The sequence below is a fragment of the Proteus alimentorum genome, assembly GCF_002607735.1.
GTDB lineage: Bacteria > Pseudomonadota > Gammaproteobacteria > Enterobacterales > Enterobacteriaceae > Proteus > Proteus alimentorum.
Map to the genome: position 1 here is coordinate 1 of NZ_NBVR01000019.1, position 44,094 is coordinate 44,094.

Annotated in this window: 41 protein-coding genes; 32 read left to right on the forward strand and 9 right to left on the reverse strand. The window is 36.0% G+C overall.

All coding sequences use genetic code 11. The features are described 5' to 3' along the window. The 6 genes from B6258_RS05020 to B6258_RS05045 all read left to right on the forward strand — a co-directional run. On the forward strand, nt 1-280 hold a 280-nt coding region (locus tag B6258_RS05020), incomplete at its 5' end, for a site-specific integrase (RefSeq protein ID WP_129586845.1). Nucleotides 281-573: 293 nt separating this feature from the next. Beyond that, the gene (locus tag B6258_RS05025; RefSeq protein WP_099074348.1) at nt 574-1,452 is read left to right on the forward strand and encodes a ParA family protein; all 879 of its coding nucleotides are present in this window, start codon (nt 574-576) and stop codon (nt 1,450-1,452) included. A gap of 96 nt (nt 1,453-1,548) precedes the next feature. Beyond that, entirely contained in the window at nt 1,549-2,901 is a 1,353-nt protein-coding gene (gene dnaB-PI / locus B6258_RS05030; protein WP_099074349.1) for an SPI-7-type island replicative DNA helicase, read from the forward strand. Continuing rightward, nucleotides 2,891-4,303, forward strand: a complete 1,413-nt coding sequence (locus B6258_RS05035) for a ParB family protein (RefSeq protein WP_099074350.1) — start codon at nt 2,891-2,893, stop codon at nt 4,301-4,303. The genes dnaB-PI and B6258_RS05035 overlap by 11 nt, the downstream gene beginning before the upstream one ends. Before the next feature lie 88 nt (nt 4,304-4,391). Continuing rightward, the gene (locus B6258_RS05040) at nt 4,392-4,916 is read left to right on the forward strand and encodes a DUF2857 domain-containing protein (RefSeq protein WP_099074351.1); all 525 of its coding nucleotides are present in this window, start codon (nt 4,392-4,394) and stop codon (nt 4,914-4,916) included. Beyond that, nucleotides 4,916-6,118 (forward strand): STY4528 family pathogenicity island replication protein, encoded by a 1,203-nt coding sequence (locus tag B6258_RS05045; protein WP_099074352.1) that lies wholly within the window; start codon nt 4,916-4,918, stop codon nt 6,116-6,118. Before B6258_RS05040 ends, B6258_RS05045 begins: the two co-directional genes overlap by 1 nt. Nucleotides 6,119-6,715: 597 nt before the next feature. Here B6258_RS05045 and B6258_RS05050 read toward each other — a convergent pair. Together B6258_RS05050 and B6258_RS05055 are read right to left on the reverse strand one after the other, a co-directional pair. Beyond that, a complete protein-coding gene (locus tag B6258_RS05050; RefSeq protein ID WP_099074353.1) occupies nt 6,716-7,015 on the reverse strand; it encodes a helix-turn-helix domain-containing protein in 300 nt (99 codons plus the stop codon). Between the two features lies 1 nt (nt 7,016). Further along, nucleotides 7,017-7,367 (reverse strand): type II toxin-antitoxin system RelE/ParE family toxin, encoded by a 351-nt coding sequence (locus B6258_RS05055; protein WP_099074354.1) that lies wholly within the window; start codon nt 7,365-7,367, stop codon nt 7,017-7,019. A 194-nt stretch (nt 7,368-7,561) separates the two neighbouring features. Between B6258_RS05055 and B6258_RS05060 the strand changes: the two genes are divergently transcribed. Continuing rightward, nucleotides 7,562-8,113, forward strand: a complete 552-nt coding sequence (locus tag B6258_RS05060) for a recombinase family protein (protein WP_099074355.1) — start codon at nt 7,562-7,564, stop codon at nt 8,111-8,113. Nucleotides 8,114-8,261: 148 nt separating this feature from the next. On the opposite strand, the gene B6258_RS05065 is transcribed toward B6258_RS05060, so the two are convergent. The 3 genes from B6258_RS05065 to B6258_RS05075 form a co-directional block, all read right to left on the reverse strand. Further along, nucleotides 8,262-9,572 carry a hypothetical protein gene (locus B6258_RS05065; protein WP_099074356.1) on the reverse strand — a complete coding sequence of 437 codons (1,311 nt, stop codon included), beginning with the start codon at nt 9,570-9,572 and terminating at the stop codon, nt 8,262-8,264. An 848-nt stretch (nt 9,573-10,420) separates the two neighbouring features. Next, nucleotides 10,421-12,178 carry an ATP-dependent nuclease gene (locus tag B6258_RS05070; protein WP_099074357.1) on the reverse strand — a complete coding sequence of 586 codons (1,758 nt, stop codon included), beginning with the start codon at nt 12,176-12,178 and terminating at the stop codon, nt 10,421-10,423. Nucleotides 12,179-12,456: 278 nt separating this feature from the next. Then, the gene (locus B6258_RS05075) at nt 12,457-13,482 is read right to left on the reverse strand and encodes a restriction endonuclease (protein WP_099074358.1); all 1,026 of its coding nucleotides are present in this window, start codon (nt 13,480-13,482) and stop codon (nt 12,457-12,459) included. Between the two features lie 438 nt (nt 13,483-13,920). On the opposite strand from B6258_RS05075, the gene pilL2 reads away from it, so the two are divergent. Genes pilL2 through B6258_RS05105 form a run of 6 tightly spaced genes read left to right on the forward strand, consistent with a single transcriptional unit; the run spans nt 13,921 to nt 18,784 of the window. Next, nucleotides 13,921-14,475 (forward strand): PFGI-1 class ICE element type IV pilus protein PilL2, encoded by a 555-nt coding sequence (gene pilL2, locus B6258_RS05080; RefSeq protein WP_099074359.1) that lies wholly within the window; start codon nt 13,921-13,923, stop codon nt 14,473-14,475. After that, complete coding sequence (locus B6258_RS05085; RefSeq protein WP_099074360.1) at nt 14,472-15,176, forward strand: TIGR03759 family integrating conjugative element protein; 705 nt, start codon at nt 14,472-14,474, stop codon at nt 15,174-15,176. The genes pilL2 and B6258_RS05085 overlap by 4 nt, the downstream gene beginning before the upstream one ends. After that, entirely contained in the window at nt 15,158-15,706 is a 549-nt protein-coding gene (locus B6258_RS05090; protein WP_099074361.1) for an integrating conjugative element protein, read from the forward strand. Before B6258_RS05085 ends, B6258_RS05090 begins: the two co-directional genes overlap by 19 nt. Next, nucleotides 15,703-17,769, forward strand: coding sequence for a type IV conjugative transfer system coupling protein TraD (gene traD / locus B6258_RS05095; protein ID WP_099074362.1), 2,067 nt, complete (start codon nt 15,703-15,705; stop codon nt 17,767-17,769). The genes B6258_RS05090 and traD overlap by 4 nt, the downstream gene beginning before the upstream one ends. Before the next feature lie 14 nt (nt 17,770-17,783). After that, nucleotides 17,784-18,524 carry a TIGR03747 family integrating conjugative element membrane protein gene (locus B6258_RS05100; protein WP_099074363.1) on the forward strand — a complete coding sequence of 247 codons (741 nt, stop codon included), beginning with the start codon at nt 17,784-17,786 and terminating at the stop codon, nt 18,522-18,524. 35 nt (nt 18,525-18,559) lie between these two features. Continuing rightward, a complete protein-coding gene (locus B6258_RS05105) occupies nt 18,560-18,784 on the forward strand; it encodes a hypothetical protein (protein WP_099074364.1) in 225 nt (74 codons plus the stop codon). Here the strand turns inward: B6258_RS05105 and B6258_RS05110 are convergent. Continuing rightward, a complete protein-coding gene (locus B6258_RS05110) occupies nt 18,776-19,708 on the reverse strand; it encodes a DUF1848 domain-containing protein (RefSeq protein ID WP_099074365.1) in 933 nt (310 codons plus the stop codon). The two genes, B6258_RS05105 and B6258_RS05110, sit on opposite strands and share 9 nt — an antisense overlap. Further along, entirely contained in the window at nt 19,705-20,502 is a 798-nt protein-coding gene (locus B6258_RS05115; protein ID WP_099074366.1) for a hypothetical protein, read from the reverse strand. Before B6258_RS05115 ends, B6258_RS05110 begins: the two co-directional genes overlap by 4 nt. A 268-nt stretch (nt 20,503-20,770) precedes the next feature. Between B6258_RS05115 and B6258_RS05120 the strand changes: the two genes are divergently transcribed. The 10 genes from B6258_RS05120 (at nt 20,771) to B6258_RS05165 (ending at nt 28,971) form a co-directional block, all read left to right on the forward strand. Then, entirely contained in the window at nt 20,771-21,082 is a 312-nt protein-coding gene (locus tag B6258_RS05120; RefSeq protein ID WP_099074367.1) for an integrative conjugative element protein, RAQPRD family, read from the forward strand. Next, on the forward strand, nt 21,079-21,315 hold the full coding sequence (locus B6258_RS05125) for a TIGR03758 family integrating conjugative element protein (protein ID WP_099074368.1): 237 nt from the start codon (nt 21,079-21,081) through the stop codon (nt 21,313-21,315). Before B6258_RS05120 ends, B6258_RS05125 begins: the two co-directional genes overlap by 4 nt. 35 nt (nt 21,316-21,350) lie before the next feature. Beyond that, nucleotides 21,351-21,719, forward strand: a complete 369-nt coding sequence (locus tag B6258_RS05130; protein ID WP_203233119.1) for a TIGR03745 family integrating conjugative element membrane protein — start codon at nt 21,351-21,353, stop codon at nt 21,717-21,719. An 8-nt stretch (nt 21,720-21,727) separates the two neighbouring features. Beyond that, nucleotides 21,728-22,114, forward strand: a complete 387-nt coding sequence (locus B6258_RS05135; protein ID WP_099074369.1) for a TIGR03750 family conjugal transfer protein — start codon at nt 21,728-21,730, stop codon at nt 22,112-22,114. Next, complete coding sequence (locus B6258_RS05140) at nt 22,101-22,757, forward strand: PFL_4703 family integrating conjugative element protein (RefSeq protein WP_099074370.1); 657 nt, start codon at nt 22,101-22,103, stop codon at nt 22,755-22,757. The genes B6258_RS05135 and B6258_RS05140 overlap by 14 nt, the downstream gene beginning before the upstream one ends. Continuing rightward, the gene (locus B6258_RS05145) at nt 22,757-23,551 is read left to right on the forward strand and encodes a TIGR03749 family integrating conjugative element protein (RefSeq protein ID WP_099074371.1); all 795 of its coding nucleotides are present in this window, start codon (nt 22,757-22,759) and stop codon (nt 23,549-23,551) included. The genes B6258_RS05140 and B6258_RS05145 overlap by 1 nt, the downstream gene beginning before the upstream one ends. A 2-nt stretch (nt 23,552-23,553) precedes the next feature. Further along, on the forward strand, nt 23,554-24,969 hold the full coding sequence (locus tag B6258_RS05150; protein WP_099074372.1) for a TIGR03752 family integrating conjugative element protein: 1,416 nt from the start codon (nt 23,554-23,556) through the stop codon (nt 24,967-24,969). A 9-nt stretch (nt 24,970-24,978) separates the two neighbouring features. Next, nucleotides 24,979-25,380, forward strand: a complete 402-nt coding sequence (locus B6258_RS05155; protein ID WP_099074373.1) for a TIGR03751 family conjugal transfer lipoprotein — start codon at nt 24,979-24,981, stop codon at nt 25,378-25,380. Then, nucleotides 25,380-28,070: a conjugative transfer ATPase gene (locus B6258_RS05160; RefSeq protein WP_099074374.1), complete on the forward strand. Its 2,691-nt coding sequence runs from the start codon at nt 25,380-25,382 to the stop codon at nt 28,068-28,070. The genes B6258_RS05155 and B6258_RS05160 overlap by 1 nt, the downstream gene beginning before the upstream one ends. Before the next feature lie 253 nt (nt 28,071-28,323). Next, complete coding sequence (locus tag B6258_RS05165; RefSeq protein WP_240531524.1) at nt 28,324-28,971, forward strand: DNA-binding protein; 648 nt, start codon at nt 28,324-28,326, stop codon at nt 28,969-28,971. Between the two features lie 38 nt (nt 28,972-29,009). On the opposite strand, the gene B6258_RS05170 is transcribed toward B6258_RS05165, so the two are convergent. Beyond that, a complete protein-coding gene (locus B6258_RS05170; protein WP_099074376.1) occupies nt 29,010-29,720 on the reverse strand; it encodes an RES family NAD+ phosphorylase in 711 nt (236 codons plus the stop codon). A gap of 1,412 nt (nt 29,721-31,132) precedes the next feature. Between B6258_RS05170 and B6258_RS05180 the strand changes: the two genes are divergently transcribed. The 5 genes from B6258_RS05180 (at nt 31,133) to B6258_RS05200 (ending at nt 37,284) form a co-directional block, all read left to right on the forward strand. Beyond that, entirely contained in the window at nt 31,133-32,899 is a 1,767-nt protein-coding gene (locus tag B6258_RS05180) for an anti-phage dCTP deaminase (protein ID WP_164996137.1), read from the forward strand. 104 nt (nt 32,900-33,003) lie between these two features. Next, the gene (locus B6258_RS05185) at nt 33,004-33,402 is read left to right on the forward strand and encodes a TIGR03757 family integrating conjugative element protein (protein ID WP_099074379.1); all 399 of its coding nucleotides are present in this window, start codon (nt 33,004-33,006) and stop codon (nt 33,400-33,402) included. Continuing rightward, nucleotides 33,402-34,343 carry a TIGR03756 family integrating conjugative element protein gene (locus B6258_RS05190; protein WP_099074380.1) on the forward strand — a complete coding sequence of 314 codons (942 nt, stop codon included), beginning with the start codon at nt 33,402-33,404 and terminating at the stop codon, nt 34,341-34,343. The genes B6258_RS05185 and B6258_RS05190 overlap by 1 nt, the downstream gene beginning before the upstream one ends. A 12-nt stretch (nt 34,344-34,355) precedes the next feature. Next, nucleotides 34,356-35,771 carry an integrating conjugative element protein gene (locus B6258_RS05195; RefSeq protein WP_099074381.1) on the forward strand — a complete coding sequence of 472 codons (1,416 nt, stop codon included), beginning with the start codon at nt 34,356-34,358 and terminating at the stop codon, nt 35,769-35,771. 1 nt (nt 35,772) lies between these two features. Then, entirely contained in the window at nt 35,773-37,284 is a 1,512-nt protein-coding gene (locus tag B6258_RS05200) for a conjugal transfer protein TraG N-terminal domain-containing protein (RefSeq protein WP_099074382.1), read from the forward strand. 108 nt (nt 37,285-37,392) lie between these two features. On the opposite strand, the gene B6258_RS05205 is transcribed toward B6258_RS05200, so the two are convergent. Further along, nucleotides 37,393-37,773 carry a hypothetical protein gene (locus B6258_RS05205; protein WP_099074383.1) on the reverse strand — a complete coding sequence of 127 codons (381 nt, stop codon included), beginning with the start codon at nt 37,771-37,773 and terminating at the stop codon, nt 37,393-37,395. A 1,112-nt stretch (nt 37,774-38,885) separates the two neighbouring features. Here B6258_RS05205 and B6258_RS05210 point away from each other — a divergent pair. The 4 genes from B6258_RS05210 to B6258_RS05225 all read left to right on the forward strand — a co-directional run bounded on the left by B6258_RS05210 (nt 38,886) and on the right by B6258_RS05225 (nt 43,567). After that, nucleotides 38,886-40,028, forward strand: a complete 1,143-nt coding sequence (locus B6258_RS05210) for a Fic family protein (RefSeq protein WP_099074384.1) — start codon at nt 38,886-38,888, stop codon at nt 40,026-40,028. Nucleotides 40,029-40,099: 71 nt separating this feature from the next. Next, the gene (locus tag B6258_RS05215) at nt 40,100-40,990 is read left to right on the forward strand and encodes an integrase domain-containing protein (protein WP_099074385.1); all 891 of its coding nucleotides are present in this window, start codon (nt 40,100-40,102) and stop codon (nt 40,988-40,990) included. A 204-nt stretch (nt 40,991-41,194) separates the two neighbouring features. After that, nucleotides 41,195-42,118 (forward strand): ArdC family protein, encoded by a 924-nt coding sequence (locus B6258_RS05220; RefSeq protein WP_099074386.1) that lies wholly within the window; start codon nt 41,195-41,197, stop codon nt 42,116-42,118. A gap of 240 nt (nt 42,119-42,358) precedes the next feature. Further along, a complete protein-coding gene (locus B6258_RS05225; RefSeq protein ID WP_240531525.1) occupies nt 42,359-43,567 on the forward strand; it encodes a TraI domain-containing protein in 1,209 nt (402 codons plus the stop codon). Nucleotides 43,568-44,094 lie beyond the last annotated feature (527 nt).

Genomic DNA, 44,094 nt, shown 5'->3' on the forward strand with positions numbered 1-44,094 from the left:
TGTTGGATGGTTTGATTTAATGAAAAGAAAGAAACATCCCAAGATAATGGGAGAATATCCATTACGCTCATTTTTCAAACGTTTATCAGCAGAATGTAACTTTATTATATCACCACATCGCTTTCGACATACTGTCGCAACGCATATGATGCAATCACCAGAACGTAATCTTTATGTTGTGAAAAGGCTATTGGGTCATGCCAGCATTACATCGACATTAGAATACATTGATGAAAGTGTTGATAACTTGCGAGATATATTAGAAGCAGAATTGATGTGATGAAAATAACAGGGGGAGTATCAAGATTTGACAGTGATTAGGAAAGAAAGTAAAAGTTACAAATAAAAAAAACAGCCTTGGTATGAACAAGACTGTTTAGTTTAAGAGTTTCAACATAAAGTGACAGTGCCAAATTATATTTTTCAACTCTTGTTTGCCCTCTCAGTAATTTAACTCACTGACGAACAAATGAAAGATGGTGCCCGAACTCGGAATCGAACCAAGGACACGGGGATTTTCAAGATAAAGCATAAACAAGAGTAGGTTATCTGAATTAAATTCAGGTGACTTATATGCATGTAATTTCAGTTATTTCTACAAAAGGTGGGGAAGGCAAATCCACTCATTCCGCAAATCTTGCAGGAATATGTGCTGATGCAGGGTTAAAAACTCTGCTTATTGATGCGGATTACGCACAGCCAACAGCTTCTAGTTATTACTCTTTACTTTATGAGGCACCTTGTGGTCTCTATGAACTACTGATGCAAACAGTGGATCTTAATCACCCAGAACGATTAATCTGTCATACGTGTATTCGTAATCTCGATCTTATTATCTCTAATGATCCTCATGAACAATTAAAAATGGCCATGATGCATGCCCCTGATGGCCGAATTCGTCTGCGTAATCTATTACAACACCCACTTTTTACTGCTTATGATGTGATTATTATCGATTCACAAGGTGCTCGTTCTATTATGCTTGAGCTAGTGTTACTCGCAACTAACCATATTGCTGTCGCGATGGTTAAGCCTGTGCTACCCGATGTTCGCGAGTTTTTGCGGGGAACGGTAACACTAATGGAAGAACTGTTACCGTATCAAGGTTTTGGCATTGAATTGCCACCGATGAAAATTCTGATTAATTGTATGGATTATACAGTATTAGCAAGAAAAGCCCTTCAAGCACTAACTGCGATTATTCATAACAGCTCATACAGTAAAGAAAAAATCCCACCTATCTCATTACTGCAAACCCAAGTTTATGATCTCGATATTTATAAATTAGGTCATAGCAAAGGGCAACCAGCACATCGTCTCGAATATCAAACAGATCGCAAAAGTTTACCAGCTGCACAAGCAATGCATAACTTTGCTTGTGAATTATTCCCTCAATGGAAAGCGCGTTTCGATTTGGTTTTGAAACACCAACCAAAGGGGTATGTATCGTGAAATTTTATTGCGTAATACTGAAGATGCCGAACTCCCTGTGTCGAGGTAATGATTTATTTAATGCATCACATATATTCAATGTAATGGGAGATAATAATGAGTAATCAAAAACAGACATTACCTCCCCATTCTATAAATGCTGAGCAAGCTATATTAGGTGGACTCATTCTTGATAATGAACGTTGGGATGATATTTCATCGATTATTTCTGCGGACTATTTTTACTCTCGCCCTCATAAAATTATTTTCTCTGCAATACAGTCATTATTTCAGCAAAATCAACCTGTTGATTTGATTACATTAACTGAATCAATGGAACAGCAATCTATTTTAAATCAATGTGGTGGTTTTGGTTATCTTGCGGAACTTTCTAAAAATACACCTAGCTCAGCCAACATTGTGGCGTATGCAGAACATGTCGCCAATTACAGCCAAAAGCGTCAATTGCTGGCATTAGGATATGAACTTGTCACTCAAGCGAGTGATGTGAGTAGTGATTTATCTGGACTGTTAGAACAAGCAGAACAACGTATTTTTAATATTACTGAGCAACAACGTTTAGATGGCAATGTGGATCTTCCTTCATCAATTGAAACCTTTCTCAATGAACTAGAGCAACGTTGTAGCAATGAAAATCTGATCACGGGAACACCGACGGGATTTGAGGAATTAAATGATATGACCTGTGGTTTCCAATCTGGTGATTTAATTTTATTGGCAGGTCGTCCATCAATGGGAAAAACCGCGCTAGGACTCACTTTCTGTGAAAGTGCATTGAATGAATGTGTTGATAAAACGGTACAAATTTATAGTTTAGAAATGCCAACCACGCAGTTATTAATGCGCTTTACATCCATGTTAGGGCGAATACCTTTACAACATTTGCGTAATGGCAATATGCAAGATGAAGACTGGGCACAAACCAGCAACGCAATGAATGTATTACTTGATGAATGGAAAGAGCGATTAATTATTGATGATTCAAGTTATATGACACCAACAATATTGCGCTCTAGAGTCAGAAAAAATATTCGTAAATATGGTTATCCCTCTCTTATTTTAATTGATTATTTACAGCTTATGCGGTGCCCAAATCAAGAAAACCGCACTCAAGAAATCGCCGAAATTTCTCGTTCCCTTAAAGCATTAGCTAAAGAAATGGGATGCCCCGTTGTTGCCCTTTCTCAACTTAATCGCTCATTAGAGAATAGAGCTGATAAACGTCCTAACAATGGTGATTTACGTGATTCAGGTGCATTAGAACAAGATGCTGATTTGATCATGTTTATTTATCGAGATGAAATTTATTACCCTGATAGTGCAGAAAAAGGGAGCGCTGAAATTATTTTAGGGAAGCAACGTAATGGCCCTATCGGTACGATAAAAGTGCAATATCAGGCAAATATTACACGTTTTGAAGATAGATTGAGTGGGCATTATGCAAGCTGAAAAAGTAATTTCTTTAGATGAAAAAATGCTTCAACGGGGTAGAGCACCTAAACAGTTAGCATCAAAAAATGTATTAACGGTAAGTGAAATACCGATGGTGTTGACCTTAGAGCAACTTCGTCCTAATCCCGATAATCCACGCACTTCACGTAATCCTAAATATGATGATATTAAAGCTTCAATTCGTGCTCGTGGTTTAGATTCTGTTCCTAAAGTCACCAAGGATCCTGATTGTACTGACGATATTTATATTTTTAGTGATGGGGGCAATACACGTTATGCCATTTTGACAGAGCTTTATGCTGAAACAGGGGATGAACGTTTTCATTCGCTTCAATGTATTGTGAAACCGTGGCCTGGTCGATTGCAATGCATGATTGGGCACCTTGCTGAAAATGATATTCGTGGAGAGTTATCATTTATTGATAAAGCATTTGGCATAAAGAAAACACATACAATTTACGAGGAACAGTTAGGTCGTCAAGTTAGTCAGAGGGAGCTATCAGAACTTCTCAAAAATACGGGATATCCGGTTCATCACTCCAATATCAGTCGAATGTTTGTCACAATTGAGTATCTTTATCCTTGGATCCCCAATTTACTGAACTTAGGGATGGGAAGACCTCAAATTACGCAGTTAATAGCTTTACGCAACTTAACTGAAAAAGCATGGAACACCTTTACTCAAAAAACAAAAATATCACCAGAGCAAAACTTTAATGATGTTTTTGGGCGAGTTTGTCACTCTTTTGATAATGCTGAATATTACTCAATAGAACTTCTAAAAGATGATTTGATTACCTCATTATTAGAGGTTATTCCTGATCCTTCGATTACTTATGATAATTGGTTGATTGAGCTATCGCCTAAAATGCAGAGTCCTTCTTTAGAGATTATATCTCCGTCAATTAAGGATGATTATCACCAAGAAAACCTGCCTATTCAGCAAACTGAAAAATTGAAAGCTAAAAAACGAAAGATAAAACAAGAGTCTCAATCTCAAGTTATGTCAGTTGTAAACGAATTAGAGTCTGTCACAGATGTCTGGCATATCTCTGCATTACACGATGATATTGAACATCTTCAAGATATTGCTTTTCGTTTAGCCTTTGAGCTCTCTGAAGTGATGGGTGTTGAATCTACCATTCAAGAAAATAAGTCAGCCGTAAGTGCAGGGTTTTCGCTTTCACACAATGCTCAAAATGGACTCTTTGTCGCTTTAAGTGGTGATGAATCTAATACAACTTTAGTGCCATTTATGGACGCATTAATAGGAAATGAGAACTTACTTGGTGAGCCGTTGTTTGATGATGCTTACTCGATGAAATTTCTGCGATTAATCAGGATTATTCGACGATTACGTGAATTACAACGACAAAATTCTGCTGAGATAAATGAATGAATCAACCAATAGTATCAAGGCTGATTGTGTTGTTATGTTTAGTTGTTTGGACGATCAATATTACGATGATTTATGGAGGAATAACGCAATGAATGCACTATTAACGGAAATCGTGATGAAACTAAAAGCAGGAAAAATTCGTCACATTGAATCAATGGGGCTAACACTGGATGAGATCCAAGCGCTTGATAAATTGACGGTAGAAGATCTCTATTATTTGGTGAATACCCCGGTTCCATTTTTGACGTTAAATATCAATCATTGCAATCTTAACACAATGTTGAAGCAAGCTCGCCAAGAGCAAAAACGGATCAAATATATTAATCGAGCATTGGCATTGCAGGGTTCTATAGAGTTAATGCAGCACTTTTTTGGGCTTACTGCGATTGAGGTGAGTTCTCGACGTCGATTGGTAGGCATTGTTGCTAAACAGGGACGCAATATCAATCCAACGGAAGAACAAGAATTATTGATATGGCAACAATGGAAAATAGCACAAATCCAAAATATTGATTCATTAGAGGCATTAGAAGTGATGATGGATATTGCTGAGCAACAAAAAATTCCGCTTGCTGTCGTCTGGTCATTAACTAAAGAGTGGAGTGCTATTTAATGGCAACTATGCCGGTCGATAATATTATTCAACAAACACTAGCAAAGATGCAGGATCGGATTGAGCAAAAGGCGCAATCAGGTGATATGAGTAATGAGCAAAGTGGATTGCTATTTTTAGGCAATGTGCATGATGCTATTCCTCGTCGGCTATTTTTAGATAGCCGATTATCGCCATTAGATAAAATGGCTTGGGTCATGATCAGAGTTTATGCTCAACAAAATGAGGGCGCTATTTTCCCAACCTATGATGAGTTACAAAGCCAACTTGCATTGCCTCATTCTGATAAAGCATCCCGAGAAACAATCAGTAGAGCCTTGTTGATGTTGCGATTAACCGGCTGGCTAAGTTTATGCAAAAGAGTCAGAGATAAATCAGGGCGTATTCGAGGTAATATTTATGCTCAGCATGATGAGCCATTAGGTGTGTTTGAGTGTGAATATTTTGATCCCAGTTGGCTTGATACGGTGGCTCAAGCATGTAGCCACAGCAATAAAACAGTACGCTTAACAGCAATTGCTGTTTTACAAAGTATCAAAACCGAGAAACGAATGCGTCACCGACATGCTCGTGTCGCTCTTATTGAAGCGCGTTTATCATCACCACAAACACCACAACAAATGGTGACGGAAAAGCAGAAGAAAATAACCTCTTCTAAAATCGAACTTAGTTCAAAAACTCCTAGTTCGGAAACCGAACTGGGTAATAAAAACACCACTCAAATACCGAGTTCGATTTCCGAACTAAGCCGTAAATCAAGGGATTGCGACCCAGTTCGAAAATCGAACCGTTACGTACGTAGTTTTACACAGAGTGTAAAAGATACGTATACAGCAACAAACTCAACGCTACTTTGGTCAACTCAAGTCACTGAACGACTCAATCCAGAGGATAAAATGATGCTAGAGAGACAACTCAAGGCATTACCTGATGGACTAGGGCAACGGCTCCTTGATGATTTAGCCGATAGAATGAAAAAAATAACAGTCAGAAATCCCACTGCGTACCTGTTAGCCAATCTAAAACGCGCTCGAGAGGGGCGATTTAATTTGGGTAACAGCGTTACCGATAAGCCATTGGAAAAACTACAGCCAAAGTCTCCTGAAACCGTATTAGCGGTAGAAAAAAGAGTGATTAAACGCGCAAGAAGAGAGTATGTGTCAGGTATTATGGCTGAACTTAGGGATGCGTATTTTAGGTAGGTGGAGGAGTGTTGACAGTGTCAACATGTGAGAAAAAAGAGTCATGATGATAAACAGTATTTTAAAGAAAACGGTTTAATTCATTATTTAAAAATAAATTTATTATTGTTATATATTTTCAATTTTTCTTATTTTTAGGTTTTTTTATTATTGCTTTCGATGTGGAATTTATATGTAATGAATGGGTTTGTTGTCGGTATCTTTATGTTTTAATTGGTTTATATATATTATTTATAATAATAATTAAAGGTGTGTTATTTATAGACTTATCTTTTGGCAAGATAGAAACCATCATCTTTCTATTTCCCCATTAATTAATAGAAACGCTGAATTAAAAAATTTAAATGTTCATGAGGAGGCTTGTTTTGTTATACAAACAAATATCTAAAAAGAAAAACGAAAATGTTGACTATGGTGCTATCAAAGCTCAAAAGAACGAATTGCTTCAGCGATTTCAGAAAGCTAAGAAGCAAGCCCGCTATCACACCAAGACCATCATGTAGTCTAGAGGTTGAATAACCTTTATTTCCCAGCTCATCTAGGCAAAAAATATTGTGATATCTTCTACGTAATTCTTTATATCAATTAAATATGTCGTTAAAGATGTAGCCCAATGCGCTTACCGTTCGGTAACGTCACATCGATAGAAAGTTCACCACCTAAAGCTTTAATGTAGCGTTTCAGTGTTGAAAGCTTAGGATCGTTATCAACATTTTCAAGCTTAGCAATAGAGGGTTGTGAAACGCCTAGTGATTGAGCCAGCTCCGTTTGAGAAAGGTTCAGTTCCTCACGAATTTTAGCCAACGTTATTTCACGGCGAATTTCTTCTGCTCGGGCTTCAATTTTTGCCAGTGCTTCGGGTGATTGTTTTGCAAGTAGTTTATCTAAAGTGGACATGTTATTTCTCCTGCTCTAATAGATGCGCAGTATATTCAGCGTCGGCTATTTTGATTAATTTCTTATAGAAACGAGTTTCATCTTTCCCTTTTTTATCACCAGCACATAGCACAATACCACGGCGAATGGGGTCAAATGCAAAACATGCTCTAATCGGATGACCACCAACCTGAATTCTCAGTTCCTTCATATTCGGATATTTTGAGCCTTTTAGTGTATCAACTTGAGGGCGACCAAGATTAGGGCCATCCTCACGCAAAATCATTAACACCGCCAATACTTCAATTTGTGTCTCTTCATCTTGTTTTTCAAACCAAGAATCAAACAAATCTCTCGTTAGTATTTCCCACATAAGACATTATAATCTCCAAGTTATAATTTATCTTATAACCTATAGGTTATATTGTCAAATGTTAGTAATTCATAGTATGTCTTTTATATTATAATATTTCGGACACTTAAAAATAATATAAAAAGAGTGTCTATTAATTCGATATTTTAAATTAATAGACACTTGTTGTCTGATAATGACTTAGGAGACATATTTTGCGCCTATTTGGTTATGCAAGGGTATCTACTAGCCAACAATCTCTCGATATTCAAAAGAAAGCGTTAATTGATGCTGGGGTGGCAAAGCACCGTTTATTTAGCGATAAAGGATCAGGGAGTCACATTAATCGTGATGGATTGCAGTTACTCAAAATTAAAGTTGAATGTGGTGATATTATTCTTGTGAAAAAACTCGACCGCCTCGGACGAGATACCGCGGATATGATTCAGTTGATAAAAGAATTTGACTCAATGGGTGTAGCTGTTCGATTTTTGGATGATGGTATAAGCACAGAAGGAACAATGGGGAAAATGGTGGTCACCATTTTATCCGCAGTGGCAGAAGCAGAAAGACAAAGAATTTTGGAACGAACAAATGAGGGCAGGCAAGAAGCTTTGCTTAAAGGGGTAAAATTTGGACGTAAGCGTTCAGTGGATCGCGAAAGAATTATTGAGCTAAAGCGAAGTGGGTGGGGAGGAACCGCAATAGCCAAAGAAATGAAAGTAGCTCGTTCTACGGTCTATAAGATCTTGAATGAAGAAATATAAATGTAACCCTATACCTACCATAGTTTTTATATACTTAGATACTAGTGTAATTATGAGTGGGAAAATTATTGGAAAGTGGATAGTAGATGAGGGCCAATAATTTAGTTTGATACCCTCAATCAAAGTAAGCTAAGAACTAAACTTGACGTTATACATCTATCCCATCCATTGGACAAGGTATCTCTGATTTAACTTCCTCTAAATCAGAATTTTTTAAAAAGAAGTAAAAAGTGGAATCTACAATCTTTAGTTGTCGAGAATTTGAATCATACGCAATTACAGGGGGAGTTATTCCTTTACTAGCCTGCAATCCAGTAAGACTCTTCAAAGCAGTAACTAATTGGTGTCCTTTTAGTTCATCTTTTCTATGATGTACTTGTTTTAATGCATGAAGGATGTTTTCTTTGCTAATTCCACCATTTACCCCATGATATCCTAGGGAAAGGATATGCATTACAATATAATAATTTAGGAAATATGGTAAAGGATTGCCTTTAGTTATAGATGCACTATTTGCAACAGCCATAGTTTCTAGGTTTCGTAAATGACGTCCAGAATATTCATTCGTTTTCATCGCTATTGCAGTATTAACTGCAGCTATATTAATGAAGTGTTTTGTTGTTTCTTGTTTTGTGAGAATACCATCCGCAATACATGATCCCTTTAATAATTCTTGAAAAACACCTACACTTCCGAATGAGTTTGAGATACATTTTTCAATAATCACAGGTGTAATGTCTATATTTAAAAGATCCCCACCTTTTTTTGCTATACTCCTAAAATCGGCATCTAGCCAAGGTTCAACAGGTATTTCACTAATTCTATCTTGTAATTCTCCGTTGAATTGGGTAAGCCGATTAGATTCTTTCCATACTCCCAATATAATAAATCGTACTTTCAGATCATGAAATGTACGGAGATCAAAAGCAAATGCTCTTTGTATTTCCTCAGGAAGATAGTGAAAATTTTCAAGTATTATTATTTTCTTGCTACCAATATGATGAATCAAATACGCAACATCATCAGGCAGATCTAAATTGAATTCAATTTCATCATAGTGTTCTGTATTGCTTGTATTTTTTTCATCTTGTATTGTGAAAGATGCGTTTACTTTAGCAATTAGTGCTACAGCTCCTTGAATTGATGCTTTACCAGTTGCTTTATTTTTTTCTCCAGTACCTTCTGTATAAGAAGTTTTGAGTACAACGTTACATTTTCGAAGTATTGATTGATATATATCTTTTAAAGTGTGTGTAGGGGATAAGCTAATCAAAATATGATCGTCATAAGTAATATATTTTTTAACTAAGGCTGTCTTACCTTGTTTAGATGCTCCATAAACTATAATTTGCTTCTCTGTTCTTAATGCATCTATTAGCTTTGCATCAACATGGTCACGCTCGATGTAGCTTCCAACTTGCTTTCCACTAACTCCAAAAATATCTTCTATTTTAAGCATTCTATTTCACCTAATATTTTAATTGCTTATACACAAAAGTGTTTAATTAAATACTTAATTGTAATTAAACCATATTACATCATAAATAATATGAAAATTTACTATGGAACATGTAAAAATACAAACTATTAAAGCTTAAAAATAAATGGTTTTATTTTTTATCAATGTGACTTGAATAATTAAAATAGAGTAAATAGTATTTCTCTCATGATTTGTATTCATTGATTAATATACTTGCTCATTCTTCAAGAAGAATAAGCTGTTTAGCTTAGTAGTGTTTTATCTCTAGGTATAATAAATTTAGCCTGATTAGAAACTTGGTATTCTGGCATGATTTTCATTCATATCATTATTTATATAGCGAAAATCGAAAAAATAGATATTTTAACTTTCAAAGCATACAGTGAAGAGTTTAGCATAGCTTATGCTTGATTAATTAATAAGTGCGCCGAATCAAAAAATTAAAATATTTATATTAAGGATATTTGTTTTGTTATATAAAAAATTTCTCAAAACAAAAACAAAAACAAAAATATTTACTATGATTCCATTAAAATTTAATGAAATTAACTTATTCAGTGTATTAAAAATACTAAGGGAAAGCAGATCAAGACTGTCAGTTTGTAGAGAAATAGCTTTAATTTATTTCAGTGAAAAGAATCTTTTGTTGGAGAACTTTTATCTGAATCTAAATTATTTTATCATGATGATTCGTGTTTTAGTTATATAGTATTAATCTTATCTTTATCTAACAATCTTTCATATGATAGATTAAAGTGATAAGCAGACATTATGCCTGCTCTTGATTAGTAAATATTTTTTATTGAGTTTGTTTTTATAAAAAATAATTAGCTATAAATAGTTTGAATTTTATTTTTTATTTCGTCTGTCATTAAAAAATTATCTGAATTGATATGATTTAATGCAACATATGGTTTACTGCTTCCACCTTTTGGTAACCCTAATTCTTCTTCAATATCATTTATTAGCATAATAGATGAGCCAATTTTAGCATTAATTGCTTCTTCAATTTTTTTTGTGGAGGTGTTAGCTGAGGTTATAGCATCTGCTTTTTTCCAATCTTGATGGTCTTTGTCATAAATGGCTATATAAGGGATTCTAAATTTATTTAATAGTCTAATATATAAAGGAATATTATCCTTAGAACCACAATCTATTAGTGTATAATCGTATCGGAATAAATTAAGTTTTTTAGCAAGTAATGGAAAAATGATTTTTTCAGTTGCACCTTCAAGGAGGATAACTTTTTTAGCGAAAAAAAGCTCTCCTCTATCTGGATTTATCCAATATGACAAATTAAAATCTCTTTTTGCATCACCTTCAAAAAGTTCATCAATACACTGTTTTATTGTGGTTTCGTCTGAATCATTTTCCTTAGCTGCAATATAAATAGATTTGTAACGTTCAACATCAATAAGGCCACTTGAATGAGTACAGAGTATTACTTGGTTCCCAGATTCTGATAAATTTATAAATGAGTCAAATAATGCACGTTGTGCTTGAGGATGAAGATATAATTCAGGCTCTTCAAAAATGAAATATCTAGAGTTTGAAACGCTTCTAACACTTTCATTTACTTGATTTTCTGATATAGCTGTTTTTTTTGCAATTAATTGTATTAGTGCAATTATTAAAGCTCTTTGTAACCCATGCCCTTTGCGTTTTATATCTGTTTTTACACCATCATTTACCCACACTTGAGTATTAGTTTTAAAAATACTTTCAATATCTGGTGGACTAATTTCAATATCAATTCTTGTTCCCCACGAAACTAATTCTAGTGCTAATTCATTTTCAAAATCAGAAAGTTGTTTAGGTCTATTAAGATTTTCATTCCCATCTTTATCTCTTTTATTCAACGTTGAAAATAAATTTCCAAGGTTTTCTTTTATGACTTTCCATTCTCTATTATTTTCAGACATTGAATTAACAATATCAGAGTAAATTTTTCCAAAGGTACTAGACTCTTTTGAAGTAAAATCATCAGATACTTCTTTTATTGCTGGAATAAAGTAAATTTCGCCGAATATTCCAGTTGCAACCGATTTGAGACCTAAAAAATTTGTCGACTCTAGTTCAAATCTAAAATCTATGGAATTTTTATTTTGTTTAATATATTCAATTTGTGCATCTATTATAATTTGCTTAGTAATTCTACCATTCTGTGGAACAAAGGAATAAAGCGGAAGGCTACTTGCCAGTTCTCTGTTTGTATACGCGCTAGCATTTGCCTCTTGTAACCATTCTTGTTCTGGATTTTCAATATAACCTCGATATTCAAAGCTACCACCTAGATAAGCTGTTTTTCTTACGATAATTTTTTCTTCAGAGGTTAAATATTTTTTAAATGTACTCTTATCTACATCATTGAGATCACTAAATTGTAATTCAACAAATAATACTGTTTCCTCTTTATGGAAATCTAAATCTTGATGTTTTACTTCCCCAAAGAAAAATAATATTGAAGATAAAATATTTGATTTTCCATGATTATTTTGGCCAATTATAACCATTAAATCTTGAGCATGGATTTCTTGATCTTTGATGGAACGCCAGTTTCTAATATTTATTTTCTCTATTTTCATTTTTGATTCCTGATTCCTGATTCCTTTAATTTAATGATCTTATTATGTCTGTTTTTTAATATGTAGAAGTTGGTTTTTATAAAATTAGAATGTTAAAGATTATCATCTTTTTCAAAATTAAAAATATTAATAATATTTGAATTTATCTTGTATATTTTATTTTTCCATCACTTTTATAATTTTATTAAATTTGAGTGTGATCAAATGTACTTTCTTATTTTATAAATTCATATTTATTAGTATATTAAATAATATATTGATATTTGATTTTTTATAAATTATCTAGGAAGTGATAATAAAAAATTATCTATAATTTCAAAAAGATAGTCTGTTGGATCCTCCCCTCTTTCTTTCATATGAAGCATTTTGCATATTTTTTCGTCATTTATGATAATTATTAATTTGCCATGCTCTCTCATAGCACCCTGCGTCATAGCTATTGAATTTTTTTCTGCACCAGTTCTTGTCATAATAATTGCCATACGTCTGAGACCTTTTTCCAAAAGATATTTTTCAGTTGTGAGTATCTGCCCTTGCTTAATTTTCCCTAGATAATTTTTAAACTCGAAAAGTACATAACGGCTGTTAAGATCATCAATGACAAACTTCCAAAACTCAGTTGTTGGTCTTATGCGACATATGTAATCATAACGATTTAAACCATCATCAGTTCTTTTTTGTGAGTGCCAGCCTTGAAGATCGTTAGGGAATAAATACTTGAGAATTTCTTCACATACTTTTTCATATTGTCTCCATGATATTTTCCCTTTTTTGATGTTCTGTAGCTTATCACATAGTTCTGTACCTTTGCTGTCAGGGAGTGAAACACGAATAAGAGTATTATTTCTAATAGGATTGTTTGTTTTATAGGAATAGTACGCAGGAAGAGTGTCATTTAAGTTAGTTTCTAATAGTATATCCAGCTCTTCAGCTAGTTCTGGATATAAATTACACCAGATTCTTAAGTCAGTTTGATCAACAAAAGTTATACTAAATTTATTTTCGAGAGCTTCTCGTAATTCGGGGGAGAGAATGCAAGAAACGACTAACATTCCTTTGGAAATTCCAACTTCTATGCCATTGTTTATTACTCTAGTGGCAGCTGCATCTATAAGAGAGGCTTGAGCTCGTGCTGTGCGGTAATACTTGACTTCAATAGCCCAGTTTTCATCATTTAAATTTGCTAGTAGGTCAAACCCTTTGTCCCCTCTAAGGTCATTTTTTTCGATTTTAAAGTTATTAGCTTTTAGAATACGGCACACAAGATCTTCGAATAACTGCCATGTTGGTTTTAATTCATTCATATAACTAGCCTTTATTTTCAATATCACGACATTAATTATGAAATTTTAGATTATATTTATAATAATATTTTCATATTATAAGGTTTTTTATTAATTAATAATCGATTGAAACTAAATAGTAACCTATAAAAATATATATAATGCTATAGCTATATTTATACATAAAATAATTTAAAAATACTAATTTTATTTTTAATGTAAATTTAATTATTTTTTAAAATAGGATATTATGGTTTTAAATTTCAATTTAACTGTTTAATTTTTCATTTTAAGATTTTTATATTATTTTTTTTATTAAAAATATTATTATTTAAAAGTAGTAACTCATCGTAATTGCCTTCTTTTTATGAGTTTAATTATCACTCCCCAAAAACACTTCCCCATTGCTCCCTAACCAACAATCCATCAAAGTCGGACTCTTTATAACAGAGAGTCCTTATGAACAAACCCATTTCCTTTATAATCTGTTTCACTGCGTTATTTATAACGGCTTGTACTCCCAAAGAAAAACTTCAGCAATTTGAAACTAAACCTAACCCCATTATTCTCAATAAAAACACTCAAATAGCACAGCCCGATCTCTATGCAACGATACCAAAAGTTGTGCGTTATGATCGCTATTTATTAATAAATACATCTCCAACACTGGTTCAACGAGAACCGCTAGAGCAAATGATTGATATTCATATCCCAACTTCTCAACAATCCACTATTAATGATGCAATGCGTTATATTTTACAATCGTCGGGATATTCTTTATGTAAAACAACGCCTTCTAATCAAGTGCTCTATAACCAAAAACTCCCCGTTATACATCATCAATTAGGGCCTATGCGTTTAAAGCAGGCTCTACAAGTATTGGCAGGTGTTGCATGGCAACTTGAGATTGATGTAGTACAACGAATTGTTTGTCATTCATTGCGCGAAGGCTACCAATTACCACCAGAAATACCCACAAATTCAACATCATTAGGGAATAGGGGGTTGAAATGAAAAAGCAGCCTATATTGAACTCTCAATTTCTGGTTTTATTGGGGATTAGCGTGTTGACAGTGTCAACAGGAGGAATGGCGACTCAAAATCAGCATCAAGTTTTAAAAACCGAACAACAAGCATTAGAACAATCACTACTCGCTGAAAATGCTCAAGAATGGAAATTAACAGAAAAAGAATGGCAACGTTATGAAATGCTAAAAAAGGGGAAACGAGGGCTGTTTTCACCAAACTTAGATCCCTTAACTTTATTAGGCATTGAAGCGCGCACTTATGAAGAGCGACGTTATTTTGCTGAATTAGTGGTGAAGCAAGAATTTCAGCGTGTTGAAGCGGAATTAGCCTTTCAGCGAGAGGTGAATCAAGCGTGGCTTCGCCTTTATCCTGAAATGTTACCGATTCAAAATGAAATAAGAGAAAGCCGTCAGGCTTTATTTTTGAAAGAAAATTGCCCTGTTTGTGAGGCCAAGCTCGCCAAACTTATTAAGCAAAATCAACTCATTGATATCTATTTAGTGGGAAGCGCGGGGAAAGATGATGTGATACGACATTGGGCTAAAAAACATCATATTCCTATCGAAAAGGTAAAAAATCGCCATATCACGTTAAACCATGATAACGGGATATGGCTAAAGCATGGCAATGGAATGATGCCAGTTGTTTTACAACAAGGAGCGCAAGGATGGCAAAGAGTCGATTAGTTTTTTTATTTATTTCCGTTGTTGGAATATCTCCTTGTTTTGCAGAAGTAATACCGCCACTTAATACGAAACAAACTGAATTAATTGTTGTTGCTGATTTTGGAGGGCAATCGACCGAGAACTATTTTCAAGCTATATCACCACCTGATAACGAAGATAAAGTTTCATCTCCTTCCAATGTGTTGACACTGTCAACACCTAGCCTAGTTAGCTTATTGCCTGTGAGCACACCAGAATTAACACCAGGCTATCAACCTAGCCGAACTTTAAATTTAAGCGGAATGCCACCGCTGTTTTTAATTGGTGATGATGATTTTTCTCGACGTTGGTTAACAGAGAAAAAGGAACAACTGATTGAGCTTAATGCAGTGGGCTATGTGGTCAATGTTGATACCGAAACGGCGTGGGATACACTAAATGAATTAGCGCAAGGGCTGACGTTATTACCCGTTTCAGGAAGTGATTTAGCCCTAAGATTAGGGCTTACTCACTATCCTGTGTTAATCAGAGATAAGGGATTAGAACAATGAGCGATCGTTATGTCATTGAAGCCTTATTGCGTCCTGCGGTTGAGTTTAATACCGCCATCGTGACAGCGTGTGCAAGTTATCTTTGTATTACTGCACCTTGGGCAGTGGCTTTGGCGCCATCTGTTAGTTATGTCACGGCATCAGGATTTACTATTTTATCAATAAGGCGAGTTATTCAAGGGAGTCGCGTTTTACGTTATCGTCGCAATATTCGTCGTTTAAAACGTTATGCGATGTCGAGTCAAAATATTCCTGTAAGTCATCATCAACTCTTCTTAGGAAAAGGGTTTTTATGGGAACAAAAGCACACACAACGATTATTAGATACGTTACGTCCTGAGGTTGCTAAATATATTCGCCCACCTAAGCTGTATCGTGTGGCACGTCAATTTGAACAACGCTATGAGTATCATTTTCCTTCACTATGTTCATTATTAGCATCCGATTCGATATTTAATCCTGTTCGCCCATTACCTCCCGTTGGCGGAAATCCTGCAATACATGGGATTGAGTTAAGAGAGATGAATGTTTCTATGAACTTAAATGAACGAGTGGGGCATATGTTGGTGCTAGGCACTACGCGAGTGGGTAAAACACGTTTTGCTGAGTTACTGATCACTCAAGATATTCAGCGAGGTAATGTCACCATTGTTTTTGATCCTAAAGGTGATGCTGATTTATTAAAGCGAATGTATGCCGAAGTACATCGAGCTGGACGAGATAATGAGTTTTACGTTTTTCACCTTGGATGGCCAGATATCAGTGCTCGTTATAATGCGGTTGGGCGTTTTAGTCGGATTTCAGAAGTTGCCTCGCGTATTGCAGGTCAATTAAGCCATGAAGGAAGCAGTGCTGCATTTAAAGAATTTGCATGGCGCTTTGTGAATATTATTGCCAGAGCATTGGTTGCGTTAGGGAAACGACCTAGTTTTAGTATCATTCAGCGTTATGTAAATAATATCGAATTATTATTTGAAATCTATGCTGAGTATTGGCTAACAAAGCATAAACCTGAGTTATGGCAACTCATCGAAAATCTCACCCAAGTATTAGATGAACGTGATATTCCACGATATATGGAAGGGCGTTCCTTGCGTGTTGTTGCGATTGAACAAGTGCTAAATGGTAATGAAGGAAAAGCGATATTCGATCCGATATTAGAGAGCTTACGCTCTTCTGTTCGTTATGACAGTAAGTATTACGACAAGATTGTGGCAAGTTTATTGCCGTTATTAGAAAAGCTGACCTCAGGAAAAATTGCTGAATTAATTTCCCCTGATTACGCAGATATCTCTGATCCTCGCCCTATTTTTGATTGGTTACAGGTGATACGCAAAAAAGGCATCGTGTATGTGGGATTAGATGCCTTATCTGATCCTGAAATTGCTACGGCGGTAGGAAATGCCATGTTTGCTGATTTAGTGGGTGTTGCAGGACATATTTATAAGTTTGGCATTAATGATGGTTTACCAAATGCAGATGAAAAAAAGTCATCAATTAGTCTACATTGTGATGAATTCAATGAATTGATGGGGGATGAGTTTATTCCGTTGATCAACAAAGGTGGTGGTGCAGGAATTGAAGTAACAGCCTATACGCAGACTTTACCTGATATTGAAGCGCGAGTGGGGAGTGTGGCAAAGGCGGCACAGGTTGTGGGTAATTTTAATAGTGTGGTGATGTTGCGAGTGCGACATACTGAAACCGCAGAGCTATTGACGAAACAATTACCTGAAGTTGAGGTGTATACCAAAATGTTGATTTCAGGAGTAACCGATATTTCTAATGCTGATATGGGCGGTGATTTTACCTCGAATACACAAGATAGAGTAAGCACCGTTAGAACACCTTTAATCACGCCAGCAAATATTATTAATCTACCTAAAGGGCAGGCTTTTGCATTATTAAATGGAGGGCAACTTTGGAAATTAAGAATGCCATTACCTTCAGATAAATCGGATCCGTTAATGCCTGAGAGTATGAATCAAATTGTGGATTATATGCGACAACATTATAGAACGAGTGATACCTGGTGGTCTGATAGTATTCTCGCCAATCAGTAAATTTGAAAAATGATATGTCGCAGATAAATACATCATCAACACCATTGCCTACATCACCGAAAAAGCGTGGTTTTTTCACCACATTATTGTGGGATATACCTTGGCAGATTATTGGCGTTTTGTTGGCTTCACTTTTGTTTAGTTTGATATTGGAATATATCGGTATTTTTTTCTTTTGGGCGGAAGAGGGAGCACAACATAGTTACCAAATTATGCTGATTGAACGAACTTATTTTGCTGAAAGTTTTACGCAAAGTGTATTTTTATCTTCACCACTGATAACAGTAATTTATTGGATCACTGACTTTTCGCAATGGATGCAGGATAGTTTGCTGAAAATACCATTATCAGCCATAAGAACGGGTAATGGTGTTACTGATGGGATTAATGTAGGAGCAATAAAAGCGATTCAAGCAGGGGAGCAATATCTACTCGCGACATTCTTTGTTTTACAAATAGTGATGATGCGAGTCACGATCCTCGTGCTATCAATTCCATTGTTTATTTTGGTGATAATAGTCAGCGTTGTTGATGGTTTGGTCAGACGTGATTTACGTCGATATGGTGCAGCTTATGAATCGAGTTTTCTTTATCATCATGCAAAACGAATAATCAAGCCTGCAATTTATATTCCTTGTGTATTGTATTTATCACTGCCATTTGCAGTTTATCCGAATATCTTGTTGTTACCTTCGATCTTATTGATAGGGATCGCTATTTCTGTGACAGTAGGGAGCTTTAAAAAGTATTTGTAGGGATTATTCCTTTTTATTAATTGAGATGCGATGGAATGAGCATGGTAATGAGAAGAAGAATATCAGTGATACCAGAACCTTCTTTTTTCCAAACACCGCAAATTATTCAGACTCGAGAAGATGGAAGTACAGTTAGTACTGCTTGTAGTCGTAGTGGAAAAGAAGTGACTTTTATTACTCCAAAAGGAAAAAAGATCAGAGCATCGCAGAATGAAGTTTTTAATACTTTATTGAAATCGACTAAATCACATTTAAAATAATTTATGTTGTATAATTATTTCTGAGTGAGAATTATGATTCTTTTCTTCATATTCTCCTAAAATAAATGGACTATGAGGGTTATGCTTTTTCATATTATTTTTAACTATCTTATCATTAAATGTTGCATAACAATATCTGCATCCATGTAAACAAGTATTATATTGCCCAATATCTACACTTTTTACACATCCACAAAACTCTCTTTGTCCAGGATCTTTTTTTTCTAGTATATTTATATCAAACAACTCTTTTAACAGCCTGTTATCAATGCATTTCCCTTTTTCAATACCAAAATTATCAAGATTAAGTGATTCTGCACATGATGATATTTTCATATCATATTGGTGAGCTATATTTGATAAAAAAAAGCATAATTCGCTAAGTTCTTCATGGTAATTAGTAATATCTCGATAAGTAAAATTAGGAATAAGACGAAGATTTTTCTCTGTTTTTTTATATAAATCAGCGAAACTTATCACAACCCTATTTGTATATCCGGCAAGACTTGTTGCTATTTTTTTGAAGAGTCGTTTATGTTCACTCAAAGGAGTTACATTGGATATAATTATTGGGTCATAACGCCAAATCACTTTTTGAGAGCCAATTTTCTTACTAAGCTCTTGAAAAATTGAAATTGCTTTGTATGGGTTCAAACCATGTGAATCTAAGATTTTAGGGTAACCAGTAATCGTGTATTGAAAATAATAATTAAAATCTTGAAGTTGATTCAATTCAGGTATCATCTTTCCAGGATTTCTAGTCCAAAAAACAATTGCATCTACCTCTTGTGGTAATAGAGATATTCTTTTCACTTGGTGATTATATGGATTTTTTGTTAGTAAAAAGCCTTCTTTGATACGATAAAGAAACCATTCATGATAAAAAGCAGGAATGTCTGTACGTCTACTAGCACTGATAATCATTTCAATTTACCTATAAAGTAGGCCGATTTACGATAGACTTTGGGTTTCAGATTAGAATATATGTCATCAGGAAAATAGAATCCGCAGTGCTCACTATTAAAATAATTTAAATTATAACCCTCAATAGCAACAGACGACATTACTTCAGCCATTTTTTCTATAACATTATCTTCGTACCTATCATTTATTAAAATATAAGAAATTTTATTTTTATTTTTTTTGATGTTATCAATTAGCTTTTTAATATTTTTTTCATCTAACTCTGAAATTATATATGATAATACTAAAATATCAAATTTAGAACTTAACTTTATATTATCGGAGGTAACATCTTTAATATATCTGAAGTACTTTGCTTCTAAATATTTAGGAGTATTTAAAAACATTAATTTTCTTGCCAAGTAAGTCCATTTACTACAAGCCTCAACTCTATGTACTATAATGGAATCACATTTTAGATTATTGCTAGAATTGCTCAATATTTTATGGAATGAGTATGTATCTATTCCTGGACCAGCCCCAAAACTTGCAAAAACTAGTTTTTTTTGTTCTTTTATTTCATTATTGAAAGAAATAAATAGATTGTAGAGAGCATTATATATCTCTGATGAGTGTACGGGGAAATATCTTACAATATAAATTAATCTTTTATTTTTACACTGGTAGTTTATATTGTTATTATCAAAATACATACTTTGACTACATTCTAAACAATTTTTACCTAAGGAATTAGGGCATTCAGAATACTTCGTTTTTTTAATTTTTTTGTAACATTCATTAATGAATTTTTCCATTGTCTATCCATTTAACATGATTGATTAGTGAAAATTATATGGTATGGATAAATTAAGACTATATTTAAAATCAATTTAATTAATGGTTTTTATTTTATCTGTATAAAGTGTTTTCTAAAAAGTTAGGAAGAAGTTAAACAACTCACGCAGTGAGGCGTTAGTTCCCTATAAAATCTCCACTTTCCCATTTCTGCTTTTCTACTGCTTAGCCAGTTTTTTCCTGCCACTCTGCTTTCTTTTATACAACAGCATCTAAGAAGGTCTACTTATGCGAATTGTTCAAATGCGAACGTGGTGTTTATTGGGAATATTAATAACACCATTAGCCTATGCCTCTGAATCAGATGAACTTGCTTTAGCTATAAAACAACTCGATTACCTTGATGCGAGATTAACCTCCGCTCATGTTGAAGCTCTTAAGCGTGAAAAAAACACGCGTTTCTATTTGAATTACCAACAAATCAAACAGGATATTGAGGCAATACGCCAAGGACTTAAACACTATCTTTATCCCTCTCGTGCTCGGCCAAGCGCTTTAACCCCTTTCTCATCACAGTATCAGCAAGAGCATCATCAATGAGTGAATCACAAATTAATGCATTCAACATTGCGAGTGGCAATGTTGCACCGACATCCCTGCATCCTTTATTTGTTGGGATTTTGATTGCATTACTCTTGTTATGGTCTGGATGGGGATTACTGCATGTTTATCAAGGATATGCTTCTGAACGTATTACAGAGCAAGGGCTGATCCGTTTTGTCATTCGTACTGTATTGCTGATTGTTATCAGTCTCTTTTTATTTGCCCAATAGTATTAGGTATTTTCACTTTATATAAGGATATCTCGATGTATCAAAAGGGATTATTTTCTCTACGTCTTTTCTATCACTCTCTTATTCGTGGTTTTTCACTTTTATTATTAGGTAGCTCTATGGCTTGGGCTGATTTGCCTACAGTGGAAGGCCCTAAAAGCAGTACAGATAAAACCTTTTATGGGCAAATTTCGGGCTATCTTAATGATGGTATTGTGCTTGGTGGTTTAATTCTTTCCGCTGTGGCGATGTTAGCGGTTGGCAATGCCATTATTGCCACTTTTGCTGAAGTGCGTGACGGTAAAGCAACGTGGGCAAAGTTTGGCATGCTTTGTGTTGTCGGTGTGATTTTAATTGTTGTCGTGATTTGGTTAGCTTCAAAAGCAGCAACCGTGTTGCTCTAAGGAAAGGTATGCCAACAATTGAGTTTATGCCTGATAGGTTAAATGCCGAGCCTGTTGTTTTTCGCGGTTTTACAACGCCAGAGCTAGGAATAACAACACTGTTGAGTATTTTTGGTGGCTTGATTATTGCTATTCCCATCATGCCTTTTTTAGGTTGGGTAGCCTTGCCGACCATCTCTTTATTAATGCCATTAATCACGATTATTTTAGGGGGAAGGTTACTGGCGCGTTTTAAAAGAGGCAAACCTGAAAACTACCTTTATCGCCGTATAGAATGGTTCTTAAGCTTGAGTGGTTTGGGGGCAAGTCAATTAATTTGTCGTAGCCAAGTGTTATCACTACGGCGTTTACGTTCAGTGACTTTTCAGTATAAGGAGTCACATGAGTCGATTTAAGAATGCACTTAATGCGCGTGATCATCATGTTCTCACATTAAGAGTAATATGTGGCGTTCTCTGTTTTATTATTGCACTCGCCTTATTTGGCTGGCTCACATCACCTCGACATTTAACTATTCATAATCCGCCTGATTTACGTTCGGGAAGCTCTCGAGCTTGGTGGGAAATTCCTCCGCCAACCATCTATGCTTTTAGCTTTTATATCTTTCAACAACTCAATAGTTGGACGAAAAATGGCGATGTGGATTATCCCTATCGGATCAATTCATTATCAGCATATTTAACGCCAAATTGTGAACTGCTATTACAGCAAGATGCGAAACAACGTAAAGATCTGGGGGAATCTCGTGATCGCGTTCGTGGTGTATCTGAAATCCCAGAACGAGGCTATAAGGAAGAGAGTGTCACGATTGTTGATCGCGATAATTGGCGTGTTCGACTTGATTTAGTCACTGATGAGTATGTGAATGCAGAACCGGTTAAACGCTCATTAGTTCGTTATCCCTTAAAGGTTGTTCGTTGGGATAAGAACCCTGAAATTAATCCTTTTGGCCTAGCATTAGACTGCTTTTTCGATATTCCTCAACGTTTAGAAGTTGTTCCCATCACCAAGGATGAAAAGAAAGGAGTGCTTCATTGATGCGCTTGAAACAACACGTATTTTTTCTGCTTTTTTTTATTGTCTTACCCGTTCAAGCCGTCGAATTAATGAAATGGGAACGCATTCCTTTAAAAGTCGCTTTGCATGTAAATGAAGAGCGTATTGTGTTTATTGAACGCAATGTGCGTGTCGGTTTTCCACCTGAATTAAAAGGAAAACTGAGAGTACAAAGTGCTGACGGTGTGGTTTATTTACTGGCGAAAGCGCCATTTTCTTATACTCGTTTAGTGCTTCAAGATGTCGAAAATGGCGAAATGATTTTATTAGATATCAATGCTAAACAAGGAAAAGAAGCCTTAGAGCCTGTGAAGTTGGCATACCCTCAAGAGGAAACTTTAGCCAAACAGCAAAATACGGTCACGAATAAACGCCAAAGAATGCCTCCGATCCCTATTGCGTTAACCCGTTACGCTTCACAAAGTTTGTATGCACCTCTTCGCACACTTGAGCCGTTGATAGGTGTACATTCTCTTGCCATGCCATCACCTGAAAAACTGACCTCATTACTGCTAAGTGAAAGTATTGAGATAAAAGCATTAGGGGCATGGGGATTGCAAGGTTACAGCGTAGTGGCGCTCAGTTTACGTAATCAGCGAGCGCAAGAGGTATTACTTAATCCTAAAGATCTACAAGGTGATTTTTATAGCGCAACTTTTCAACATAGTTGGTTAAGTGCAAAGGGAACTCCTGAAGATACCACCGTTGTTTATTTGGTGACAAAAGGGCGTTTAGAGAATGCTTTTCTTCCTGAATTAACCATAAGGGAAGATTAAGCATGCAAATGAGCTCAAATATCTTATTGAAGATAATTGTTCCTGTCGTGTTATTGGTCGTGATTATGGTCAGTGTAAAGTCTTGCGATCACACTCAATCAGCACCAGAGACAACTCACCATTCCTCTATAACAGATTTAACACAAGAAGAATTACGCATTCTGGGCATTGAAGGTGACACTGCGCAGGATACTTTGCGTACTTTACTTGGACGAATGAAAGCCATACAGATAAATCAGGAGAAATTAGAGAAACAAAGTAAGGCGCTATTGACTGAAAATACGCAGTTAAAAAACAGAAGTGACAATGTAGAAAGTCGTATTCATGAAGCGGTAATGAAAGCACAAGAGGAGGGTAATTTAGCCCAGCAAACGCTTTATCATGAACAGCAACGATTGGCTGATTTATTGGATATTTTAATCAATGAACAACAAAATATTAAGGCAAAGGAGACGGAATTACCCGTTGGTTTAGCGCTTGAGCAAACTGATCAACAAACAACGGTTTGGATTGATCCCTTAGAGGGGATTGCTTATGAAAATAATGCAAAGCCGGTAAATGGCACAAGTACATTTCAATACCCTACGTCATTCCGTCAATTAGAAGATAATGAAATTAGCCGACAAAAAGCAAAGCTCGATCTTACAGCGAAAAAACAACAACACATTCAAGCGACAGAACATCCTGTCTATACCTTACCTGAAAATGCCACATTGATGGGAAGCCAAGCGATGACGGCATTACTCGGTCGAGTGCCGATAGACGGTAAAGTCACCGATCCCTATCCGTTTAAAATCCTTATTGGTAAGGAAAATCTCACTGCAAATGGTATTGAATTACCTGATGTTGAGGGGGCTGTGGTTTCAGGCACTGCAACAGGCGATTGGGTATTATCTTGCGTTCGTGGTGATATTCATTCCATTACCTTTGTGTTTAAAGATGGCTCAATTCGTACTGTGCCTAAATCGGCAACATCAACAGATGGACACCATGATAAATCGCAAGGGGGAAGTATCGGCTGGCTCTCTGATGAACAGGGCGTACCTTGCCTTTCTGGAACTCGTAAAAGTAATGCCTCCACTTATCTACCGACTTTATTTGCACTTTCTGCCAGTAGTGCTGCATCGTCAATGATGACGGAAAGCCAAACCACAAAAGCAAGTGACGGTTTATCAGTGATGAATTCATTAACGGGGAATGCAGGAAAGGCGGTATTAGGTAAAGCGTTATCGGGAGGAAGCAACGAAATCGCAGAGTGGGTTAAAGCACGATATGGCCAAATGTTTGATGCGATTTATGTGCCTCCTGGTGCACAAGTTGCGGTGCATATTACTCGTGCTATTCCCATCGATTATGAAGCGCAAGGACGTAAAGTTAAATACGATTTCGATATAAGTCAGCAGAATGAATTGGACTAAGGATGCTTAATGAAAGGAACGCATTTATCGTTAATAATGATATTACTATTAACGGGTTGCAGTACTTCTAAAGAGGAGATTTTACCCACAGGTAACAATACCATGCGTGATATTTGGCAAAGCAAAGTGGGTGAAATAAAGACAGAAAAAAGACAAGAAAGAGCCATTCAGCGAGGGTTAATAGGATCAGATAATCCACCTCGCCATCTTGTGAATAAGAGTGATATTCAGCAGGCTAAAGAGAACATCCAACATCATTTCCCTCGCTTACCTAATCCCGATATGGTGATCTATATTTATCCGCATTTTGTGGGTTCTGAGCCTACGCCTATTCCCAGCTATAGCACGGTTTTTCCTTTTTATAGCAAAGTGCAATATGCCTTGCCCAATGAACGATTGGAGGCTTATTGATGAAAAAGAGTGGTAAATTAACACAACAAGCCGTGAAGTCACTTTACCCTAATTATGCCTCATTTATTGATTTTCTCCCTTGGGTTGAATATTTACCCAATAGCCAATGTTTATTGTTGGATGATGGTGTCTCTGTGGGGGCGGTTTTTGAAGTGATCCCTGTGGGTACTGAGGGCAGAACAGAAGCAAGATTAGAAGAAATTCGTGATATTGTGGAAGATGCTTTTCAAGACAGTTTTGAAGAGCGCGATAGTCATCCTTGGGTGATCCAGTTTTTTTGCCAAGATGAAGCCGAACCTTCGGAATATCTCGACAAATTACGTCATTACATTAAACCATGGGCGCAAGGTTCTGTTTTTACGACAGCATATTTACAGGTCATTGAACGGCATATGCGAGGGCTTGCAGTACCCCAAGGCTTGTTTGTTGATAAGGCAGTAACAGGGGCACCATGGCGCGGTCAGCAACGGCGCACCCGTATGGTGATTTATCGTTATGTTAATCCGAATGCAATAGAGCCTTTTTCACCAGAAGAACAACTCAATCAAGTCTGTGAGCGTTTATGCTCTGCGCTGTTAGGCGCGGGTATTACTACGGTTAGGCAAAAGGGTGAAGATATTCATGCATGGCTGTTACGTTGGTTTAATCCTGAGCCTGATTGGGTTGATAAAGAAACGCTCTATCGCACGGCGACCCATGTTGACACTGTCAACAGTGAACTCCCGATATTCAATGATTTTAGCGAAACATTGATGTTTACACCGCCTAAAGCAGATGTAGAAAATGGTGTTTGGTGGTTTGACAATCGCCCTCATAAAGCCATTAATATTGATAGGCTTCGTCGAGCACCTACCGTAGGGCATTTAACCGGAGAAACGCGCAAAGGGGATAATATCAATGCGTTGATGGATTTGTTACCACAAGGCACCGTGATATCAATGACATTAGTGGTACAACCACAGGATGAACTGGAAGAGCGTTTTAACCATCTAGCGAAAAATGCAATAGGCGAAAACAGTGAATCAGCCAGAGTGCGTGCTGATGCTCAAACAGCAAAAAGTTATCTTGGTGAACGACATAAGCTTTATCGTGCGAGTATGACGTTTTATGTATCAGGCGCAACACTAAAAGAGCTCAACAGTCATCAACGCCATTTAACCGCAGTGTTACTAAATGCAGGGCTACAACCGATAAAACCTGACTACGATATTGCGCCATTAAATGCTTATCTTCGTGCTTTGCCTATGTGCTTTAATCCCGAATTGGATAAAAAGCATTGGTATACCCGACTGACTTTTGTGCAACATATCGCCAATATGTTACCTGTTTTTGGTCGTGATACGGGAAGCGGTCATGCAGGATTTACCTTTTTTAATCGTGGTGGCGCACCGCTGACTTTTGACCCTTTAAATAGTGCTGATCGTTCTAAAAATGCCCATTTGGTACTCTTCGGTCCTACGGGTTCAGGCAAGTCCGCAACACTCAATAGTCTATTTACTCAACTTATGGCGGTTCATCGACCTCGCTTATTTATTGCAGAAGCCGGAAATTCATTTGGGTTGTTTGCTGATTATTGTGCTGAGTTAGGCTTGAGTGTGAATAAACTTAGCATTAAACCAGGTTGTGGGATTTCATTAGCGCCTTTTGCGGACGCTTATAAGCTTATTGAAACCACGGTAAAGCCTGTCAATGAAGATGAGCTTAGTGAGGTTATTGATGCAGATGAAACCGACGAAATAGATGAGCGAGATATTTTAGGTGAACTCGAAATTGTTGCGCGATTAATGATAACCGGTGGTGAAGTCAAAGAAGAAGCAAAGTTAGAGCGAGCAGATAGAGGCATGATGCGAGAAGCCATTTTAGTGAGTGCTAACAATGCATGGAATGAAGGTAGGCAGATGACCACCGCTGATTTGCAAAATACCTTTTATGCCTTTGCGAAAGATAAAGATCGTCCTGATATTCGACGAGCCAGAGCCCAAAATATGGGCGAATCGCTCAGTGTATTTATGCAAGGCTTTTTAGGTGAGCTATTTAACCGAGAAGGACAACACTGGTCAGAAGCTGATGTCACATTAATTGATCTTGGTACATTAGCCAGAGAAGGCTATGAAGCCCCTTTAGCCGTTGCTTATACCTCATTAGTCAACACCATTAATAATATTGCAGAACGCGATCAGTTTTTAGAACGCGAAATTGTCTTTGCCACGGATGAAGCCCATATGATCACCACTAACCCATTACTTGCCCCTTATGTGGTTAAGGTCGTCAAGATGTGGCGTAAATTGGGTGCTTGGTTATGGCTGGCGACCCAAAATTTAGAGGATTTTCCGTCTACGTCGAAGAAGATGCTAAATATGATTGAGTGGTGGTTGTGTTTAGTGATGCCACCTGAAGAAGTTGAAGAAATCGCCCGATTTAAAAAACTTACACCAGAACAGAAAGCCATGTTGTTATCAGCAACCAAAACCCCCCGTTGTTATACAGAGGGCGTTGTCCTAGCCAGTCGTATTGAAGCCTTATTTCGTGCCGTTCCTCCGAGTTTATACCTTGCATTAGGTATGACTGAAAAAGAGGAAAAAGCAGAGCGAAAAGAACTGATGATAGAGCATGGTATTAGTGAGTTAGAGGCAGCCAAACGGATTGCTGAGAGGTTGGATGGGGTGAGGGGGATTGTTGGTTTGAAATAATAGCTTACTGGCTAGTTGATGTGTGTCAGCTCAAACTTGAACTAACAGGTATTGTTGATAGAACACAACTATGCCTGACTGTCTAGTTTGAGTGATATATAGACCTTCATAATTGTGTATGCTGACTGACATCACTGCGTATGAATCGATTGGGAGCCAGTTAAAATTTTATACTTTGATTAATGATAGATACTCGCCTCTAAATTTGACCATTCCTTAAAAGTAAATTATAATAATCGTCAAATGGAGGTGCATGATGATTAAACACGCCACAACAGAAAGAAAAATCAACACTTCAGCTAAGCTGAATGAGTACCAGTTGAACCTTCTGAAAAGGATTAATAACCTTGCTATTTCCCTGATGCCTGAATTTGAAGACAAAAATCAGGTTATGAATGCTATTACGCTGGATGATGGTTCACTGATGCAATTGCTCTACACCGTACAACTCGAACAGAAGACTCGTGTGAATGACTACGAATTGCGTAAAGTGCGCCGTCGTCGCGAAAATCTGGAAAGATTTTATCGTGAGCTTCAGGAGTTGGGCGGTACGCTAAAGGTGAATGATGTGGTCGATATCCTTGGCATTACTCGCCAAGCGATAAATATTCGTGTTAAGAAGAATAAGCTTTTAGCATTCAAGCAGAACGGTGATTTTATTTTCCCGAAATTTCAGTTCACTGATAATGGGCTGATAACTGGCTTTGAAGACGTTATGGCGGCATTCGAAGAAGATACCCATCCAATGTTACGATTGAGTGTGCTGAAATCACCGATAAAAATTAATAATGAAGACCTACAAAAGACGCCGATTCAAATCATGCAGGACGGTGCTAAAAATAGTGAACTTAGCTTAGCCATTCGAGCCGTTAAGCTATTTGGAAATCATGTAGCCAGTTAACTGGTATAAAAAGAGGGGCTAGTCCAGCCCCCTTTGTTTTACATTGGCTCTAGCGTAATTTCGAATCCAAGCAATTCTTCAAATATCTCTTCACCTGACATAGTTCCTTTATTCCATCCTTTAGGGAACATGCCTTTATCAGTTTCAACATAACTGGCATAAGGCACCATCCCCTGAGGGGTATCAGTAAATGCTGGGGTACTATCTGGTCGTTCCCAAAAGGCATAACAGCGTTTATAGCGTTTATGTCTTGAGGTATAGGCAATCCCGTCATAGTCACTTTTGAAATGTGTATAAAGATGTTCCATTAGCCACTGAGTAAAGGTGTAATCCTCATTCTCTAAGCTATCCAAAGGGATATGTAACAACTCACAGAGTTCTACAACATCAATCACTTTCACCGTTCTCACGACATCCACAGAGCACATATAGTGCTGTGAAAGTACCGATTCAGGATAAGAAATCGTTCTTTGACGATGGAACAAACGCCCATATGCTTCCGCCGCTGCCGTTAATGCTGAGTCAGAGGCATACCATACCGCCACACTTCCTCCTGGAGGGTTGTATCGCCCACAGTCGTCTTTTTTAATTGGCGCACTGAAGTTGATTGCGCTTTCATACAACTTCCGTTGATGACGCTTCAAAAGGCCAGAGCCTTGTTGAATGTCAATCTCCGGAATACGTCCAGATTTTTTTTGTGCACCAATCCCTTGTGCAACAATAGTTTCATTAAATTTCCATTTAGGCATTTTTAAGGTTCCTTCTATAAACAGATTAAGCCATAGGCTCCTCTCCATATTGAGTGAAAAATAAGCTCTACCGTGCTTGCCCGGTAGGGCGCGCGAGATAACATGCATCTCAATTTCGATTATACCAAGTAGATTTTTTATTTTTCAGAAATTTATAGAATTTTTTAAAATACTTCTCATGCCTTTTCGATGTATTGGTGGATTTGAAAATGAAAAATAAAACAGAGAGTTTTACCGAAAGGATAACCATATGGATCTTTTCTTTATTAGGATAATTAGAAATGATAACTTCACTCGATACTGTATTTTTAGTAAAGAAAGTTTGAGTTTTTATGTAAGCGTCCACAAGGGCCATATTGACAGCATGATCTGGAGATTATTCTTCAGGCAGGAGTCCGCTTACTCAACCGACCGATTGGTAGAATATTACCGACAGCACATGGAGTTGATCATATTAGGGAATGATGTCGTTCAGGTGGAAATTCTCGAGTAATAGGTATAGCTACACACAAGGATTACCGCTGTGATCTGAACCGAAGAACCGATAATCTTATCGGCTCAGACTCATAGTTAGCAATGCGTTTTCCTTAGTTATCGCAAGCATAATAATTCCGCCTTCGGCACAATATGACCTGTCAGATTTGATTTAGCTCTGTGTCATAGCTGTTATTAGCTCAATTTGAGCTAATACAGATAATAATGTTTAAACAAAGGCTGATTCCAAATTTCAAACAAGCTTAAAGTTTGGTTATCTCAATATAAACTTTAAGATCTGTTCTTATGCTCAATAATTTACTTATTTTTGTAATATCAATGGAATAGTTTGGAAACGTTACTAACTAAATAAGAGGAGATTGTATGTATGAAAGCAAAGCGTAATGACAAAGAGGAAAGCATGATTTACAACACAAACAGAAAAAGAACCACTAGGGTTCTTTTTCATAAACTTTAATTTTCGGCTATGCCACTTAAGGCGTCGCAGGAATGGAAGCCGTTCCATTAACCCTGCCGATTGACTACATTCTAGGTGGTTAGCCGGCTTTAGTCAACGGCCATAGATTTCTAAATAAAAAGTCAGATCTTGCTCTAATATTCTTATAGGTATATTTCTGATAAACTTTACTATTCATGTAAAAATATAAATTACTCTTTTTTATTAGAATGAATTACACAATATTTTTTAATTTTAGATTATATAATAATTGATATTTTTGTATTGTAACTTATTTTAATTTATTAATTACATTGAGTGATTTATCTTCTTGTAATTTTTATTACTATAAAGTTAGCGTTAAATTGTTATATGTTTTATATTATAATACCGTTTTAGATATCAGTTTGTTTTTTAGCGTTAATATTTCCATGTGTTATTTTAAATTTAATTAAACAAAATATAAATTTGGAGAGTTAATATGAGTGATGTCAATGCAATAAAGGATTTATTTTTAGAAAATAATGAATTTATTCTTTTGGGATTAACAGGAAGAACTGGTTCTGGTTGTTCTTCTGTAGCAAATATTTTATCTAGTGAAAAACCTAATTTTCCTATATTAGATGATGTAAATGATTTAGATGATGTAAATGATTTTTATTCTTATATTGACGGTATAAAGTATAATATTTTAAAGTCATATGCTGAAGAGCATTGGCGAAAATTTCACATCATAAAAGTGAGTGATTTAATCACTGCATACATATTATCTTTATCAAAAGATATGCTTGCTGAATTTATTTATGAATATAGTGGAAAAAACGAATTTAATCGAGTAAATAAAAATAATGTTTTAGAAAAACTAAATAAAGCAATTTTTGAAAAAGATAGAGAGTCCAAATTAATTAATACATTGAATAAACTCATTGATCATACTAAAGAGCTTAATTTAACAAGTAATGATTTTAATAGAATAAGCTCTATTTTAAATTTTTTAAAAAAGATTACTGTAACAATAAAAAAAGAACTTGATAGTATACAGCAAGGTTTATATATATCAACTTATCAAGCGGCTGGTAATTCAATTAGGCGATTGGGAAAAATAGAAATAAATTACGAAAATAAAAAGTTCATCCCACCATCTGTTTTTCACTTGCCTGAGACGATAAATAAATTTGTGAAGGCAATAAAAAAAGGAAATAATGGGAAGTCTTATATTGTTATCGATGCAATAAGAAATCCATATGAAGTTAAGTTTTTTAAAGATAGATATTCTGCATTTCATTTAATTTCTATTAATGCTCCAGATGAAAATAGAAAGGAATACCTGAATACATACAAATTTTCAGGTGAATCAATACAAGAAATTGATGACAGAGAGTCGGGGAAATTATTCAACAAAACAGGTGTTGAAAAGGATAAAATATCTTATTTTACATCTATCAATATTTCTAGATGTATTGAAATCTCTGATATCCATATGTTTAATCCTAAAAGTGGGGCTGAAGGTAATCAAATTTTAAATGCTCAAATAGCATGGTATATATCATTAATGTTACATCCTGGATTAGTTAGTCCAACGGCTATGGAAAGAGTTATGCAATTAGCATATTCAGCCAAACTCAATTCTGGATGTATTTCTCGGCAAGTTGGTGCTGTAGTAACTGATAGTAATAATTCCATAAAATCAGTAGGGTGGAATGACGTTGCAAAGGGGCAAATTCCATGCGCTTTAAGAACAGTGAGAGGAGTTTTGGATAGTGAAAATAATAAAATTTATAGTCATTATGAGTTAAATAATACTTTCTTTAAAGAAGCTATGGGGAAAATATTAGTTAAATTAGATGATAGAAATGACTATTTAAAAGGAATGACAGTTCCTTATTGTTTTAAAGATATAAAAAATAATCTTGATTTGAAAGGAAATCAAGTTCATACACGTTCATTGCATGCTGAGGAAAATGCTTTTTTACAGTTATCTAAATATGGTTCTATGGGAATAGAAGGTGGTAGATTATATACTACAGCTAGTCCATGTGAATTATGTGCCAAAAAAGCTTATCAACTTGGAATAAAAGAAATTATTTTTATAGATCCTTATCCTGGTATTGCACAAGAGCATATTTTAGATATAGGAACAAATAAACCTGAACTTATTCAATTTAGAGGTGCTGTTGGGCGCTCATATCATCGATTGTATGAGCAAGTCCTTCCTTTAAAGGATGAATATGATTATTTAATAAATTAAATACTTTAGTGTGTTTTTTATTAGAAAATATCCATTTATATTTTTTTGCGGATTTTAATATACTGTTATGTGCATCCTGTACTTTTCTTTTTACAGGGTGCTTTATGAAACCACCAAAACTATTAATTCCATTATTAGTGCTTTCAACTCAATCTGTTGCATCAACCACAATTTATACCGATAGCAACACGCCTTTACTTAATACAAAAGATAGTCAAATCATCTATTTGGATGCACCTGATATTATTCAAAAACAATTATTTAATGATTTATCCCATGATCCTAAGCAAACAGAACAGCAAGTGAGAAGTATTATTCAGTCAGAAGATTGGCAACAAAAACAGCAACAAATCACACAAGCTTATCAAGGTGTTCTTCACGCTTATTCATTGAAACTAGCGAAATATCCTGCGGTTGTTTTTGATGATCGCTATGTGGTTTATGGCATCACTGATGTTGTTCTGGCTGAAAAACATCTCACTGAATTTTTGGAACACCAATAATGGGGCGATTAAAGCGGTCTAGTGTGTTTGCACTTTGTCTCTCTTTTCACCCCATATCAGCAAATGCGATTAACTCAGCTCAAATTATTGCGAGTGCGTTATCACCACATTGCTTGGAGTACAAAATTGTGGGGATCTGTTACTGGTTATTTTGTACACCATTCGGATGCTCAGTAAAAACATCGATAAAAGTGAGTCACTATATTCCTAATGCAGTTGTTTCTAGTTACGACCAAACAGGGAGCAATCCATGGGCAGAAATGTCGTCATTAGGAGCTGGAATATCGGGCTTTGCGGAAGGTGGTGGTGCTAATAAACAAAAACGAGTGAGAAATAAAAATAACCTACATTTTAAAAATGCGGATGTGATTGGGCATCCTGCATTAGCGTCTCCTATATTTGGGCAATTTATGGGGCAAATGAATTATGCTTGCTCTAGCCCAATTAGGGCTTTTATGCCTTATTTTCTCAGTACCCTCGATGGATTGATGTGGCGTTCTGGCTTACCTGAATCTCTTTATCCTGAAGCGCTAATTCCAAATATGCGTGAAATTGGTTCGACGATTAAAGGCAATATGTGGGGCAATATTTATCCTCGCAGTGGTTTTGTGACACAAGTAAATGACTACAAAGCCTCGGCAGTTGTGGCTCAACGGGCTATTGATATTGTGACACGAACTGGACAGCTTCATGTTTATCAACCGTTAATAAGCTATTCTTATCACGGATATTGGGCGCCAGAGTCTGTTACTGAAAATACAGGCATTCGCAATCATAAATGGCAAAGACTTTCACCTTCAACTTCCTCTTCTTGTTCTATTTTTCCTGATAATGCTCAGCCTATTGCTAATGATGGCGGTTATGCGTGGGCACTTTGGCAACCTTACAAATGCTGTAAACGTCGAGGACAAATTTTTCTGTATAGCTTTAATTTTCAATAAAAAGGAAAGTGTATGAAAGATAAAAGCTGGCTTTATAGCTGTGCTGTGGTGGGATATTTTGCCTTGAGTTTTCCTGCTTTTGCTACTTTTGAAGTCGATAGCCATGTCGTCAGCACTGACTCCAGTAAAGGCATGAAAGGGGCAATCAGTGATTACTTATTTTATACCATAGGCGGTGGAACGGTGATTTCACAACCGCCGAGTCACAGTAATATGCAAAAACTCAGTATCGGTCTGGGTTGGAATAGCGATTTGATGTGCGGTAATTTTGATATCAATACCACGGTTAAAAATCAGCTAAATGGTGCCACGCGTGGTTTTAAAGATATGATGAGCAATGTTATCAATAGCGCCACGGGTGCTGTTGCCAGTTTACCTGCCATGATTATTCAGCGTGCTAATCCTGGTCTTTATGAGTTGCTCACTAACGGTGTATTACAAGCCAGTGTCTCATTCGATAAAGCCCAACTCAATTGCCAAAAAATGTCGCAGAAAATGGCGGATTATGCCTATTCAAATCAATGGACGCAGTCTGCTATTGGAGAAGAGTTTAAACGAGTTGTCGCAACCACATCAGATGCAGTCAGTGCCGATAATCAATTGAAAACCTCAACAGGGAAAGACGGTGTTAGGTGGATTGGCGGTAAAAAACGAGGCGGTATCGGTCAACCCGCAATCAAACCCACTTATGATCTGGCAAAAGCTGGTTTTAATATTTTGAATAAACAGCCCATCACAAGCCATCATCCAGTTAATGAATCGGCTTGCAAAGGCTCTCTTTGCCGACGTTATAAAACCAGTGATGAAGCTGCGAAAGCGGTTGTGAGTGTATTGGGGGATAGGGCGATCCGCACTTGTTCTGAAACAAAAGAATGTCGTAGCGGAGGCGACGAAAATAAATCAGGTACGTCAACGGTAGGTGTTGGGTTCTCACCAATGCTTGAAGAAATCACACAAGAGAACATGGCTCTATTAATTAAGCTTGTGAATGGGCATTTAAAACCGAATTCGACAAATTTAGCACAATTAAAAACTGGCGATTTAGCGGTATCAAGAGGCGTTATTCAAGCGCTAAAAGAGGATCCTGATAATGTGGCATTAGTACAACGCCTTGCAGGTGAATTGGCGATGTCAGATACCATTGCAATGGCATTCGGTATGCGAAGAATGCTGATTGCAGGGCAATCAGAACCTCATGTCGCTGAGCATAAAATAGCATTAGAAGAAACGGATCGTCGTCTTGCTTTCCTCGATAGAGAAATTCTGGCATTAAAAAATGAAATGGAGATCCGTAAATCTATTAGCAATAACACGCTGTTAATGGTGTTGAGCCGACAAGAAAGCCGTGATGCTGAAAATGGTGTTCATCAACCCATCATACAAAGTGATAAGGCAATTCATCAGTTAAATCAGAAGGTAGATCATTAAGATGACGACAGAGAGTTATCTTGAACTTGTATTACTTTTTATGGCATGGCTGATTAATAATTCATTGTGGATGCTCATTATCACAACAGGTCTTTTTGCCCTTCCATTAGCGATTAAAATTGCAGGGATCTGGTTAAAAGCACGAGAAGAGGGCGAGGATGAAGGTAATAAAGGGATTTTAGTCTTATCGCGTATGGAAAATACGCTCTATGTTGCGTTTGTTGTGATGATATTTTGCGCTGTTCCTCTGTGGGAAATCAATGTTTCTACATTACATTTTGATCGTGCTCGCTCAACACAATGTAGTATTAATGTACCGAAACCCGCAGATTCAGGGTATGGTACGTTAATAGCAGAATTAAATGGCCAAACGGCAAAAGTGCCTTTGTGGTGGTATCTAGTCCATTCATTATCTAAAGGCGTGACGCATGCAACTATCGCGACTATTCCTTGTAGTAACGATTTTCGATTGCTACGTTTTGAAGTACAGAACACTCAATTAATAGATCCTATTCTTCGTCAAGAAGTACAAGCGTTTGCGAATCAATGCTATGCCAAAGCATATTATAAGTTAAAAAATCTTCATTCTGGATTATCTCCTCAAATAATGGAGGGGGCTAATTGGATTGGTTCTGATTATTTTTTGAATACAAGCGGCTATTACGATTACTACACCGCAACATCCCCCCAAATAGCATGGTCCTATAATGAAAACCGAGATAGCGGATATGCTAATGTTGGTCGTGGTGGTTATCCAACATGTAAAGCATGGTGGAACTCTACGACTCAAGGCTTAAAAAAGCGTTTATTGACTCATTTCGAACCACGCACCATTAATATGATGAAAGCCAAATCACCAGATAATTGGGAAGAGGGATTATTACGTTGGTTAGTGAGTCCGCAAAGTACCCATTTAGCCAGTAGTGGTGATACTTATATGATGGGCAACCAGCAAGGTCAAAGCACAAGTATCGATACAGGAATAAAGCAGGCTATCAGCAGTTTAGGGACATTCTTAGCTCAAACGACACAACTACCTGCTTTTGATGCATTGCGCCAAGGTTTACCGATGATCCATGCGATTTTACTAATGGCTCTGATTATCATTATTCCACTGGTTCTGTTACTGGGTGCTTATGAACCCAAAATAATGATTACACTTACCTTTGTGATGTTCGCATGGCTATTTGTTCCATTTTGGTGGGCATTGGCCAGTTGGTTAGACGATAAATTGATTGAATTATTGTATGCGAGTTACAAAGGATATAGCAGTGATTTTAATATTTGGTTAGCAAGTACTGGCTCTGATGGTTGGATCATGAATTTGGTACTTGGCGCTATGTATATCCTGTTACCACTTTTCTGGTTTGGCGCAGTAAGTTGGAGTGGCGTAAATCTTGGATTTGCGGTGTCTTCAGTTATTTCAAGTGGTTCAAAAGGTACACAACAAGCAGGTGCTCAAGGTGGTTCGGCAATGCTGAATATGGTTAAAAATGGTATAATGAAAAAGTAATGTGACTATTTATTTTATCAGAATAATATGGAGCAAAAAGTAAAATGATATAATTACTTTGCTCCATGATTACCGACACAAAAATTAATAATAATGGACTTATAGATATTAACCTATTATTAAAGAATGCATACTTGCTGCATTAATTACACTAACATAAATGATTGCGCCAGATAAATATATGGTTGCAAGTCCAATAATTACTTTACATAGGTAATTAAGATTTACTTTGCTGTAATTTTTATGTAAATCATGAAGAATAGCTAAAATAATTAGCGCAATAAAGACGACTATACCGCCTATAAGAACTTTATATTGATATGACTCACTTCCGAATTTGTCTTTACTAAAAAAAGCACCAAGAGATAGCATAAAGACAACAACCATAGAGGGAGAAATTAAAGACATCGTTCTTCTTAAAAACTCAAAGAAATCAGAGCCATCAAAGAACCAAAAACTCTTTTTTTTCGTTTCATTAATATCGGTCATAAAACCGCTAATATAAATTTGTATATGGATAGGAAAAATAGAATAAACTTATCGGTTTTATTTTTAACATTAATATATATTTATTCAAGGGTAAATTTAAATTAATATTTAATAAATTAAGTTAATTAATTTAATTGTTATTGTTTTTTTGTATATAGTTTTTTTTGAAATATTTAATTGAACTTTTTTAATAAGATTAATGTAGAATATTGGGAAAATAATTTAACCTACCTACTAACTATTCCTATCGTTTACTCTTCAAATATTACCTCGTTGTTTTTAACAACAGCCAATGCTTCTGTGCTAATCATTGCACCAGCGATTTGAAAGAAGCGCCTTAGGGCAATCGCGAGCTAACATCATCATTATCTGAGAGATGATGCCTTCGGGTGATAATAAGCAAGATAATACAAATAATGAAGATGCCACCTGCGCTATTTGAGGCTCGTTGCTGTGGCTGATGCCATAAAGACATCTGCAAGAGGAGCATTAAGCGATAGGAGCGATGTAGCGTCACTTGTGTAAAAGCGTAAGCGATACCAAGTGACGCTACGCGCAAACAGCACGCTTTAGCTTATGGTATCTAACTTTTCAATGATAACTACAGTCTGACACACTCGTAGTGAAAATATTAAGGACAACTCACTCAATAAATTAAAGGAGAAAATTAGCTCGGTATCGATGGCAATATCAGCGAAAGCTGATAGATGGAGGTAGTCTGATTTTATTTATCAGGACGGTTTATACCGCGAACAGCTCTGAGAGCTGGGGAGCCTCGTAAAAACTCAACTTATTGTCGCCCTGATGCACAGATACCCGCTAAAGTGAATATATAACCATGTCGTCAGGGAATTTTGATTTTTATAAAAAGATTAAGAATATTGTTATATATAATATTGTGTTTTTTGTTCAGCTTCTTAGTTATGTTATGTAAATTTTATAGATCTGTAATTATTGGGATATTCGTCATTCTATCCAGTAAAAATTTGATATAATTATTTGACGGTTTTGAGATAATTTTTTCATTAAATTCTTTTAAATCATTGATTGTATGTATTTTTTTTATTGATTTTTGAGATAATCCTTTAGCTCGGTTGAGATAATTAAACATAATGGCCCAATTTAATCACTTCGCACTTGGACTATTAAATCCAAGTTTTGATTCTCCTTTAGTTGATGCTTTAACAGAGTTAGAGTTACTTCGACATTTACGATTAGAAACAGATGTCCATCCGCTTTTATTTGCTCAATTGAAAGATATTTTTCACATGTTGGAGAGTCTTGGCTCTGCAAGAATAGAGGGAAACCATACTACACTTGCTGATTATGTTGAAAGTAAAGTAGAAGGAACACAAAATTCTACCGATCAGCTTAAAGAAATTAATAATATTGAAACAGCAATGGAATTTATCGATGAATACTTAAAAAATGGTGACGATATAACCGAGTATTTTATTCGAGAATTACATAGCTTAGCGGTGATGGGTTTACAACGAGAAGGTGATAAAACACCGGGTGCTTATCGCCAACATAATGTGAGTATTGCTTTGTCAGAACATTTACCACCAGATTATATTCATGTTTCTGATTATATGAAAGAACTGACGGCATTTATAAATCAGGTAGATAAGCCTAAATATGATTTGATGAAAATTGCGTTAGTTCATCATCGATTTGGATGGATCCATCCTTTTGGGAATGGTAATGGGCGTACAGTACGACTGTTAACATATGCATTATTAATTAAATATGGGTTTAATGTACAAGCCGGAGGGCGAGTTCTTAATCCAACAGCAGTCTTCTGTAATGATAGAGAACGTTATTATGCAATGCTTTCTGAAGCTGATAAGGGAACAGAGCAAGCGTTAGAAGAGTGGTGTATATATGTTCTTTCTGGGATCTCAGTAGAACTTAAAAAGCTAGATCAATTAACTAATCATGCTTTTTTAAGTAAAAAAATATTATACCCAGCGATTGATTTCTCGTTAGAAAGAGAACTTATAAATACTTTTGAATCTAAGGTATTAAAGCAAACAGTAGAGTTAGGAACAATAAAATCTGGGGATATTCGTAAGATTTTACCTAATTTAAAACCATCCCAAATAACGTATCAGCTTAGTAAATTAATTGAAAGAGGCTTGTTGCAACCCATAGAAGAAGGATCTCGAATTTATATTGCAAAATTTTCAAATTCTTATTTGATTCGAGGTGTTATTAAAATTTTAAAAGAAGAAGGGTTTATTCATAATTTATAATTATTAGGAATATTATTATTAATAAATGATATTTTTATCAGATAATTTTTAGTTTCTGATGAGGAATAACTTTGTCCAAATTAAGCAAACAATTAACTACATTAGCAAAACAAGGTGGAGGGAGTTTTAAAACCGTTGCAGATCGTTTGAAAATCGCCTCTCGTATTGCCGATAGAATGGCAAAGCTGAATATTCAAATTCGTGATGTAAAACATATCAAAATAAATCATATCGAGCTTTATATCAAAAGCCGTCAGGAAGAAGGCATTTCCAAAAGAACACTTCAAAACGAAATGGCAGGCATTAGGAATATTTTAGCGGTTGCTGGCAGAACAAAGCTTGCCTCACCTCAACATGAGAAGCTAAGTAATCATGCGCTTGGTTTATCAAATGCGAGCCGTGATGGCACGAAAGTAGCTATTAGTGAAGAACGGTATTTATCTGCTTTTTATCATGCAGAAAAGCAAGATATGGGGGTTGCAATGACCATGCAACTAGCACGTTGTTTTGGGTTACGTACTGAAGAGGCGATACAGTCAGCAAAGTCATTAAAAACATGGCAACGCGCTCTGATCCAAGGTGAGAAAAGTGTTCGTATCGTTTTTGGTACAAAAGGAGGAAGACCTAGAGATACGACAATTATTGATCGTGAAAAAATGTTATATGCCGTCAATCAAGCATTGAATTTAGCTTCTCAATCGAACGGTAAATTGATTGATAAACCCAATTTAAAATCAGCCATAGATCGCTATCGAAATGTTGTCAGAAATGCTGGGCTAACAGGTAAATATGCACCTCATAGCTTGCGCTATGCGTGGGCAGTGAATGCAATGAATTATCATAAAAATAATGGAATGAGTGATGATGAAGCTAAGGCAATAGTCTCTATGGATCTAGGGCATGGTGATGGGCGAGGGCGTTATGTTGAGCGTGTCTACAATAAACTTAATATGAATGATTAATAAAACAAACTTGTTTATAGCACATCAAATTAATAACGTTTACCCGTTAATTCGTTGTTTATAACAACAGCCAATATTTCCGCAATCTGAAAGGAATGCCTTAGGGCGATTGCAATATTTATTAAATCAACTTTCTTTATTTCACCCCAAATGGGAATTGCTTCCCCATTTGGTGGCAATTCCCTTTTTTAACAGGAATTGCCTATGAAAAAGGAATTAATAGGTCGTACATCCTCACGGCAAAACGATCTTTATCACATAGTGACAAATAAGATTATTGAAGCATTAGAAAAAGGAACAGAACCTTGGCGTAAAACTTGGGATACTGAAAATGAAGGGCTACCGGTTAATGCAGCAACGGGGCGATATTACAGTGGTATTAATGTCATGCTGTTATGGATGGGAGCGGTTGAAAAAGGGGTTAATTCAAATCGATGGCTGACATTTAATCAAGCAAGATGTGCAGGAGGTAGTGTTCGCAGAGGCGAAAAATCTACATTAGTCACGTTATTTAAACCTTTTACTGAAGATAGATTAAGTAGTGAGGCAACAGAGGCTGAAGATAAATTAACCCATTCTTCACGTTGTTTTATGGCACGTTTCCATCTTTTTAATATTGAACAATGTGAAAATTTGCCAGAGCATTTTTATACTAAAAAGCCCGTTCTTCTTGATGTTGAACGTATTGATAGAGCCGAGGACGTGGTGATAAGTGGCGGTGTGCCTGTGATACATCGTTATCAGGATTATGCTTATTATCATACGAAAAATGATCATATTGTTATCCCTGAAATGGGGCAATTTCATTCAGTGGAAGATTACTATTGCACATTACTTCATGAATTGGTGCATTCAACGGGACATACTTCAAGACTTGCTCGAAAAGGAATAATGACTCCATTATCTCAAAAAATGAGTAACCCAGTTTATGCTTTTGAGGAACTTATTGCAGAAATTGGATCGGCTTTTTTATGTGCTGAATTAGGTATTCAAGGTCATTTGCAACATGAAAGTTATATTGCATCATGGTTAAGAATACTTAAAGAAGATCATAAAGCCATATTTAGAGCAGCTCGATATGCCAAGGAGGCATTTGAGTATTTAATATTAAATACAAATAAAAAATAATTATTATTTGACTAAGTAATATAACGATAATAAATCTAAAAAGGTTTCCGTTTTAGGAAGCCTTTTTATCTTTGTACTCTATCGTGTGAATTTATCGTCATTAAATTGAAAGTGAATATATTAAAAATAGTATTTAATATGAATTTTACACTGGATTAAATTTTATATTAAATATAATTATTTTTTATTTAATGACGTTATTTGTTTTATTAAAGCTTGTTATCATAAATGGAACTTTATATGCTAAATCTGAAATTATGCTTTCAGCGAATAGGCTCATTCAGAAAAATTAAAAAAGAAATAAATTCAGAAATTCCATCACACTCTCTTTTACCCATATCATTAAACGATCTTCTCTTATTGCCTCATCGTCAACAATTATTAAAATCACTGTGGAATTCATCTTCTTTGTCTCAAGAGGCTTATACCCAGTTTTATAAAACACCCTTAGAGCAATGTATTTTCTTGATGCAACAGTTTCCATTAAGTGAAAAGGGAGCCTATAACTATTTAGGCGGAATGGTTGATTACATGCTTGAAGTTGTAACATGTGCCTCTAAGTTATCTAAAAATTACATGCTTCCTATTGATGCCTCACCCGAGGAGCAAGCTGAGCAAGATACGGTATGGCATGCTGTTATTGTTTATGCCTCATTGTTTTCTTGTGCGGAATATTTATGTCATTTTGAAGTTGAATTAAAAAGTAGAAAACGATGGTTTCCATTGCAGGAGCCACTAACTGAGCCTTATCGATTTCGATTTCTCTCTGAAACATCAGAAACTCAAATGAGATGTTTTGGTGCGATGCTCGCATGGAAAATAATTCCACCAGATGCAATAAATTGGTTAAGCCAACATCCTAAAGCGCTTGAGGCGCTATCAATGTATTTAACAGGATTTAGAGAGCAAACAGGCATCGTGGACGACATTGTTTCTAAAGCGATTACTTTAACACTGGCACCATTTCAACGTGAGATATCATTGCCTGAAAGTGATGTGTTATCAGAAAACATATCGCTAGGAGAAAGAGCGCCTGCCGTTATATCAGGAATGCAATTACGCCAAGCTGATAATCAAATCACCGATATGGGGAATGCTTTTTGGCAATGGCTAATTGAGCGTTGTGTGAATGGGGATCTCTCTATAAATCAACCTAATGCACAAATTCACATTATTGCAGGATATGTTTTTATCGTTACACCCAATATTTTCTATGTATTTTTAGCTGAAATGAAATTACCTAAACAAGACAAAGATAAGCTTCAAAAAGTGTTTGAGAGACTGAAATACCATCGTCATGATCGAGGTAATATGTTTACTTGCCGGCTCTTTCAAAATGAATTATTAGAAGGGCAATTTAAAAAATTAAGTGGCTACTTAATTCCAGAAAATAAAATATTCACAAGCAATAATAAGCCTACTGAAAATCCATTACTGGTTGTTGTATAAAGATTTTGCAATGAATTTGCGATGTGGCATTTGCTTATTAAATTGTTTGGTGAAATATCCATCAGCGATAGAAAATAATAATAGTAATTCCACTAAAACAGTCTTGCTCCCGTTGATTAATCACGGTATCTTTCACTCGCACCTGCAAAATCAGGTGTCGGGATTAGCCTCCTGAAAAATACTTCACTGACAACACACAATGCACTTACATTTTGTGTTTGCATTCTGCTACATCTCAATGGTGGGCTGGATGAGGGCGTCGAAAGACGCGCCGACGTCAGTGAGGTCGGTAAGGCTAACCTTGTTCAGTTCCACCACCCATGAGATTAGCCTCTCCAGTGGTGGAAATTAATACTACTCACTGAGGATGCCTAAATATGGCAACAACCCTTAACCCAACTCATCCATTACTTGCTATTCAGTTCGATTCCACAACAGATTTCATAACACTCGTTGATTATTGCGATACTTTTGTAGATGCATTGATTAAGTTTGATGATCTTGCACTTCAAATGGCATTATGTTGT

Excerpts from the sequence above, each read along its gene's own strand:
- B6258_RS05045 (WP_099074352.1), top strand. The coding sequence starts at position 4,916 with ATGGCAACTATGCCGGTCGATAATATTATTCAACAAACACTAGCAAAG.
- B6258_RS05130 (WP_203233119.1), top strand. The coding sequence starts at position 21,351 with ATGTATCAAAAGGGATTATTTTCTCTACGTCTTTTCTATCACTCTCTT.
- B6258_RS05025 (WP_099074348.1), top strand. The coding sequence starts at position 574 with ATGCATGTAATTTCAGTTATTTCTACAAAAGGTGGGGAAGGCAAATCC.
- B6258_RS05065 (WP_099074356.1), bottom strand. The coding sequence starts at position 9,572 with ATGCTTAAAATAGAAGATATTTTTGGAGTTAGTGGAAAGCAAGTTGGA.
- B6258_RS05150 (WP_099074372.1), top strand. The coding sequence starts at position 23,554 with ATGCAAATGAGCTCAAATATCTTATTGAAGATAATTGTTCCTGTCGTG.
- B6258_RS05035 (WP_099074350.1), top strand. The coding sequence starts at position 2,891 with ATGCAAGCTGAAAAAGTAATTTCTTTAGATGAAAAAATGCTTCAACGG.
- B6258_RS05135 (WP_099074369.1), top strand. The coding sequence starts at position 21,728 with ATGCCAACAATTGAGTTTATGCCTGATAGGTTAAATGCCGAGCCTGTT.
- B6258_RS05190 (WP_099074380.1), top strand. The coding sequence starts at position 33,402 with ATGGGGCGATTAAAGCGGTCTAGTGTGTTTGCACTTTGTCTCTCTTTT.
- B6258_RS05155 (WP_099074373.1), top strand. The coding sequence starts at position 24,979 with ATGAAAGGAACGCATTTATCGTTAATAATGATATTACTATTAACGGGT.
- B6258_RS05200 (WP_099074382.1), top strand. The coding sequence starts at position 35,773 with ATGACGACAGAGAGTTATCTTGAACTTGTATTACTTTTTATGGCATGG.
- B6258_RS05165 (WP_240531524.1), top strand. The coding sequence starts at position 28,324 with ATGATGATTAAACACGCCACAACAGAAAGAAAAATCAACACTTCAGCT.
- B6258_RS05055 (WP_099074354.1), bottom strand. The coding sequence starts at position 7,367 with ATGTGGGAAATACTAACGAGAGATTTGTTTGATTCTTGGTTTGAAAAA.
- B6258_RS05070 (WP_099074357.1), bottom strand. The coding sequence starts at position 12,178 with ATGAAAATAGAGAAAATAAATATTAGAAACTGGCGTTCCATCAAAGAT.
- B6258_RS05125 (WP_099074368.1), top strand. The coding sequence starts at position 21,079 with ATGAGTGAATCACAAATTAATGCATTCAACATTGCGAGTGGCAATGTT.
- B6258_RS05180 (WP_164996137.1), top strand. The coding sequence starts at position 31,133 with ATGAGTGATGTCAATGCAATAAAGGATTTATTTTTAGAAAATAATGAA.
- B6258_RS05225 (WP_240531525.1), top strand. The coding sequence starts at position 42,359 with ATGCTAAATCTGAAATTATGCTTTCAGCGAATAGGCTCATTCAGAAAA.
- B6258_RS05040 (WP_099074351.1), top strand. The coding sequence starts at position 4,392 with ATGAATGCACTATTAACGGAAATCGTGATGAAACTAAAAGCAGGAAAA.
- B6258_RS05205 (WP_099074383.1), bottom strand. The coding sequence starts at position 37,773 with ATGACCGATATTAATGAAACGAAAAAAAAGAGTTTTTGGTTCTTTGAT.
- B6258_RS05145 (WP_099074371.1), top strand. The coding sequence starts at position 22,757 with ATGCGCTTGAAACAACACGTATTTTTTCTGCTTTTTTTTATTGTCTTA.
- B6258_RS05090 (WP_099074361.1), top strand. The coding sequence starts at position 15,158 with ATGGCAAAGAGTCGATTAGTTTTTTTATTTATTTCCGTTGTTGGAATA.
- B6258_RS05085 (WP_099074360.1), top strand. The coding sequence starts at position 14,472 with ATGAAAAAGCAGCCTATATTGAACTCTCAATTTCTGGTTTTATTGGGG.
- B6258_RS05050 (WP_099074353.1), bottom strand. The coding sequence starts at position 7,015 with ATGTCCACTTTAGATAAACTACTTGCAAAACAATCACCCGAAGCACTG.
- B6258_RS05195 (WP_099074381.1), top strand. The coding sequence starts at position 34,356 with ATGAAAGATAAAAGCTGGCTTTATAGCTGTGCTGTGGTGGGATATTTT.
- dnaB-PI (WP_099074349.1), top strand. The coding sequence starts at position 1,549 with ATGAGTAATCAAAAACAGACATTACCTCCCCATTCTATAAATGCTGAG.
- B6258_RS05075 (WP_099074358.1), bottom strand. The coding sequence starts at position 13,482 with ATGAATGAATTAAAACCAACATGGCAGTTATTCGAAGATCTTGTGTGC.
- B6258_RS05115 (WP_099074366.1), bottom strand. The coding sequence starts at position 20,502 with ATGGAAAAATTCATTAATGAATGTTACAAAAAAATTAAAAAAACGAAG.
- B6258_RS05100 (WP_099074363.1), top strand. The coding sequence starts at position 17,784 with ATGTCGCAGATAAATACATCATCAACACCATTGCCTACATCACCGAAA.
- B6258_RS05105 (WP_099074364.1), top strand. The coding sequence starts at position 18,560 with ATGAGCATGGTAATGAGAAGAAGAATATCAGTGATACCAGAACCTTCT.
- pilL2 (WP_099074359.1), top strand. The coding sequence starts at position 13,921 with ATGAACAAACCCATTTCCTTTATAATCTGTTTCACTGCGTTATTTATA.
- B6258_RS05220 (WP_099074386.1), top strand. The coding sequence starts at position 41,195 with ATGAAAAAGGAATTAATAGGTCGTACATCCTCACGGCAAAACGATCTT.
- B6258_RS05160 (WP_099074374.1), top strand. The coding sequence starts at position 25,380 with ATGAAAAAGAGTGGTAAATTAACACAACAAGCCGTGAAGTCACTTTAC.
- B6258_RS05110 (WP_099074365.1), bottom strand. The coding sequence starts at position 19,708 with ATGATTATCAGTGCTAGTAGACGTACAGACATTCCTGCTTTTTATCAT.
- B6258_RS05185 (WP_099074379.1), top strand. The coding sequence starts at position 33,004 with ATGAAACCACCAAAACTATTAATTCCATTATTAGTGCTTTCAACTCAA.
- B6258_RS05210 (WP_099074384.1), top strand. The coding sequence starts at position 38,886 with ATGGCCCAATTTAATCACTTCGCACTTGGACTATTAAATCCAAGTTTT.
- B6258_RS05140 (WP_099074370.1), top strand. The coding sequence starts at position 22,101 with ATGAGTCGATTTAAGAATGCACTTAATGCGCGTGATCATCATGTTCTC.
- traD (WP_099074362.1), top strand. The coding sequence starts at position 15,703 with ATGAGCGATCGTTATGTCATTGAAGCCTTATTGCGTCCTGCGGTTGAG.
- B6258_RS05120 (WP_099074367.1), top strand. The coding sequence starts at position 20,771 with ATGCGAATTGTTCAAATGCGAACGTGGTGTTTATTGGGAATATTAATA.
- B6258_RS05170 (WP_099074376.1), bottom strand. The coding sequence starts at position 29,720 with ATGCCTAAATGGAAATTTAATGAAACTATTGTTGCACAAGGGATTGGT.